General features: G+C 66.4%; 52 protein-coding genes and 1 pseudogene (2 of these 53 cut by a window edge). 32 read left to right on the top strand and 21 right to left on the bottom strand.

What is annotated here, in order from left to right; genetic code table 11:
- Positions 1-347, top strand: partial view of an indolepyruvate oxidoreductase subunit beta family protein gene (locus QRN25_RS02295; RefSeq protein ID WP_285017284.1) — the 3' portion only. It extends 1,138 nt beyond the left edge of the window; the window shows 347 of its 1,485 coding nt (coding positions 1,139-1,485); its start codon lies off the left edge, out of view; it ends in the stop codon at positions 345-347.
- Between the two features lie 42 nt (positions 348-389).
- On the opposite strand, the gene QRN25_RS02300 is transcribed toward QRN25_RS02295, so the two are convergent.
- Positions 390-1,595 carry an MFS transporter gene (locus QRN25_RS02300; protein WP_285017285.1) on the bottom strand — a complete coding sequence of 402 codons (1,206 nt, stop codon included), beginning with the start codon at positions 1,593-1,595 and terminating at the stop codon, positions 390-392.
- 447 nt (positions 1,596-2,042) lie between these two features.
- On the opposite strand from QRN25_RS02300, the gene QRN25_RS02305 reads away from it, so the two are divergent.
- From QRN25_RS02305 to QRN25_RS02340, 8 genes are all read left to right on the top strand, one after another.
- Positions 2,043-3,593, top strand: coding sequence for an OprO/OprP family phosphate-selective porin (locus QRN25_RS02305; RefSeq protein ID WP_285017286.1), 1,551 nt, complete (start codon positions 2,043-2,045; stop codon positions 3,591-3,593).
- A gap of 69 nt (positions 3,594-3,662) precedes the next feature.
- Positions 3,663-4,178 (top strand): MaoC family dehydratase, encoded by a 516-nt coding sequence (locus QRN25_RS02310; RefSeq protein WP_285017287.1) that lies wholly within the window; start codon positions 3,663-3,665, stop codon positions 4,176-4,178.
- Between the two features lie 109 nt (positions 4,179-4,287).
- The gene (locus QRN25_RS02315) at positions 4,288-5,673 is read left to right on the top strand and encodes an MFS transporter (RefSeq protein WP_285017410.1); all 1,386 of its coding nucleotides are present in this window, start codon (positions 4,288-4,290) and stop codon (positions 5,671-5,673) included.
- A 2-nt stretch (positions 5,674-5,675) separates the two neighbouring features.
- Complete coding sequence (locus QRN25_RS02320) at positions 5,676-7,076, top strand: MmgE/PrpD family protein (protein ID WP_285017288.1); 1,401 nt, start codon at positions 5,676-5,678, stop codon at positions 7,074-7,076.
- A gap of 2 nt (positions 7,077-7,078) precedes the next feature.
- Positions 7,079-8,251 carry an acyl-CoA dehydrogenase family protein gene (locus QRN25_RS02325; RefSeq protein ID WP_285017411.1) on the top strand — a complete coding sequence of 391 codons (1,173 nt, stop codon included), beginning with the start codon at positions 7,079-7,081 and terminating at the stop codon, positions 8,249-8,251.
- Positions 8,248-9,486, top strand: a complete 1,239-nt coding sequence (locus QRN25_RS02330) for a CaiB/BaiF CoA transferase family protein (RefSeq protein WP_285017289.1) — start codon at positions 8,248-8,250, stop codon at positions 9,484-9,486. The genes QRN25_RS02325 and QRN25_RS02330 overlap by 4 nt, the downstream gene beginning before the upstream one ends.
- Positions 9,487-9,560: 74 nt before the next feature.
- Positions 9,561-10,310, top strand: a complete 750-nt coding sequence (locus QRN25_RS02335; protein WP_271183866.1) for a GntR family transcriptional regulator — start codon at positions 9,561-9,563, stop codon at positions 10,308-10,310.
- A gap of 12 nt (positions 10,311-10,322) precedes the next feature.
- Positions 10,323-11,141, top strand: a complete 819-nt coding sequence (locus tag QRN25_RS02340; protein WP_271183867.1) for an HpcH/HpaI aldolase/citrate lyase family protein — start codon at positions 10,323-10,325, stop codon at positions 11,139-11,141.
- 41 nt (positions 11,142-11,182) lie between these two features.
- Here QRN25_RS02340 and QRN25_RS02345 read toward each other — a convergent pair whose 3' ends face one another.
- Positions 11,183-12,109, bottom strand: a complete 927-nt coding sequence (locus QRN25_RS02345; RefSeq protein ID WP_285017290.1) for an acyl-CoA thioesterase — start codon at positions 12,107-12,109, stop codon at positions 11,183-11,185.
- 134 nt (positions 12,110-12,243) lie between these two features.
- Here QRN25_RS02345 and ada point away from each other — a divergent pair, with 134 nt between their 5' ends.
- Together ada and QRN25_RS02355 are read left to right on the top strand one after the other, a co-directional pair.
- Positions 12,244-13,314 (top strand): bifunctional DNA-binding transcriptional regulator/O6-methylguanine-DNA methyltransferase Ada, encoded by a 1,071-nt coding sequence (ada, locus tag QRN25_RS02350; protein ID WP_285017291.1) that lies wholly within the window; start codon positions 12,244-12,246, stop codon positions 13,312-13,314.
- Positions 13,311-14,024, top strand: coding sequence for a 2OG-Fe(II) oxygenase (locus QRN25_RS02355; RefSeq protein ID WP_285017292.1), 714 nt, complete (start codon positions 13,311-13,313; stop codon positions 14,022-14,024). The genes ada and QRN25_RS02355 overlap by 4 nt, the downstream gene beginning before the upstream one ends.
- Positions 14,025-14,052: 28 nt before the next feature.
- Here the strand turns inward: QRN25_RS02355 and QRN25_RS02360 are convergent, their stop codons facing one another.
- Together QRN25_RS02360 and QRN25_RS02365 are read right to left on the bottom strand one after the other, a co-directional pair.
- Positions 14,053-14,754, bottom strand: coding sequence for a LuxR C-terminal-related transcriptional regulator (locus QRN25_RS02360; protein WP_271183871.1), 702 nt, complete (start codon positions 14,752-14,754; stop codon positions 14,053-14,055).
- A 339-nt stretch (positions 14,755-15,093) separates the two neighbouring features.
- On the bottom strand, positions 15,094-15,699 hold the full coding sequence (locus QRN25_RS02365) for a polysaccharide biosynthesis/export family protein (RefSeq protein WP_285017293.1): 606 nt from the start codon (positions 15,697-15,699) through the stop codon (positions 15,094-15,096).
- 270 nt (positions 15,700-15,969) lie between these two features.
- Here QRN25_RS02365 and QRN25_RS02370 point away from each other — a divergent pair, with 270 nt between their 5' ends.
- The 9 genes from QRN25_RS02370 (at position 15,970) to QRN25_RS02410 (ending at position 27,192) form a co-directional block, all read left to right on the top strand.
- On the top strand, positions 15,970-16,737 hold the full coding sequence (locus QRN25_RS02370) for a sugar transferase (protein WP_285017294.1): 768 nt from the start codon (positions 15,970-15,972) through the stop codon (positions 16,735-16,737).
- Positions 16,737-18,005: an outer membrane beta-barrel protein gene (locus QRN25_RS02375; RefSeq protein ID WP_285017295.1), complete on the top strand. Its 1,269-nt coding sequence runs from the start codon at positions 16,737-16,739 to the stop codon at positions 18,003-18,005. Before QRN25_RS02370 ends, QRN25_RS02375 begins: the two co-directional genes overlap by 1 nt.
- Before the next feature lie 41 nt (positions 18,006-18,046).
- The gene (locus QRN25_RS02380; RefSeq protein ID WP_036525132.1) at positions 18,047-20,188 is read left to right on the top strand and encodes a GumC family protein; all 2,142 of its coding nucleotides are present in this window, start codon (positions 18,047-18,049) and stop codon (positions 20,186-20,188) included.
- Positions 20,185-21,324, top strand: coding sequence for a glycosyltransferase (locus QRN25_RS02385; protein WP_285017296.1), 1,140 nt, complete (start codon positions 20,185-20,187; stop codon positions 21,322-21,324). Before QRN25_RS02380 ends, QRN25_RS02385 begins: the two co-directional genes overlap by 4 nt.
- On the top strand, positions 21,321-22,793 hold the full coding sequence (locus QRN25_RS02390; RefSeq protein WP_285017297.1) for a glycoside hydrolase: 1,473 nt from the start codon (positions 21,321-21,323) through the stop codon (positions 22,791-22,793). Before QRN25_RS02385 ends, QRN25_RS02390 begins: the two co-directional genes overlap by 4 nt.
- A complete protein-coding gene (locus tag QRN25_RS02395; RefSeq protein ID WP_285017298.1) occupies positions 22,793-23,728 on the top strand; it encodes a phosphoribosyltransferase family protein in 936 nt (311 codons plus the stop codon). Before QRN25_RS02390 ends, QRN25_RS02395 begins: the two co-directional genes overlap by 1 nt.
- A gap of 2 nt (positions 23,729-23,730) precedes the next feature.
- The gene (locus tag QRN25_RS02400; protein WP_285017299.1) at positions 23,731-24,828 is read left to right on the top strand and encodes a polysaccharide pyruvyl transferase family protein; all 1,098 of its coding nucleotides are present in this window, start codon (positions 23,731-23,733) and stop codon (positions 24,826-24,828) included.
- Between the two features lie 42 nt (positions 24,829-24,870).
- Entirely contained in the window at positions 24,871-26,121 is a 1,251-nt protein-coding gene (locus tag QRN25_RS02405; RefSeq protein ID WP_285017300.1) for a cell wall hydrolase, read from the top strand.
- A 249-nt stretch (positions 26,122-26,370) separates the two neighbouring features.
- Positions 26,371-27,192, top strand: a complete 822-nt coding sequence (locus tag QRN25_RS02410; RefSeq protein WP_285017301.1) for a calcium-binding protein — start codon at positions 26,371-26,373, stop codon at positions 27,190-27,192.
- A 3-nt stretch (positions 27,193-27,195) separates the two neighbouring features.
- Here QRN25_RS02410 and QRN25_RS02415 read toward each other — a convergent pair whose 3' ends face one another.
- The 9 genes from QRN25_RS02415 to QRN25_RS02455 form a co-directional block, all read right to left on the bottom strand.
- Positions 27,196-28,695, bottom strand: coding sequence for a lipopolysaccharide biosynthesis protein (locus QRN25_RS02415; RefSeq protein ID WP_285017302.1), 1,500 nt, complete (start codon positions 28,693-28,695; stop codon positions 27,196-27,198).
- A complete protein-coding gene (locus tag QRN25_RS02420) occupies positions 28,692-29,600 on the bottom strand; it encodes a glycosyltransferase family 2 protein (protein WP_285017303.1) in 909 nt (302 codons plus the stop codon). Before QRN25_RS02420 ends, QRN25_RS02415 begins: the two co-directional genes overlap by 4 nt.
- The gene (locus QRN25_RS02425) at positions 29,597-30,691 is read right to left on the bottom strand and encodes a glycosyltransferase family 4 protein (protein WP_285017304.1); all 1,095 of its coding nucleotides are present in this window, start codon (positions 30,689-30,691) and stop codon (positions 29,597-29,599) included. The genes QRN25_RS02420 and QRN25_RS02425 overlap by 4 nt, the downstream gene beginning before the upstream one ends.
- A 2-nt stretch (positions 30,692-30,693) precedes the next feature.
- On the bottom strand, positions 30,694-31,557 hold the full coding sequence (locus tag QRN25_RS02430) for a glycosyltransferase family 2 protein (protein ID WP_285017305.1): 864 nt from the start codon (positions 31,555-31,557) through the stop codon (positions 30,694-30,696).
- 4 nt (positions 31,558-31,561) lie between these two features.
- On the bottom strand, positions 31,562-32,884 hold the full coding sequence (locus QRN25_RS02435) for a glycosyltransferase family 4 protein (protein ID WP_285017306.1): 1,323 nt from the start codon (positions 32,882-32,884) through the stop codon (positions 31,562-31,564).
- Positions 32,881-34,242: a polysaccharide pyruvyl transferase family protein gene (locus QRN25_RS02440; RefSeq protein WP_285017307.1), complete on the bottom strand. Its 1,362-nt coding sequence runs from the start codon at positions 34,240-34,242 to the stop codon at positions 32,881-32,883. Before QRN25_RS02440 ends, QRN25_RS02435 begins: the two co-directional genes overlap by 4 nt.
- Before the next feature lie 163 nt (positions 34,243-34,405).
- The gene (locus QRN25_RS02445; protein ID WP_271183887.1) at positions 34,406-34,705 is read right to left on the bottom strand and encodes a hypothetical protein; all 300 of its coding nucleotides are present in this window, start codon (positions 34,703-34,705) and stop codon (positions 34,406-34,408) included.
- A gap of 162 nt (positions 34,706-34,867) precedes the next feature.
- Entirely contained in the window at positions 34,868-35,305 is a 438-nt protein-coding gene (locus tag QRN25_RS02450; RefSeq protein WP_271183888.1) for a hypothetical protein, read from the bottom strand.
- Positions 35,302-36,759, bottom strand: a complete 1,458-nt coding sequence (locus QRN25_RS02455) for a GMC oxidoreductase (protein ID WP_285017308.1) — start codon at positions 36,757-36,759, stop codon at positions 35,302-35,304. The genes QRN25_RS02450 and QRN25_RS02455 overlap by 4 nt, the downstream gene beginning before the upstream one ends.
- A 355-nt stretch (positions 36,760-37,114) precedes the next feature.
- On the opposite strand from QRN25_RS02455, the gene QRN25_RS02460 reads away from it, so the two are divergent.
- Positions 37,115-38,371 carry a glycosyltransferase family 4 protein gene (locus tag QRN25_RS02460; protein ID WP_285017309.1) on the top strand — a complete coding sequence of 419 codons (1,257 nt, stop codon included), beginning with the start codon at positions 37,115-37,117 and terminating at the stop codon, positions 38,369-38,371.
- Between the two features lie 19 nt (positions 38,372-38,390).
- Here the strand turns inward: QRN25_RS02460 and QRN25_RS02465 are convergent, their stop codons facing one another.
- From QRN25_RS02465 to QRN25_RS02480, 4 genes are all read right to left on the bottom strand, one after another.
- Entirely contained in the window at positions 38,391-39,629 is a 1,239-nt protein-coding gene (locus QRN25_RS02465; RefSeq protein WP_285017310.1) for a DegT/DnrJ/EryC1/StrS family aminotransferase, read from the bottom strand.
- A 103-nt stretch (positions 39,630-39,732) separates the two neighbouring features.
- Entirely contained in the window at positions 39,733-40,758 is a 1,026-nt protein-coding gene (locus tag QRN25_RS02470; RefSeq protein ID WP_285017311.1) for a glycosyltransferase family 2 protein, read from the bottom strand.
- Between the two features lie 222 nt (positions 40,759-40,980).
- Positions 40,981-41,676, bottom strand: a complete 696-nt coding sequence (locus tag QRN25_RS02475) for a methyltransferase domain-containing protein (RefSeq protein WP_430099313.1) — start codon at positions 41,674-41,676, stop codon at positions 40,981-40,983.
- Positions 41,673-42,113: a plastocyanin/azurin family copper-binding protein gene (locus QRN25_RS02480; protein ID WP_271183894.1), complete on the bottom strand. Its 441-nt coding sequence runs from the start codon at positions 42,111-42,113 to the stop codon at positions 41,673-41,675. Before QRN25_RS02480 ends, QRN25_RS02475 begins: the two co-directional genes overlap by 4 nt.
- 297 nt (positions 42,114-42,410) lie before the next feature.
- On the opposite strand from QRN25_RS02480, the pseudogene QRN25_RS26340 reads away from it, so the two are divergent.
- The 6 genes and pseudogenes from QRN25_RS26340 to gloA2 all read left to right on the top strand — a co-directional run.
- Positions 42,411-42,515 (top strand): annotated as a pseudogene (locus QRN25_RS26340) (DUF2147 domain-containing protein); the annotation flags it as partial.
- Positions 42,512-42,742: an acyl carrier protein gene (locus tag QRN25_RS02485; protein ID WP_271183895.1), complete on the top strand. Its 231-nt coding sequence runs from the start codon at positions 42,512-42,514 to the stop codon at positions 42,740-42,742. The pseudogene QRN25_RS26340 and the gene QRN25_RS02485, both read left to right, overlap by 4 nt.
- A 10-nt stretch (positions 42,743-42,752) precedes the next feature.
- The gene (locus QRN25_RS02490; protein ID WP_285017312.1) at positions 42,753-44,012 is read left to right on the top strand and encodes a beta-ketoacyl-[acyl-carrier-protein] synthase family protein; all 1,260 of its coding nucleotides are present in this window, start codon (positions 42,753-42,755) and stop codon (positions 44,010-44,012) included.
- The gene (locus tag QRN25_RS02495) at positions 44,009-45,097 is read left to right on the top strand and encodes a type III polyketide synthase (RefSeq protein ID WP_285017313.1); all 1,089 of its coding nucleotides are present in this window, start codon (positions 44,009-44,011) and stop codon (positions 45,095-45,097) included. The genes QRN25_RS02490 and QRN25_RS02495 overlap by 4 nt, the downstream gene beginning before the upstream one ends.
- Before the next feature lies 1 nt (position 45,098).
- A complete protein-coding gene (locus QRN25_RS02500) occupies positions 45,099-46,196 on the top strand; it encodes an NAD(P)/FAD-dependent oxidoreductase (RefSeq protein WP_285017314.1) in 1,098 nt (365 codons plus the stop codon).
- Positions 46,197-46,242: 46 nt separating this feature from the next.
- On the top strand, positions 46,243-46,635 hold the full coding sequence (gene gloA2 / locus QRN25_RS02505) for an SMU1112c/YaeR family gloxylase I-like metalloprotein (protein WP_271183899.1): 393 nt from the start codon (positions 46,243-46,245) through the stop codon (positions 46,633-46,635).
- Here gloA2 and QRN25_RS02510 read toward each other — a convergent pair.
- Both QRN25_RS02510 and QRN25_RS02515 read right to left on the bottom strand, forming a co-directional pair.
- Complete coding sequence (locus QRN25_RS02510; RefSeq protein WP_271183900.1) at positions 46,632-47,501, bottom strand: SMP-30/gluconolactonase/LRE family protein; 870 nt, start codon at positions 47,499-47,501, stop codon at positions 46,632-46,634. The genes gloA2 and QRN25_RS02510 overlap by 4 nt on opposite strands.
- Before the next feature lie 29 nt (positions 47,502-47,530).
- Positions 47,531-47,935 (bottom strand): nuclear transport factor 2 family protein, encoded by a 405-nt coding sequence (locus QRN25_RS02515; protein WP_271183901.1) that lies wholly within the window; start codon positions 47,933-47,935, stop codon positions 47,531-47,533.
- Between the two features lie 116 nt (positions 47,936-48,051).
- Between QRN25_RS02515 and QRN25_RS02520 the strand changes: the two genes are divergently transcribed.
- The 3 genes from QRN25_RS02520 (at position 48,052) to QRN25_RS02530 (ending at position 50,062) form a co-directional block, all read left to right on the top strand.
- A complete protein-coding gene (locus QRN25_RS02520; RefSeq protein ID WP_211151574.1) occupies positions 48,052-49,059 on the top strand; it encodes an NADP-dependent oxidoreductase in 1,008 nt (335 codons plus the stop codon).
- A gap of 21 nt (positions 49,060-49,080) precedes the next feature.
- Positions 49,081-49,431 (top strand): Rieske (2Fe-2S) protein, encoded by a 351-nt coding sequence (locus QRN25_RS02525; RefSeq protein ID WP_008830733.1) that lies wholly within the window; start codon positions 49,081-49,083, stop codon positions 49,429-49,431.
- Positions 49,432-49,633: 202 nt separating this feature from the next.
- Positions 49,634-50,062 (top strand): nuclear transport factor 2 family protein, encoded by a 429-nt coding sequence (locus QRN25_RS02530; protein WP_285017315.1) that lies wholly within the window; start codon positions 49,634-49,636, stop codon positions 50,060-50,062.
- A gap of 158 nt (positions 50,063-50,220) precedes the next feature.
- Here QRN25_RS02530 and QRN25_RS02535 read toward each other — a convergent pair whose 3' ends face one another.
- Together QRN25_RS02535 and QRN25_RS02540 are read right to left on the bottom strand one after the other, a co-directional pair.
- Positions 50,221-52,266, bottom strand: coding sequence for a M13 family metallopeptidase (locus QRN25_RS02535; protein WP_285017316.1), 2,046 nt, complete (start codon positions 52,264-52,266; stop codon positions 50,221-50,223).
- A gap of 251 nt (positions 52,267-52,517) precedes the next feature.
- A complete protein-coding gene (locus QRN25_RS02540) occupies positions 52,518-55,010 on the bottom strand; it encodes a TonB-dependent receptor (RefSeq protein ID WP_285017317.1) in 2,493 nt (830 codons plus the stop codon).
- A 276-nt stretch (positions 55,011-55,286) separates the two neighbouring features.
- On the opposite strand from QRN25_RS02540, the gene QRN25_RS02545 reads away from it, so the two are divergent.
- Both QRN25_RS02545 and QRN25_RS02550 read left to right on the top strand, forming a co-directional pair.
- Positions 55,287-56,294, top strand: a complete 1,008-nt coding sequence (locus tag QRN25_RS02545) for an NADP-dependent oxidoreductase (protein ID WP_285017318.1) — start codon at positions 55,287-55,289, stop codon at positions 56,292-56,294.
- On the top strand, positions 56,294-56,423 hold the beginning of the coding sequence (locus QRN25_RS02550; RefSeq protein WP_285017319.1) for a ThuA domain-containing protein. The gene runs 662 nt beyond the window's last position; 130 of the gene's 792 nt are visible here — the first part of the coding sequence; it begins with the start codon at positions 56,294-56,296; its stop codon lies beyond the right edge, outside the window. Before QRN25_RS02545 ends, QRN25_RS02550 begins: the two co-directional genes overlap by 1 nt.

Here is a 56,423-nt window from a genome sequence, read left to right on the forward strand (position 1 = left end):
AGACGACCGGCCTGCGCTGGTTCCTGGCGCTGCGCACCGTTGCGGCGATGCGGTCGATCCGCCCGCGCTCGCTGCGCTACATCGAGGAGCAGGAGCGCATCGAGCACTGGCTGGAACTGGTGCGCACCGAGGCAGCCAAGGACCGCGAACTGGCGCTGGAACTGGTGCTGTGCCAGCGGCTGATCAAAGGCTACGGGGATACCTTCGAGCGCGGCCTCGGGAACTTCCAGCGCATCGTCGCCGAACACGCCCGCGCTCCCCGGGATGCGGCAGGCGTCCGCACTTTGCGCGAATTGGCGCTGGCGGACGACAAGTCGAGCGGGCTGACCGAAGCCCTCGCAGGTTGATGGCCGGATCGGGGCGATCCTTGCGGGATCGCCCCGATCCGCTCAGTTCCCGGCCCGCTTCGCGCTGTCCCTGAAGGATAGCGCGAACACCACCGCGACCACGGCGGCTAGTGCCGAGGGGATCAGCCAGAAGCCGGTCCAGTCGACCTCGTGCCCGTTCGTGCCGCTGCTGTGCGCGACGTAGACGGCGTTCGCCAGCAGGCTGCCGATGATCGAGCCGACACCCCAGGTGACGAGCGCGAGGAACGACTGCGCGCGGCCCCGCGTCTCGGTCGGGAAGCGCTGGTCCACCCAGATCTGTCCGGCGACGAGAAAGAAGTCGAAGCACACGCCGTGCAGCGCCAGCGCGACCAGCAGCATCGGCATATGCGGGCCGCCCGCGTCGAAGCCGAAGGCGAACAGCGCATAGCGTGCGGTCCATGCCAGCATGCCGACGAGCAGCACCGTCTTCATCCCGAACCAGCGCAGGAACAGCGGCAGCAGCAGCAGGAAGCCGACTTCGGAAACCTGCCCGATCGTCTGCACCCCCGCCGCCGCGCCGACGCCCACGCCGACCAGGAACGGGTTAGCATAGGCGTAGTAGAAGCTCAGCGGGATCATCAGCAGCAGCGAGCAGCCGATCAGCGCCCAGAACGAGCGGTCGCCGCCCTTGATCGCGTCCAGACCCAGCAGTCCGGCAATCCCGGTGCGATCCGAACCGGCGGCCGGGGGCGTGGCGGGCAGGGTGAAGGCATAGAGGCCGTAGAGCACCGAAACTCCCGCCGCCATGCGCAGCGGCAGCGCGGTCTCCTCCGCACCCAGCCAGCCGACGAGCAGACCCGCGACGATCCAGCCGATGGTGCCCAGCACGCGGATCGCGGGAAATTCCTTCGCGGTGTCGGTCATCGCGGCGAAGGCGATCGCGTTCGACAGGGCGAGGGTCGGCATATAAGCCAGCAGCACGCCCAGTGTCAGCGCGAAGACGAGGCCCGGGTCGCTCCCCGCGAACGAAAGCGCGAGCAGCGCGCCGCCGCCTGCCAGATGCAGCACGCCGACCACTTTCTGCGCGGAGAAGTAGCGATCGGCTATGGCGCCGACGAACAGCGGCGACAGGATCGCTGCCCAACCCTGCGCCGAAAACATCGTGCCGATCCACGAGCCGAGACCGGCGTGCATCAGATAGCTGCCGAACGGCACCCACCACGCACCCCAGACGAAATACTGCAGAAACATCATCAGCGAGAGGCGCACTCTTGTGCCGATATCCATGATCCGGTTCCCGTTCCTTTCTGCGACGCCATCGTTCTCGCCCGTGCCTGACGTCCGGCGCCGGATTTTTCCGCGGGTGGCGCTGTGTCGCGGCCAACTCAAGCGGAAAGTGAGCCTGAATTTCCCGACATAGGGATTTAGTTCACGACTGAATTATCTGGATCGATGCGCTCCGCGCACTTTGACGCTGCCAAGGGGTGTCACGGTGGCGGGGCCATTACGCGGTCGGGGGGCTTCAGGCTCGGCGGTCCTCTACCGGCTTTCTCCGTTCCCGGTATTGGTCTCCATCGAGTGGTCGGAGGGATGCGCGTGGGCGCTACCAAGGTATCCGGACGTAAAAGCGAGATAATATGTTTGTACGGACAATTTACATTATGAATGTCTTGAGCAATGGTCCGCGTTCGCAGCCCGCACAGATGGGCAAGCAACCGAACGAGGATGAATTGAATGCGGATACGCCACGCTCTCATGGTTTCCGGCCTTGCGCTGACGGTGGTGCCACAAGGCGCGTTCGCGCAGTCGCAGGCTTCCGATGGCAATGATACGACTTACCGCACCCTGCTCGCGCTGATCGACGAGATGGTCGCCAACAAGCTCATCACGCGCGAAAAAGCGGATGCGCTGGTGGAGAATGCAAGAGCCAAGGCCGCGCTGGGAGATGGGGTTCCTCCGCAGTCCGTTGCCCCCGTACAATCGGCCAATGCTCAGGATCGCGCCATGAGCACCGCCGCCGTCCCGATGATGGCGGCAGATTCTCCCGAACCGAGCGTCGAAGTCGCCGCTGTCGAAGCCGGCAACGCGCAAGTTGGCAGGGGCGCCGGCGGAGTCGACGTCCCGGCCGATCTCAATGTCGACTGGAGCCGCGGCGCACCGGTCTTCTCCAGCAAGGACGGCAATTTCACCTTCAAGCCGCGCGGGCGCATCCTGGCCGACATCTCGTCGACCAGCGGGTCCGACTACGATCGCCGCAACATCACCGTCTCCACTTTGCGCCAGTTCCGCTTCGGCGGCGTCGGCACAGTGGGCCAGCACCTGTTCTACCAGTTCGAGGCTGATTTTCGCCGCAACTCGGTCGAGGTCGTGAACACCTTCCTGGGTTACAAGACCAAGTTCGGGAAAGTCGATGCCGACATCCGCGCGGGCAATCTGATCACCGATCGCGGGATCGACATCGGCACGGCGGCGACCGCCAACCCCTTCATCACCACCAACATCAACACGATCGCGCTCGCGACGCAGGGCGGGCGAGCCTACCTGATGGGTATCGCCGCGCGGGCCGGGCAGAAGAACTGGCATTGGAGCGTTGCAGTCCACGGTGATGCGCTGGATTCGGACTTCACCCGCAATGACCACCGCATGTTCCTCAGCCGCGCGCACTGGAATCCGATCCTGACCGACAAGGCGATCGTCCATATCGGCGGCTGGGCATACTCCGAGCACATTCCCGCCGCGACCGCATCGGTGGCGGTCAACCAGTTCATCTCGGGCGCTCTCAACAACAGCGTGCAGGTGAATGCCGCGACGCTGACCGGCGCCACCGGATCGAAGGCGTTCGGCGTCGAGTTTGGCGGCGTCTACGGCCCGGTCTACGCCTTTTCCGAATATGGCGAGCGGCACGTCAAGGGCGGCCCGGCGGCGGCCTTCGACACCGCGAAGTTCAAGACGCTGTCGGTCAACGGCGGCTTCTGGCTGACTGGGGAGAAGCCGACCTACACCTCGGTCAGCGGCACATACGTAGCTCCGAAGGTGCTGAGCCCGATCACCGAAGGCGGCTCCGGCGGCATCGAACTCGTCGCCCGCTACGAACACCAGGACAGTTCCGGCGCGCCGCTGGGTGGCACCGGCTGGGCGGCCACGGCGGGGGTGAACTGGTATCTTACAAACTACTTCCGCCTGATGCTCGACGGCATCCACTGGGAAACGAACAACCTCACTGGATCGTATCTCGGCAAGGATTCGGGGAACACGATCGCCGCGCGGGCCGAAGTCGCTTTTTGACATCCAGACGCTTGCACGAACGCATGTCCGTGATATTGTCCGGACAAACATACAAGGAGAGTCGATAACATGACGTTGACCGCGCAGAAGGTCGGTGAGAACCGGTATCGCGCCAGCTATGGCCGCTATCTGGAAGACTTCACCGTTGGCGACATCTATGAGCATCGCCCCGGTCGAACGATCACCGATGCCGATAACATCCAGTTCTCGCTGATGACGATGAACTACCATCCGATGCACTGCGATGCGCACTTCGCGAAGCAGAGCGAGTTCGGCAAGCTGCTGGTCAACAGCGGCCTCAGCCTTGCCATCGTGCTGGGCATGACGGTCAACGACGTCAGCGGGAAGTCGCCTGCGAACCTCGGCTGGACCGACATCAAGCTGACTCATCCGGTCTTCGCCGGCGATACGCTCTATGCCGAATCCGAGGTTCTCAATGTGCGCGAATCCGCTTCGCGGCCGACGCAGGGCATCGTCACCACGCGTACGCGCGGTTTCAACCAGGACGGCGAGATGGTGATGGAATTCACGCGCAACTCGTTGGTCTACAAGCGCGGCCGCGCGCCGGGCGATGCCCCCGCATAAGCGGACGCGTCATTCCAGCATACGACAGGACAGCCCCGGGCGCCTTGCGAACGACCTCGACAGGAGGCGGGAAGCGTCCGGCGGTAAGGAGAGGATTATCGTGACTTCGATGCCAACAACCGTTCACGCAGGAGCCAGGCTGGATCGCCTGCCGGTTTCGCGTTTCCACTGGCGCATCCTCGGCCTTATCAGCGCCGGCGCGTTCCTTGACGCTTTCGACGTCTACCTTGCGGGCGGCGTGATGGCTGCCGTGAAGTCGGAAGGCTTCGGCACTTTGCCGCAGGCGGCGGCCTTCATGTCGATGACATTCCTCGGCATGCTGCTCGGCGCGGCCATGGCGGGCTATGTCGGCGACCGGTTCGGCCGCCGCTATTCCTATCAGTTCAACCTCGCGCTCTTCGGGTTCGCATCCATCGCGGCGGTTTTCTCTCCCTCGATGACGTTCCTGATCGTCTGCCGTTTCATCATGGGCCTTGGACTGGGTGCGGAACTGGTCGTCGCGGCGGGTACGCTGGGCGAGTTCATCCCGCCAAGCCATCGCGGCCGGTGGGGCGCGATACTGGGCGCGATCATCGGTTCGGGCCTGTTGATCGCCACCTCGATCGGCTACCTCGTCATCCCGAACTTGGGGTGGCGCTACATGTTCGCCATCGCCGGAGCCGGTGCCATCGGCATCTGGGTCCTGCGCAAGACCATGCCGGAATCGCCCCGCTGGCTGGAATCCGTCGGCCGCACCGAGGAGGCCGAGGCGGTTCTGCAGCGGATCGAGGCCGAAATCACGGCGCAGAAGGGCCCGCTTGCCCCTTATGCGAAGACCGCATCCGCCGCCCCGGCCCATGCACCGCTTTCCCGCCTCTTTGCATCGGACATGCGCGGACGGCTTGCCGCCGCGACGCTCACGGCCATCGCCGCCAACGTCTCCGTTTACGGCTTCGTCGCCTGGCTGCCGACCTTCCTTGTGAGCAAGGGGCAGACGATGGTGCAGTCGCTGGGCTTCACCACGCTGATGTCGTTCGGCAGCATCGCCGGTTCGCTGGTCGCCGTGGCGATTGCCGACAAGGTGTCGCGCCGCGCTTCGCTCATCATCGCGGGCCTGCTCATCATCCTGTTCGGCGCGATCTATCCCAACGTCGAGGGCACGGTCCCGCTCGCCATCGCCGGCTTCCTGCTGGTGAGCAGCATCTACATGCTGACCGCGATCGGGCTGTTCCTCTACGTGCCAGAGATGTTCCCGACCGCCTATCGTCTGCGCGGCACCGGCTTTGCCGGGATGTGTGCCCGCGCCGGTTCGATGCTGACGCCGTTCATGACCGTGTGGCTGTTCGAAAACTTCGGACTTGAGGGCGTCCTCATGATGGTCGGCACGGTGCTGGCGCTGATGATGATCGCCGTGATCGCGGTGCGCGTCGAGGGACGCGGGGCCTCGCTCGACGCCATTGCGCAGGATCCGGACGCAGCCCCGGCCCGGCGCACCGTCGGCCTCGCGGGAGAGTGAAGATGATTGCCCGGACTTATGCCGAATTCGCGAGCGGGCTGACGCTTGATGCCGTGCCCGAGCGGGTGCGCGAGCGCGCCTGCCACCTCATGCTGGACTCGATCGGAACCGGCATCGCCGCGCTCGGCGAGAGGTGGGGGCAGCGCGCCTTCGCGGCGGCATGGGATCTGGGGGAAGGGCGCTCGCCCGTCCTCGGCCACGGACGATCGCTGGCCCCGCGTGAGGCGGCGCTGGTCAATGGCCTCCTTATGCATGGTCTGGATTACGACGACACACATTCGCGCGGCATCATCCACGCGACGGTGAGCAGCCTTCCCGCTGCCCTTGCCGTCGCCGACAATGCCGGAGCGAGTGGCGCCGATCTGCTGCGTGCCTACATCATCGCCATGGAAGTCTCCACCCGCGTCGCCAGCGTCGCGGCCGGGGGCTTCCACCGCCACGGCTTCCACCCAACAAGCCTGTGCGGTGCTTTCGGGGCGACGGTGGGCGCGGGTCTCCTGATGGGGCTCGATGCCCAGCAGATCGGCATGGCGCAGGGCATCGTCCTGTCGATGGCGGGCGGCAGCCTCGAATTCCTGGAGGACGGCGCCTGGACCAAGCGCCTGCATCCCGGCTGGGCGGCCAGCTCCGCGCTGACCGCCGCGACGATGGCGAAGCACGGCTTCGTCGGGCCGAAGGCGGCATACGAGGGGCGCTTCGGCCTCTATTCGCTCTACCTGCGCGACGGCGCGCCTGCCGGTCTGGCGGATGCCTGCGCGGGACTTGGCGAAAGCTGGGAGATCGAGAACGTCTCGGTCAAGCCGCTGCCGGCCTGCCACATGACTCACGCTGCCGGTGATGCCGCCGCCGCGATCTGCGGCGAACATAGCCTTTCGGGCGAAGACATCGCGCGCGTCACGGTGCTGGTCCCCGAAGCGGTGATCCCCATCGTGTGCGAACCCGCCGCGCCCAAGAAGGTCCCGGCGACCAGCTATGATGCGCAGTTCTCGATCCCCTATGTCGTGGCGACAGGGCTGCTCAAGGGCCGCTTCACGCTGGACGAGCTGGACGGCGCGGCGCTGGCCGATCCGGATGTGCTCAAGCTGGCGCAGAAGGTCGATTATGCCGTCGATCCCGATACCGACTATCCGGTCCACTTCACCGGCGAGGTTATCGTCGAGACGACGGACGGCCGCCGCATCGCAAAGCGCGAGGCGGTGAACCGGGGCGCGGCCGATCGCCCGCTCTCCAACGCCGAAATCCGCGCCAAGTACGACGACAACGCCGCCCGCCGCGTGAGCCGCTCGCAGGCCGACGCGATCGCCGATGCCGTGCTGGACATCGCCAACCATCCCGCAGCGCGCCTGAGCGACCTGCTCGCCGCTGCCACCACTGCCGACATTCTGGAAGGAACCCCCGCGTGAACATGGAAAGCCCGATCAGCAGTCAGGGCGCGACGCCCGAAGAGGAACAGATGATTCTCGACACCGTCGAGAAGTTCCTTGAGGCCGAAGTGAAGCCCTACGTCCACCAGCTGGACCATGACGACGAATACCCGCAGGCCATCGTCGACAAGATGAAGGAGCTGGGCTTCTTCGGCCTGATGATCGATCCGGAATTCGGCGGCTTCGGCATCTCGACGCTGACCTATGCGCGCATCATCGAGAAGATCTCGGCGGTGTGGATGTCCGTCTCGGGCATCATCAATTCGCACATGATCATGGCGATGACCGTGCAGCGCTGCGGCACCGAGGAGCAGAAGGCGCATTACCTGCCGAAGTTCGCCACCGGCGAACTGCGCGGCGGCGTCGGCCTGACCGAGCCCGACGCGGGCACCGACCTGCAGAACATCCGCACCGTCGCCAAGCGCGAGGGCGACGAATACGTCGTCAACGGCAACAAGATGTGGATCACCAACTCGGGCTCGGGCAACTGCATCCTGCTGCTGGTCAAGACCGACCCCACCGCCGAGCCGCGCCACAAGGGCATGAGCCTGCTGATCGCCGAGAAGGGCCCGGGCTTCGTCGTCTCCAAGAAGCTGGAGAAGCTGGGTTACAAGGGTATCGACAGCTGCGCGCTGGCCTTCGAGGACTACCGCGTGCCGGTGGAGCGCCTTGTCGGCGGCGTCGAGGGCAAGGGCCTGAAGCAGGTGCTGGGCGGTCTTGAGCTGGGCCGCATCAACGTGGCCGCGCGCGGCCTCGGCATCGCGCAGGCGGCGCTGAACGAGGCTGTCGCCTATTCGCAGACCCGCAAGACCTTCGGCAAGCCGATCTGCGAACACCAGGCTATCCAGCTCAAGCTGGGCGAGATGGCGACCCGCGTCACCGCCGCGCGCCTGCTGACCGAGAATGCCGCGATGGCCTACGACCGCGGCGAACGCTGCGACATGGAAGCGGGCATGGCCAAGTTCTTCGCCACCGAAGCCGGCCTTGAGAACGCGACCGAAGCGATGCGCATCTTCGGCGGCTACGGCTATTCCAAGGAATACCCGATCGAGCGCCTCTACCGCGACGCCCCCCTGCTGACCATCGGCGAGGGCACCAACGAACTGCAGCGCATCATCATCGCCAAGCAGATCATCGCAAGGAACCCGGCATGAACGCCCCCGCTTCCGACATCACGGCGGACACCGCGCAGCCCGGCCTGCAGCCGCTGGCGGGCCTGCGCATCGTCGCGGTCGAGCAGTATGGCGCCGGTCCCTTCGGCACCCAGCAGCTGGCCGACCTCGGCGCCGAGGTCATCAAGATCGAGAATCACAAGGATGGCGGCGACGTGGGCCGTCATGTCGGCCCGTACTTCTTCGGTCCCGAGGACAGTCACTTCTACGAAGCGTTCAACCGCAACAAGAAGAGCGTTGGCGTCGACCTGAAGAGCGCAGAGGGCCGCGCCGTCCTTGAGCGTCTGGTCGCTTCGGCGGACGTCGTGTTCAACAACCTGCGCGGCGATCTGCCGACGAAGCTGGGCCTCGATTACGCCAGCCTCTCAGCCGTCAATCCGCGCATCGTCTGCGCCCACCTTTCGGCCTATGGCCGCACCGGCAGCCGCGCCAACTGGCCGGGCTACGATTACCTGATGCAGGCCGAGGCGGGCTACCTCTCGCTGACCGGCGAGCCGGAGGCACCGCCTTCACGCTTCGGCCTTTCGATCATCGACTTCATGACCGGCACCACCGCCGCGATGGCGATCCTGGCGGGTGTCGTCTCGGCGCGGGCGCAGGGCGTGGGCCGCGACTATGACGTCAGCCTGTTCGACGTGGCGCTGTCCAACCTCAACTACGTGGCCGAATGGTATCTCAACGGCGGCGTCACCGTGGGCCGCACGCCGCGTTCGGGCCACCCGTCGCTGACACCCAGCCAGCTCTACACCACGCAGGATGGCTGGATCTTCATCATGTGCAACAAGGAGAAGTTCTGGCAGAATATGGCGCCGCTGATCGGCAAGCCCGAATGGGCGACCGACCCGCGCTATGCCACGTTCAAGGCCCGCCTTGAGAATCGCGAGGCATTCAACGCCGACCTCGACGCCGTGCTAGCCACCCGCACTACTGCTGAGTGGATGGAGATCTTCGCGGGCAAGGTGCCTGCCGCGCCGGTGCTCGACGTGGGGCAGGCGCTGGAAAATCCCTTCGTTCGCGAACAGGGTCGCATCGTCGACTTCGCCCACCCGGACCATGGCGCACTTCCCGGCGTCGCCTCGGCGGTGCGCGCAAGCGGTGCCGAACATCCTGCCAAGGCCGCGCCGAAACTGGGGCAGGATACCGACGATGTGCTGGTCTCGCTCGGCTTCGGCGTTCCGGAAATCTCGGCCCTGCGCGAAAAGGAGATCATCCGCTGACATCTGCCGTGTCTTTGGTTTACGGAGGATTGTCCGGACCACCGGACAATCCAGTCGTGCCGAGGGGACATGAGATGACGCCGCCGCTCCAACAGCAACCCCGCTACCTGCAGCTTGCCCAGACCCTGATCGCGGAGATCGAGGCGGGACGTTTCCCGGTGGGAGCGCTGATCCCCACGGAATTCGAGTTGTGCGCGCAGTTCGGCGCCAGTCGATTCACCGTGCGCGAAGCCATCAAGCGGCTGGTGCAACTGGGTATGGTGACGCGGCAGGCCGGTGTCGGCACTCGCGTCGTCGGTCCACGCCAGCAGGGCGGCTATGTGCAGGTGATCGAAGGGCTGAGCGACCTTCACCGCTTCACTTCCGAAACGCGGCTGGAACTGCACGGACGCGAGGTGATGGAAATCACCGGCGATCTTGCCGGGACGCTGGAGGCGAAGCCGGGTGAGGCGTGGCTGGTGCTCGATGCGGTACGCCGTACCGAGGCCGGTGTCGCGATCGCCCTGTCGCGGATCTACATTCATCCCGCCTTTCGCGGCGTCACGCTTGCCGACGCGGACGATCACACCCCGATCTACACGCGGATCGAGCAGCAGTTCGGGGAACGGATCGTAGAGGTGCAGCAGACCATCGAGGGCTTCGCCGTCGATGCGCGGTCGGCCGAGCGGCTGGGCGTCAAGCGCGGCGCGCCTGCCCTGCGGGTAACCCGCAAGTACAACAACCGGCGGGGCGAGGTGGTCGAGATGGCCGTCAGCACGCACCCCGCCGATCGCTATTCCTATTCGCAGACCTTCCGCCGCGACGATCGCGGCAACCTGACCTGAGAGGACCTTTCCATGTCGCTGCCCGCCCGTTCCATCCTGTTCGTGCCCGGCGACCGCGCCGATCGCTTCGAGAAGGCGGCCTGCAGCGGCGCGGACATGGTGGTGCTCGATCTTGAGGACGCGGTGTTGCCGGATCACAAGGTCGCCGCGCGCGACACGATCTACCAGGCGCTGGCAATGCTCGCCGAACCGCGCTTCGTGGTGCGGGTCAACAGTTTGGGAACCCCGTGGCATGAGGATGATGTCTGGGCGCTGGCGGGGCTGCCGGGGCTTGCCGGGCTGATGCTGCCCAAGGCGGAGAGGGCTGAGGATTTTGTCGATATGCGCCGGGCCAAGGTGCCGCTGCACGCGCTGGTGGAAACGGTGCGAGGGGCGCTGGATCTGTCGGGTCTGTGCGGCGCGGAGGGCCTCGTGAGGCTGCATTTCGGCACCGTCGATTTTCAGGTCGATGCGGGTATCGACGGCGACCGGGAGGAGATCGATGCGATCCGTACCCAGATGGTGCTGCACTCGCGGCTGGCCGGCCTCCAGGCGCCGGTCGACGGCGTCTCGGTCGACCTTGCCGACGTGGAGGGAATGGCGCGGGATGCGGCGCGGTCGCGCCGCTTCGGTTTCGGCGGCAAGCTTTGCGTCCATCCCCGGCAGGTCGCGCCGGTGAACGCGGCATTTTCGCCCAGCGCGGCTTCGGTCGACTGGGCACGCCGCGTGGTCGATGCCCTGTCGAACGGTCACGGCGCGGTGGCGGTCGACGGCAAGCTGGTCGACAAGCCCATCGTCGATCGCGCACACCGCGTGCTGGCGCAAAGCGAGAGCTACGGCGTGGTCGCCTGATCCCCACCTGATCGGCGCCTTTGGGGCTTGCGGCGGGGTACTCAGGGCGTGTGCGGGATGGTGCCGCCTGCCGGTCGATCGGGTCGCAGGCGGATCAGGCCTTCCTGCACGGTGCTGGCGACAAGGCGCCCGTCGCGGGTGTAGATGCTGCCTGCGGCCCTGCCGCGCCCACGGCCTGCCCAGTTGCTTTCGGTGGCGTAAAGCAGCCAGTCGTCCAGTGGAGCCTCTTCATGGAACCACACCGCGTGATCGAGACTGGCGGTCTGCATGCTCGTCTCGAACATGTTCACACCGTGCGGGATCAGCGCCGAACTCAGCAGAGCATAGTCGGAAACGTAGGCGAGCATGACCCGCTGCAGTGACGCGTCCACCGGGATCGATCCGCGCAGGCGGAACCATGTGCGCGAGACCGGCAGGTCCTTGCCTTGTTGCAGGAACGAGGGATAGCCGACCGGGCGCATCTCGAATGCGGAACGGCGTTCGAGATAGGCGCGCGCGACCTCGCCGATGTCCTCGCCATACTGCAGGGCCAGCGCATCTAGCGGCAGCAGCTCTTCCGGGTCGGGCACGCGCGGCATCGGTGCTGCATGCTCGAGACCGGTTTCGAGCTTATGGAACGAGGCTGTGAGCGTGAGCAGAGGCGCCTCGTTCTGCAGCACGATCGCCCGACGTACGGCGAAACTGCCGCCATCGAAATCGCGCTCGACTTTCAGGAGCAACGGTTCCGCCTCGCGCCCCGGCCTGAGAAAGTGGGCGTGAAGATTGTGCGCGATCTTGTCGTCGACGGTATGCCGGGCCGCGTTGAACGCCTGGGCGACGAGCTGGCCGCCGAAGCATCGCCCGGTGGCTCCGGCTATGGGCGGAGCGCGGAACAGGTCGTCGTCGATCCGTTCCAGCGCGAATTGCCGCGCGAAGCCGTCAACCAGGTCGTCGTCAGAGTAATGTCCGGACAAATCAAGCATGGCCATGCCATAGCCGAATGGCGGTAACGATCAAGCGCTTCACGCCGCCTTGTCTCGCCAGGAGCGGTCCGAAGCCCCATATCGGATTTGAGAGCAAGAAACAGAGCGCGGGCTGGATCTCGGGCTGGCAGAACGGCTTCATGACGAACGCAGACAGACATATCGATCGCACCGCAAGCGACCCGCGCTGGGCGCAGGTCGTCGCCCGTGACAAGAGCGCCGATGGCAAGTTGTGGTATTCGGTGGCGACCACCGGGATCTACTGTCGGCCCTCGTGTCCCTCGCGGACGGCCAACCCCCGGAACGTGACCTTGCACGATACGCTGGAGAGCGCGCGGGCGACGGGATGCCGGCCGTGCCGGCGCTGTAATCCGGAAGGTGCATCCCGGGAGGCCGGCAACGCCGCTCTGGTGGAACAGGCATGCCGGTTGATCGAGGCATCGGACGAGCCGATTTCGCTCGATGACCTGGCGGCCGCGGTGGAACTGAGCCCCGCCCATTTCCACCGGCTGTTCAAGGCACAGACCGGCCTTACCCCGAAGGCCTATGCCGGTGCGCACCGTGCCCGCAAAGTGCGCGAAACTCTCGCGGCCGGCAGCCGGGTGACCGATGCGATCTATGAGGCGGGCTTCAACTCCAGCGGTCGCTTCTACGAGCAATCCTCGGCGATGCTGGGCATGACGCCGGGACGCTATCGGAGCGGCGGTGCCGACGAAGTGCTGCACTTCGCGGTTGCGCAGTGTTCGCTGGGCGCGATCCTCGTGGCTTCCAGCGACAGGGGGGTGGCATCGATCCTGCTCGGTGACGATCCCGACGAACTGGTCCGTGACCTGCAGGACCGCTTTGCGAAGGCGGAACTGATCGGCGCCGATGCGAACTACGAGCAGACGGTCGCAAAAGTCGTCGGTTTCGCCGAGGCGCCGAACATGGGGCTCGATCTTGCGCTGGATGTGCGCGGTACGGCCTTTCAGCAGCGCGTCTGGCAGGTTCTTCGCGGGATTCCGGCGGGCGAGACCGTTACTTACGCGGAAGTGGCACGGCGCATCGGTTCGCCCCGTGCCACGCGCGCGGTCGCCGGTGCCTGCGCGGCCAACCCCATCGCCATCGCCATTCCCTGCCACCGGGTGATCCGCAACGACGGCGCGCTTTCGGGCTACCGCTGGGGCGTGGAGCGCAAGCGCAGGCTCATCGAGATCGAGGGGGCGGCATGAGCACCGACATGGACGCCCGCGTCTCGGCCTATGACTGGCGGGCGATCGCGGACTGTCTCGACCGGGAGGGTTGGGCGATGCTGCCGGGCCTGCTCGACGGCGCCGAATGTGATGCCATGGCCGGGCTCTATGGACCGACCGATGCTTTTCGCAGTCACGTCCACATGGCGCGGCACGGCTTTGGCAGAGGTGAGTATCGCTACTTCGCCTACCCGCTGCCGCCGCTGGTAGCGGCGGCGCGCACCGGGCTCTATCGGCATCTCGCGCCGGTCGCCGACAGGTGGCACGAGCGGATGGGAATTGCGGCCCGCTTTCCCACCGACCACGCCGGTTTTCGTGCGCGCTGCCATGAAGCGGGCCAGACGCGACCGACGCCGTTGCTGCTGCAATACGGTGAAGGCGATTACAACTGCCTGCATCAGGATCTCTATGGCGATCACGTGTTCCCGCTGCAGGTGGCTGTGCTGCTGTCCGAACCCAACCGGGATTTTACCGGAGGCGAGTTCGTGCTCACCGAGCAGCGCCCGCGCATGCAGTCGCGCGCGGCGGTCGTTCCGCTCCGCAAGGGCGATGGGGTCATCTTCGCGGTGAACGTACGTCCGCATCGTGGCACGCGGGGCGATTATCGGGTCGCCCTGCGCCACGGGGTCAGCACGCTGCGATCCGGAAGACGGCATGCGCTGGGGATCATCTTCCACGACGCGGCCTGACGGCTAGGAGCCCGTATCTCGGCGGCGCTCAGTTCCCCATCACGGGCAGCGCCAAGGCCGCGTCGAGTGCAGGAACGCCGTGAGTAGTGGCCCACATCGCCGCCTGTGTCCGGTTCGCGACGTTCAGCTTGCGCAGGATCGCTTTCACGTGAACCTTCACCGTGGCCTCGGTCACGAGGAGCTTGCGGGCGATCCTCTTGTTCGAGTAGCCCGCCATCAGGCAGCACAGCACGTCGTTCTCGCGCTGGGAAAGCTTCGAGCCGCCGCCGTAGCCGGAATTGTGCGCGCCTCCGGGATCGTCACGCGGTTCGGGCGCGGCGGCCCGGAAATCCTCACGCCGCAGCATGTCCGCGACATCGGGCGGGATGACTTTGTGGCCCAGCGCGGCGAGGCGCAGCAGGGCGATCAGAGTGTCGCACGGCATGTCCTTCACGGCATAGCCTTGCGCGCCATGATCGAAGCAGTTCAGCATCGATGACAGGTCGAACTTTTCCGCCAGGATCAGCGCGCTGACCATGTCGCGGCTTGCCAGTTGCTGGAGGGAGTCGAGTTGCTCCGACAGGCTGGGAACGTCCACCAGAACCAGATGATCGCTTCGGTCAGGCAATTCGGGCAAGTCCTCCACGCTGGCGGAAGTCGAGATGACCTCGATCCCACCGTCCAGGATTATGCGCCGAAGCCCCTCGCGCGAAATGGAGCTGGGGTTGATGATCGAGACTGAAATACCCAATGGTCACCCTTCCGAGTCCCAACTCGGGCATTGAATTACTCAATGTCCGGAGTGTTGTTCAAGTGCGGCCTTTCGAGGTCAGTCCTGTTGTTCGAGTATACAAGACGACATCCGGCGTCCGAATGCACGGGCGCGGCTTTCTCCCAATTATGATCTTTCCGTATTCGGCGGGACTCCGGGATTTGTGATCGCCGTACTGGCAGATGACGATCCCTTTAACTCGCTACGTAGATAACCATATTTGGTCTTGGTCGGGTGCTACATTGGGATTTTTCAGTGTTTTGAGAGAATCACGCCAGAAATGCCGATTTTTGCGATGAACGGTTCATCGCGGGACGGTCAGAGCATCGACTCGTTAACGGTGATGGTGTCGCCCGGCATGATGATCAGGGCGGGGTCTCCAACCACGACCTTGCGCCCGCCACCCCAGCTCTTGCGCAGCACGACGACCGTGCCCTTGTTGGCGCGGGGCGTGAAACCGCCCGCCTTGGCGATCGCCTGAAGCAGCGACATCTGGCCGGCATACGTGTACTCGCCGGGCTTGCCGACTTCGCCCAGGATGTAGAACGGTCGATACGACATGACGTCCACCGCGACATGCGGGTTCAGCACGTAGCCGCCCTGGGTCAGCTTGGCGGTGATGGCGCCGGCCATCTGGTCCGGCGTGCTGCCGGCGGCCGATACGTCGGCGATGAGCGGCATCGTCACCGCGCCTGCCGTGCCGATCTCGTACTCGCCGGTCAGTGTCGGTTCGTCGAACACGGTTACACGCACTTTGTCGCCCGCGTCCAGGCGCATGCCCTGGGTAGCGCGCGCGTTCGCCTCGGACACATCGACGAGCGGATAGTTCTGAGTCGCGCATCCGGCGGTCAGCGCCGTGGCCAAGAGAAAAGCCGGAATGCCGGTGCAGTGGCGTGCGCGAGGCCTGAAAAGTCTCTGGATCATTTCGCCCTCCTTACGAGATCCCCGGTCCAAAGTCGGGGTACGATGCAATCCTATCCAAGTACCGTCGCGGTTCCATACCTCTTCGGTTGTGAAGAAAAATCAGCAAGTTCCGGGGCGATAGTCCGAAAGGGGTAGGTGGGTTTACGTCTTATGACCGTTTGCCTGCGGGCCATCGATACCGTCACTCTGACCCTCGCTGATCAGTTCTCTTTGTACGCAAACGGAAAGAGGTCTGGTCCTTCGGTAATCGCGACGCAGAGAGGTATCTCCATGGATGGGAATTCCGCCGGGACGCAGGCTCGGAGGCACGAATCCTTCTCGGATGCGATGCTGTCCGAGGGTTCAGAGCAGGCGGATCCGGTGCCGCTGGCTCCGATCGTGGCAGGCGCCCACTCGCGCTGGGATTGCTGGGATCTGCTGGCGCAGCCCGATCACGTGCTGGCGCGGCCGTTCGACATCATCATCGCCACTGCCGCGATCATCGCGTTCCTGCCGCTGTTCATCATCGTCGCCATCGCGATCTGGGTCGACCAGCCGGGGCCGGTGATCTTTGCCCAGCGCCGGGTAGGCCGCAACGGTCGCGGATTTCCGTGTTTCAAGTTCCGTTCTATGCAGATCGACGCTGAGAGCAGTCTCGAAGGCATCCTCAGCGAGAACCCGCATCTGCGCGCGCAGTGGGAGCGCGATCGCAAGCTGCCCAACGACCCGCGCGTCACCCGCGTCGGCCGGATCATCCGCGTCACCAGCCTCGACGAACTGCCGCAGCTGTTCAACGTCCTGCGCGGGGAGATGAGCATCGTCGGACCCCGCCCGATCGTGGTGGACGAGATGCCGCGTTACGGGCGCTACATCCATCACTACCTTGCCGTGCGGCCGGGTCTGACCGGGTTGTGGCAGGTCTCCGGGCGCAGCAGCGTGACCTATCGCCGCCGCATCGCCGCCGACATTCGCTATACCCGGGCGCGCACGCTTGCCTACGATGCGCGGATACTGGCGGCCACCATTCCCGCCGTCGCTTCCGGGCGAGGGTCCTGCTGATGCGGTTGGCATTTGCGCCAACCGGTCTGGGGCGAAAACGCTTCCAGCGCGCCGCCGCGCTCTGGCTCACCGGATCGTTCGTGCCCGCGTTCCTGTCGGGCACCGCGCGGGCGCAGGACTATCCGGTCGAAGTGCCCGAATCGGTGGTCGAGCAGACCGACCCCGGAGGCATCCGCCTCGGCGCGATGAAGGTGCTGCCCCGGGTCAACTTCGACCTGCGCTACGACACCAACATCTATAACCAGCGCAGCAAGATCGACGACGGTGTCGCCGTGGTGCGCCCCAGCGTCAGTCTGCAGAGCGACTTTTCCCGCCACGCGCTGCACTTCGACGCCGCCGCCGAGGGCCGCCGCTACCTCGACACCAGCGCCGAGAACAGCAACCAGTGGTCGCTTTCGGCGGGCGGGCGACTGGACTTCGCGGACCGCTTCGTGCTGGATGGCGACTTCGGCGCGGCCCGCAGGATCGAGCGGCGCGGCACCTTCGGCGACCAGTTCTTTACCGACCGCCCGGTATCCTACAACGAGTACGGCGGCGGCCTGCGCCTGTCGCGCGGCGGCGGCATCATCGAGTGGCAGATCGGCGTCAGTTCGCGCAAGCTGGACTATAACGAGGCGCGCCAGAACGGGCTCCCGGTCGACCAGTCCTTCCGCGACGTCCGGCGCGATGCCGTGACCTTCCGGGTCGATTATCGCCGCTCCGACACCTTCGGCCTGTTCGTGAGGGCGACCGGCAACCGGCTGGCCTACGACATCGGCACCGGCCGCAATTCCAAGGGCTTCTCCGTGGTCGGCGGCGTCAGCTACCGGATCACGGACCTGGTGACGGCGGAAGCGGCGCTGGGCTACGTCAAGCAGGACACCCGCGATCCGGCCCGCCCGGACATCGGCGCGATGGACTACCACGTCAGCGTCAAGTGGACCCCCACCGCGCGCACCCGCTTCGAACTGAAGGGCGAGCGCACGGTGGAGCGCAGCCCGCTGATGCTGGGCTCCGCCGTCCTGCAGTCCACGCTGGTCGGCAATGCCTCGATCGCGCTGGGCAGCCGGACGCTGGTGGGGATCGAGGCCGGGTTCCTGCGCAACGAATACGAAGGCTTCGACCGCCGCGAATCGCGCGTCTTCGGCGAAGCTACCGTGACCCGCACGATCTCCACCCGCATCGCCGCCTTCGTCGGCGTGAGTGCGCGGCGGCAGCGCGGGTCAGGCATCAATCCAAGGGAATACGACGGGGCAGCCGTTCGAGTGGGAGCCCGGATCGCGATCTGAGGCGCCACCATCTCCAGCGGCCGGAAGGGCAGGAGCAGACAATGAACAGTGCACACCAGATTATCAGTGCCGGTCCAGATCCGCGCGATCTTGCGCTGGCGCCCGGGCAATCGCTCATGCTGCCGTCGGCGCGCGTCGACCTTGGCGGGTCGATGGCGTTCTTCCGGCGCCGATCGGGGCTGATCGCGCTGGTCACCGGAGCGGCGCTGGCGATCGGCGCGGCGGTGACCTTCTCGATGCCGATCACGTACACGGCCGAGGCGGTCGTCAGCCTGCTGGCGCCGACCGACACGCCTGAGGCCGCGGCAAGCGCCGGGCGACAGGCCGGGCCTTCGCCGAACAGCTCTTACGTCGATACGCAAGTGGAGACGCTGAAATCGCGCGACCTTGCGCAGCGTGTCGCTTCCGCACTCGGCGTCCTCGACGGCAAGAGCGCGGCCCAGCAGGCCGAGATCGTCACCACTTACCAGAACAACGTCTCGGCCGTGCGCAGCGGCGAGAGCTACGCGCTCAAGGTCGCGTTCAAGGCGCCGAACGGGCAGGACGCGGCGAAAGTCGCCAACATGTATGCGCAGCAGTTCACCCAGATCGAGGTCAAGGCCGCGCACGAGAGCAACACCGAAACCGCCAAGCTGGTCGCGCCCCGGCTCGAGCAACTGCGCCAGCAGGCCCACGCCGATACCGAGCGGCTGCAGCGCTACCGCATCGCCAACGGCCTCTTGAGCACTTCGGGTGCCTCGCTGACCGAGCAGGAGATTTCCAGCTACAACCAGGAAGTCACCAAGGCCCGCGCCGAGGCGGCCGAGAGCCAGGCGCGGCTCGCGACGGCGCAGGCGCAGCTGCGCTCGGGATCGGCGGGTGACGACGTGGGCGAGGCGCTCGGCTCGGGCGTGATCGGCTCGCTGCGTGCGCGGGAATCGCAGATCGGCGGCGAGGTCGCCAACATGCAGGCGCGCTACGGCCCGAATCATCCCCAGCTCGTGCGCAGCCGGAGCGAACTCGCCGAAGTGCGCAGCGACATCAGGAACGAGATTACCCGCATCATGTCCAACCTGCAGGCGCAGCGCGATGTGGCGGACCAGCGCCTCGCCTCGCTCAGCTCCAGCCTCGGTGCGGCGCGCGGGAACCTTGCGCGCAACAACGCGGCGATGGTCGGCCTCGATGAACTGGAGCGCACCGCGCAGTCCTCGCAGGCGATGTACGAGACGTACCTCAACAGCTACCGCCAGCTGATCGCGCAGGACGGCACCCAGCGGCCGAACGCCCGCGTGCTGTCGCTGGCCGAGGTGCCGCTGCTGCCAAGCTCGCCCAACATTCCCATGAACATGCTGCTGGCGCTGGTGATCGGCCTCGGCGCCGGGCTTGCCGCCGCATACGTCGCCGAGGCGCTGTTCCGCGGCGTGACGACGTCGGACGAAGTCGAGCAGGGACTGGGCAGCCGCTACCTCGGCGCGATCCCGCTGCTCGCCTCGGTCAGCCGCAAGTCGCGGCGCGAGGTGCCCGCGATCACGCAGGAACCGCGCTCCGCCTTCGCCGAATCGTTCCGCTCGCTGCGCACCTCGATCGAGCAGGCGGTCTATGGCCCGGCGCAGATCATAGCGGTGACCTCGGCGCTCCCCAAGGAGGGCAAGACGACGGTGGCCTCCTGCCTCGCGCAGACGCTGGCGGTGAGCGGACGCGGCGCGATCCTCGTCGACTGCGATTTGCGCGGGCGCGGTGTCAGCAAGCTGCTGCGCCTCTCGCCCGAGCATCCCGGCCTGATCGAAGTGCTCGAAGGCAAGGTTTCGCTCGCCGATGCGCTGGTGACCGGGGAATCGGGGCTCTGTGTCCTGCCGGTCAAGCCTTCCGACCTTGCCCATGACACGCTGCTGACCGGCGAGACTTTCACCCGGCTGCTGCAGGAACTGCGCGCCTGCTTCGATTATGTCGTGCTCGACCTGCCGCCGGTGTTGCCGATCGCGGCGGGCCGCACCCTCGCCGGAATGGCCGACGCGACGGTGCTGGTTGTGCGCTGGCGCAAGACGATGAAGGGTGCGGCGCGCTCGGCCCTGGGCATGCTGCCGCGTGAGAGCGTCAACGTCGTGGGCGTGACGATCAACCGGATGGACATGCGCCGCAAGCGCCTCTTCGGCTACTCCGACCCGGCCTACTTCTACCGTGAATACAAGGCCTATTACGCATGACACTGAACCTGGCCGAACCCCCGGTGGCGGGACGGCACACCCGGTTCAGCGAACCGCGCGTCGCCATCGTCCATTACTGGCTGGTGTCGATGCGCGGCGGGGAGCGGGTGCTGGAGCGGCTGCTCGGCCTGTTCCCGGGCGCGGACGTCTTCACCCACGTCTACGACGAAAGCCGGATGTCTGAGAGCATCCGCAAGGCTAACGTGACGACGACCTGGATCAACGGGCTGCCGTTCTCGCGCCGGTTGTACCAATATTACCTGCCGCTGATGCCGATGGCATTGGAGCATCTCGACCTGACCGGCTACGACCTCGTCATCAGCAGCGAGAGCGGGCCGGCCAAGGGGGTGATCACCAGCCCGCACGCCCAGCACTTGTGCTACTGCCACTCGCCGATGCGGTATTTGTGGGATCACTACCACCTCTACCGCAAGGACGCCAATCCGATCGCCCGCGCTGCGATGCCGCTGATCTACCACCGGATGCGGCAATGGGACATGTCGTCCAGCGCAAGGGTGGACACGATCGTCGCCAACAGCAGCTTCATCCGCGAGCGCGTGCGCAAGTTCTGGCGGCGCGAGTCCGAGGTCATCCACCCACCGGTCGATACGCGCATCTTCACCCCCAGCCTCGACGTCGATGATCACTACCTGTGGGTCGGCCAGATGGTGCCCTACAAACGCCCCGACCTTGCGGTGGAGGCGTTCAACCGCACCGGACTGCCGCTGCTCATGGTGGGTGACGGTGGGATGCTCGCCAGGCTCAAGCGCATCGCCGGGCCGAACATCCGCTTCGTCTCGCGGCTGGGTTTCAACGAGTTGCGGCAGGCTTATGCGCGGGCGCGGGGCCTGGTGTTCACGGCGGAGGAGGACTTCGGCATCGTCCCGGTGGAGGCCATGGCCTCGGGCCGCCCGGTGCTGGCCTACGGGCGCGGCGGCGTGCTCGACAGCGTGGTGCCCGGCGAGACCGGCCTGTTCTTCGAACGACAGACGGCGGACTCGCTGGTCGACGGGATCGAGCGGTTCGAGCGCTGGCTTCCCGAATTCGACCCGAGCGTCGCGGTCGCGCAGTCCAACCGCTTCGCGCCCGAGCATTTCGATCGCAAGATCCTTACGGCGGTGGGGCAACTGTCATGAGCTTCACTTTCGTCGGTCTGGTGCAACTGGTGATCGGCTTCGTGCTGCTGTTCCGCTCGATGCCCGCGATGCTGCTGTTCCTGATGGCCTCGGGCCTGTTCGGCGGGGCGGCGGCGGTGACGGTGCCGGCGCTGGGCAACAGCTCGATCCCGCCGATCCAGTTCGCGCTTGTCTTCGTTTACTTGCGCGTGCTGATGCCGAGCGGCGGCTATTTCGAACTCTGGCGCGACGGGGTGAAGGACAACTTCCCGCTCGTGCTCTTCACGCTCTACGGCATGGTTGCCGCGCTGGTCGCGCCGCGCATCTTCGCCGGGCAGATCGATGTCGCGCCGATGCGCTTCGACGATGCGCGTAGCCTGTTCGATACGGTGCCTTTGAAGCCGACTTCGCAGAACATCACGGCCTGTGTGTACCTCTTGGGTGCCCTTATGGTCACGTTGAGTGCCTATGTGGCGGTGCGTACGGCGGGCGGAATCGAGGCTCTGGTCAAGGGCGGCGTCGTCATCGGCTGGGTTCATGCACTGACCGGCCTGATCGCCTCGCAGACCAAGGGCACCTGGGTGCAGGACGTCTTCGCGCTGTTCCGCAACGGCACTTACGCGCAGCTTGATCAGTCTTATCAAGGGTTTAACCGGGTGGACGGGCTGTTCCCCGAAGCCTCCGGCTGGGCCGCCTTCGCGCTCGGCTGGTTCGTGTTCAACGCCGAGTGCTGGTATCGCTCGGTCTGGGCACGCCACACCGGCACGGCCGCGCTCCTGCTGGGCGGAGTCCTGTTCCTCAGCACCTCCAGCACCGCCTACGTCGGCCTCGCCTGCTACGCCGCGTTCTTCGCCGGGCGCGCCGCATTGTTCCCGGCCGCAGCGCAGCCGCAGCGGCTCCGGCAGGCCGCTGCCGCGCTCGTCGCGCTGGTGTTCCTGGTGGCGGTGGCAATCGCGGTTGTGCCTGGAATGGCGGCGAAAATCGGGCAGATGGTCGTGCATATGACCGTCGACAAAGGCGCTAGCACCTCCGGCCAGCAGCGCCTGTTCTGGGCCATGCAGGGGGTGACCGCCTTCATCGCCTCGGGCGGGCTCGGCATCGGGCCGGGCAGCTTCCGTTCGTCGAGCCTGTTCATGGCGATCCTTGGTACGATGGGCGTGATCGGGATCGGCACTTTCGTGTGGTATCTCATCAGCGTGGTGCGCCCGATCGGCGCCACCGTGGCCGCAAGCGGGCACGAGGCGATGATCGCGGTGATGCGCGCCTGCGCGGTGACGGCGCCGATCATCCTGATCCCGGCAGCGGTGTCCTCCCCCAACAGCCACCCGGGCACCAGCTTCGCGATCTTCGCAGGCGCCGCGCTCGGCCTCAGGCGGATGATCCCGCACGTGGTGAGGAAGCCCGACCTGGCGATACTGGTCAGCCGCAAAATCTCAGGGTCGCCGCCGCAAGCCGTTGCAACTGCACGATCTTCCAGAGGTTCCGCCTGATGCATTTCCGCTCGATCAACGACCTCTACCGCGATGTCTGGCGTGGCCTTTCCCGGCTGCCGCAGGACATCGACCTGGTGGTTGGCGTGCCCCGCAGCGGGATGCTGCCCGCTTCTATGGTGGCCCTCGCACGCAACCTGCCGTTGGCGGACATCGACGGTTTCGCGGAAGGTAGGCTGCTCTCCTCCGGACATACCCGGCGTGAGGAAGGGGCCGCTTCCCGGTTCGCCCATGTCCTCGTTATCGATGACAGCTGCCGCACCGGCGCCTCCATGCAGGAGGCGCGTGCGAAGCTGGCACACCTCGATTGTCGCATCACCTTCGCGGCGGTCTACGGCGTGCCGGGCAAGTCCGGCGGCGCCGACTTCGTGTTCGAGACTGTCCCGGAACCACGCGTTTTCGAGTGGAACGTGCTGCATCATCCGATCGTCTCGCGCTCCTGCTTCGACATTGACGGCGTGCTCTGCGTCGACCCGACCGAGCGCGAGAACGACGACGGCGCCCGCTACCTGAATTTCCTCGCCAGCGCCGTGCCGCTCCACCGCCCGCGCCGAGAGATCGCGATGCTGGTGACCAGCCGGCTGGAGAAGTACCGTGCGCCGACCGAGGACTGGCTGGACCGTCACGACATCCGCTACGGCCAGCTCCGGATGCTCGACCTCCCCGACGCCGCCGCGCGGCGGCGCCTGCGGGCACACGGCAGTTTCAAGGCAGAGGTTTACCGCGAAGCCGCCTGTGACCTGTTCGTGGAGAGCGAACTGCCGCAGGCCCGCGACATTGCGCGGCTGTCCGGCAAACCCGTGCTCAGCCTTCAGGACCCGCAGATGCTGATGCCGGGGATGATGAACCCGCAGGCGATCCGCCATACGCTGGCTCCGCGCCGGTTCCGCGCGCGTGTCGGCCGGATGGTCTCGCGCGTGCTGCGAGCAGGGTAGCGGTGAAGCACCAGCCGGTGATCGACGCGGGGAGCGAAGGGGCCGCGACGCCTCGCCATTCGCACCGGCGACAGGTCTTCGTACCGGGTGACCTGCACAATCTCGGCGACCTCAAGCTGGTGCTGCAGAACCTTGCGGTTTCGCGAGGGGAGGGCGGGGCGGTGCGGTACTGGGCGCGGCTCCCCGCAGCGATCGTCAGGCAGGTCGAGGAGGCAGGCGGCGAACTCACGCCGGGCAAGCGCCTGCTTCACTTCGCGGGCCGGGCCTTCGGGACCGATCTCGTGATTGGCGGCGGCCAGATCGTGCGGGACAACGTGTCGATCGCGTCGATGTTCGGCCTTGCACTGGCCGCCGTAAGCGCACGGGTGGGCGGCGGGCGCGTGGTCACGCGGGGGCTCGGGGTGAGTGTGATCCGTTCACGCTCCCGGCGTTTTCTCTGGCGCATGGTGCTGCGACGCTGCGCCGTGGTGAACGTGCGCGATGTGGCTTCCGCGCGCAATCTGGCCGATCTGTTGCCGGGCAAGGCGGTGGCGGTCCTTGCCGACATGGTGTTCCTGCCGACCGGCGCCTATGTCGAAGCCGAACGCGAGCCGGTCGCGCGCTGGATCGTGGTGGCGCCTTGCGACGACGGCAGCGAGCGCCGCTCGCTTGACGGCGCGGCGCTTGATGCGGTGCTCGATGCAGCGCAGGCGGCATTGCCCGACGCGCGGGTCGCCATTGCCTGCCACGACCCGCGCGAATCGATGGACAAGGCATCTGCCGCCCGTCTCGCAAGCCGCTGGCAGGGGCGTGAGCCCCATGTCTTCGATAGTTTCGAACTGGAAACCCTGACGCAGCTCTATCGCGACGCCGCCCTGGTGGTGACCAACCGGCTGCATTCGCTGATCTTTGCGATCCTTGCCGATGCGCCCGCGCTGGCGATCGAGGACGGCACGGCCAAGGTCCGTGTCGTGGCCGACGACTTCGCGATTCCCCTGATCGGCCGTGAGGAGGCGGGCAAGGCCGGAGCCAAAGTCGTGGCGGCGTTGGCGTTCGATGGCGCGGCCCGGGCGCAAGTCCGGCAGGAACTCGGGCGCCGGGCGGCGCTCAACCTCGATTGATGCCCGAAAGGGCTAATCCCGCTGCGCCGCCGCTCGCCCGCCGTGGCACTTTCCGTCCAGGCGGGGAGAAGGCATCACGGCACCGTGCAGTATCCCGCTGCCTCGACATCGGCGCGGCCGTCAGGCCCTGCACGATTCCCGGTGGTCCGGGTGATGCGCGCGATGACGGCGATCGTCGCAGCTGTCGGCCTGTGCTCCTATGCACTGCCTGCCGCCGTGCGCGCGCCGGTCTCCGTGGCGGCCCGATCCGGGCCGGTGATGCTCCGCAATCCGGTCGTGAAGCCGCCATTCGGTTCCGCCGCACCGGCAGCCGATACCGCCGGTTCACCCGAGGCAGCGCACCTGCTCAATGATGCGCGGCGTTTCGATGCGCGTCCGGGCCTCGCGAAGCCCTTCGCCTTCGTGGGCGGCGAGCAAGACCATCTGCGGGCGCTGACCTGCCTCGCTGCGGCGGGCTTGTACGAGGCGGGCGACGATGCCGCCGGGGAGCGTGCGGTGATGCAGGTGGTGCTCAACCGCGTGCGCCACGGGGTCTACCCGGCGAGCGTGTGCGGCGTGGTGTTTCAGGGGTCCGAACTATCGACCGGCTGCCAGTTCACTTTCACCTGCGACGGCGCGATGACGCGGCGGCCAGCGCCCGAAGCCTGGCGGCGTGCGCGGGTTCTCGCAGCGGCGGCGCTGTCCGGAGCGGTGGACCCGGCGGTGGGCGATGCCACGCATTACCATGCGGACTACGTCTATCCCTACTGGGCGCCGAGCCTCACGAAAGTCGCGCAGGTCGGCGCGCATGTGTTCTACCGGTTCGCCGGAGGGCATCTTGTCCGCCCGAATGCGCCGGAGCCTGTGATCGAGCGGCTCGGGGCACTCATGGGATCGGAGCAGGCAGAAGTCGAAACCACCCCAGCGTCCTTGCCTGCCGTCACGGAGCCCGCATTTGCCGCCGCACATCCGTCCGTCATGGCAGGGAACCCCGGCGGTGTTCAGGGTGATGCGATACTCCTCGCCATCGATCCGGCGATACCTCCGGGACGGTGGGCAATGGATGCGCTCTCCCGCTGCGCGGGCAAGGCCAATTGCCGTGTCGTTGCCTGGCCCTCTCCCGCAATGCTGGAGGCCAACCGCCTGCGGTCGCCGTTCCAGCGCGACCTTCCGGTCTTCGTCTTCATCCGCGACCCGGCGAGCCACCGCGACCTGGCGCTGTGGGATTGCTCCGCCGTGACCCGCCCGGATATGCGGCAATGCCTGCCGCCCGACCGCGTCGCCGTCCAGAGACTGCTCCATACTCCGCGTTAAGGTTAAGAAACCGTCAGATTTCCTGCTCCCGTGCGGACCGGCGCAAGCCCGGGGCCGCGCGTCCCGTTGCGCCTTCCGGAGGGTATGATCGCCCGATATGCGGCCGATCCGGATTCGCCCTCTGGAGCAACGACAATAATGTCCGAATACGGTTTCCCTCTCTCTCGACGTCACCTGATCGGCGCGCTTGCGACCGCTCCCCTCCTTCCTTCCATCGCACGGGGCGCTACCCCTTCCATCAGCCGGCTGATGGTGCAGGGGCGTCCGCAGGACACCCAATCGCCCTACAAGCTGGCTAACATATTGCCTGCGCTCGACAAGCTGGGCGGCGTGCGCAAGATGCGCTGCCGCGAGCCTTACAGCGGAACCGCAGGCTGGGCGACTTACGTGGGCCTCGCAAGGGCGGGCGTGCGGTTCTGCTTCACGCTCTCGGTGCGCGACATCCGCAAAAGCATCGCCGACATGAAGGCGTTCGTGGCGACCGTGCCCAATTCGATCTTCGCCATCGAGTTTCCCAACGAGCCGGATCTCAATCCGGTCACCTACAACGGCGTGACCGACAAGCGCATGGGCTTCCGCACGGGTAATGCACCGGCGCTGATGGCGTTCATCAAGGACTTCCACGCCGCCATCAAGGTGGACCCGGTGCTGCGCTCGATCCCGCTGGTCGCCAGCAACGACTTCATGCAGGCACAGCAGGCGCCGTACACCGACTTGGCCAATTCCCACATCTACCCGACGCCGCCGTCCGACGTCGCCGGGCGCGTGGCGGGGTTCAAGCAGAAGGTCGTCGAGAGCAAGACCACCCAGGGCATCATCACCGAGTGGGGCCGTACGACCGGGGGAAGCGCCAGCAACAATACCTCGCCGCCGGTCACGATCGCCCAGCAGGCGACGTTGCTGGCGTCCGACGTCAAAACCGCGATGGCGCAGCCCTACGTCCACACGATCAGCATCTACGAACTGTTCTGCTGGAAGGGCACGAGCGAGATCACCAATTTCGGCCTGTTCAACACCGACCTGACACCGCGCCCGGCGGTGGCGGCGATCCGTTCCGCGGTAGGCGCGTGAGGATCAGACCCCGGTTATCGCCGGGGCCCTTCGCCCTTTCCTGAAGCGGGCGATCGCGGTGCGTGCGAGGCCGAGCAGTTCGGCCTCCGCGCCCGCGCTTCGCCCGCTGCCGATCCACAGCAGGTGGAGCATGCCGAGGTAGGTCAGCGCGCCCAAGGGTGCGAGCACGGCGATGCGTGCGATGGGCATCGCACCGACTTGCAGCAGTTCGTGATCGGCCGCCAGTACCGCCGCCGCCATCACGACCACGGCCAGGATGGTACGCCGATGCGCCTTCATCTGATCGAGAATGGGGAGTCCCGTCAGCTTCGTGACGAGCGCGGACGTGATGAACAGGCCCAGCACCGAACTCAGCAGCCGTCCCCAGACCAGCCCCATCAGGCCCCAGCCCATAAGCCCGACCGTCACGCAAGGGACGCGCAGCGCCAGTCCCCAGACGTCGCGCACGAAGAGCGTGCGGGTGGCCCCTTCGGCCATGGCCAGGGGGCGCGATCCGGTCACCAGCGTCTGCAGCGCGTAGCTGAAGCCGATAACCTGGATCAGCGGTACCGTGATCAGCCATTTCTGCCCGAGCGCCACGCGCACCATCGGGTCGGCGAGTAACATGAAGCCGACCGCGATCGGCAAGGCGACGATGCCGATCGCGCCTTGCGCGGTCTGGTAGGCGGTGCGCAGCCGGGCGCGGTCGCCCTGCATGCGGGCGAAGCTGGGAAACAGGGTCTGGACCAGCGGCGTCGTCGCCTCGCGGCTCGGGATGGCGGAGACGTTGTCGGCCATCGAGTAGGCGCCCAGCTGTGCGGTCGGCAGGAACAGGCCGATCACCAGCTGATCGAAGCGCCAGTTCACCACGTTCATCACCTGGCCGAGGAACAGCCAGCTGGAGAAGCCCAGCAGGTCGCGCGAACGCGAGAGGGTGAAGCGCGGCCGGTAAGGCACGACGAGGTAGCTCAGCACCGTGCCCAGCGCGCCGCCGATCGCCGATCCCACCACGATAGCCCAGTAGTTGCGCAGCCACAGTGCCAGCCCCACGGAGATCGCCAGCGCCGACAGCTTCTGCACGATCTGCAGCATGATCATTGGCCGGAAATTCATCGCCCGCATCCGCAGCGAAACGAGCGGATTGGTGAGCCCCGCCAGTGCGCCGGTGATGCCCGACAGCACGAAGAGCGGCGCCAGCCTGTCGTCGCCGTAGAGCCGGGCCAGCGGTTCGGACGCCAGCGCGAAGCCGCCAGCGATGAGGGCCGCGCGCAGCAACGACATGGTCCAGGCGCTGTCGATGTGCGCGGGCGTCACCTCGTCGCGCTGGATGAGGGCCGATCCGACCGACAGCTCGGTCAGCGCGACCAGTACACCCAGCACCGTCGTGCAAATGGCGACGAGGCCGAAGTCCTGCGGCGTGAGCAGCCGCGCCAGCACGACCAGCGCGCCTAGGTTGGCGAGGTTAGTGGCTATCCGCGTTGCCCCGAGGGCTGCGGCGCCGCGCGCTACACCGACTTTGCTCATGCGGCGCTGGCCGGGCGTGGTTGGCGCAGGTCGTCCCAGATGCCGCGTGTGGTGCGCCAGCCGACCGCCAGTGCCCGCTTGCTCGGGGCTTGAAGAAAGGAGCGCAGGATCAGCCACAGCGCCGCGCCGTTGCTGCCGAAGCGGCGCTTGATCTCGGCTTCCACCAGCTTGTGCTGCGACCGGATGCGCGCCCGTTCGCCCGCACGCTCGACGTCGGCGAGGAGGTTGGCGAAGATGGCGCGGTGGCCGGAGAGCACCTTGTTCATGTTGGTCGTGATCCGCTCGTGCGGGCCACAGTTGAACCGCACCAGTGGCAGGCGCGCAACCCCCATGGGTCCGATACGGCGCAAACGGAACCACAAGTCCCAGTCCTGGCAGCTTGGCAGCTCCGGATTGAACCCGGTTGCCTCCTGCAGCGCCGATCGCCGGATCACCGCGCCCGACGTGCTGCCGAGGCCATTGGCGCAGCGCAAGTCGAGCAGCGAGGGATTGTCGCGCGGCCGGTGGATCTTCTCCACCTTGATGCCGACGAGGCGAAATCCGCAGAACAGGCCGACCAGATCGGGCCGTTCCTCCAGCAGTGCGAACTGGCGCTCCAGCTTATCCGGCTCCCACGCATCGTCGGAATCGAGGAAGGCGACCCATTCCGACTGCGCCCGCGCGATCCCGGCATTGCGCGCGACATTGGCGCCGCCGTGCTGCATCTCGACCAGTTCGATCGCCGGATCGTCCTGCGCCAGCGTGCGGACCCATTCGATCGTGCCGTCGGTAGAGCCGTCGTCGACGATGAAAATCCGCGCGACCGGCAGGGTCTGCGCCTTTATGCTGGCGATGGCCTCGGGCAGCAGGTCCCGGCGGTTGTAGGTCGGGATCACCACGTCGATGGTCGGGCCTGCGTGCTTCATCGCGGCTGTCCTCCTGAAACCTGTTTGATGACGTCCATCAGGCCGGAGCCCGCCGCCTTCCAGGTGAAGCGCGCGGCGCGGCGGCGACCCTGTGCGATCTTGAAGGCGCGCAGGGCTGGATCACTGCGCAGGCGCACGATGGCCTCGGCCCACTCGTCCGGGCGGTCGGTGCCGGCGTAGATCGCGGCGTCTCCGCAAGCCTCGGGGATCGCGCCGGCCGGGCTGGCGACCACGGGGCAGTCGCACAGCATCGCTTCGAGCGGGGGGAGCCCGAAGCCTTCGGTGCGCGAGGGAAACAGGATCGCCACCGCGCCGCCGAGAAGACTCTTGAGTTCGCCGTCATCAGGCCGTCCGGCAAAGATCGTGCCCTCGGGCGGACGGAGCCCCGACGCGGCGAGCGCCTCGCGCTGCGGGCCGACGACCACCAGCCGGGTCGGGGCGGCGGCGCCGGAGGAGAAGGCGTCGAAGACGACCGCATTGTTCTTGTAAGCCTTGGGGCTGCCGAACAGGACGGCGTAGCTCCCCGGTATCAGGCCAAGGCGTTCGCGCAGGCCGTTGTCCTCGGCCGCGTCGAGGATGTGGTCGGCCCCGTTGGCGATGACGCGCGTGCGCCCCTGATCGGCGATGGCATGCTGGTGCAGCAGGCGGCGGGAGAATTCCGAGACGGTCAGCGTCGCCTTGCTCGATCGCCCCAGCAGCGGCGTCAGCCAGCGATAGCCGATCCGCTGGCGGGCCGGATAGCCGCAGTCGGAGAACAGGAACTGCACGTCATGGATCATCGTGATCTTGTTGCGGTGGGCGATCGGCGCGAGGTTGGCGAGGTTCACCAGCACCCCGTCGCGGCTCGCCAGCGGCAGAATGACCTGTTCCCAGAACTGGTCGGTTCGCGCGTAGTCACGTCGCTCTATGGCTTGTAGTGGCGGCACCCAGTCGGCTTTTGTCGCCGTCATCAGATAGGCGCGGGGCCGGTGTTCAAGGGGGATCAGCGCCAGCATGCGGTCACACTCGCGGATCAGCCGGTCGGCGACGCGGTGGACGCCGTTCAGCCCGCCGGAATAGAATTTGCCGTTGAAGTAGATGGGGCGCAGCATGGTCACATCGTCTCGACCCGGCGCGGATCGATGCGGCCGGTCATGAGGTCTCGAAGCGCGATGAGGTTGCCCAGCAGGCGCCCGCGCCGGTCGATGTGCGGTTCGGGATAGAAGCTGCGCAGCGCGTTCGAGGCGAGGTTCTGCACCAGCAGCCGCTGGCCGAGGTTGGGCTGCATCGTACCCTTGCGCCACAAGTGGACGAGGTTGGCGACTTGCGAATAGCCCAGTCGCTTGCCCGGCGACCTGGCACTGCGGGTGCCTAGGTGGATGCCGGTCAGCCGGTCGCCCGACACCAGCCTGCCGCGCTTGCCGAGCTGGTGGGTGAAGTCGATGTCCTCCTGCCAGCCGTAGAGCGGCAGCGCCTCGTCGAACCACAGCCCGTCGATGGCCGAAGCGCGCACGGCCATGTTGCAGCCATAGAGCGCCTGTCGCGGCCTGAGCGGAGTGAAGGCGGGCAGGGTGTGGCCGTCCAGCCTCAGCGCGGCGGCGTCGAAGGGGATTTCCTCGCCGTGGATGCCGTCGGCCAGCAGGTCCCCGGTCGCGCCGACGATGCTCTGGTCGGCGAACGTCTCCTCGATCACCGCGAGGTAGTCGTTATGGACGACGAAGTCGTCGTCGAGGAACACCACCACGTCGGTTTCGGTGGAGAGTTCGCGCAACGCCGCGTTGCGCTGGCGGCAGAGGCCTTTGTCTCCGAACATGACGCGGGCGGGCATGCGTGCGCGTTCGACGCCCGCGACGTCGGCCGGGCCGGTGGCCGAAACGAGGATGCCGTCGGGCAGGCGCGTCTGCTCGGCGATGCGGTCCACCGTGCGCGCGAGCAGAGCAGCGCGGCCGACGGTGGCGAAGACGACGTGGATGCGCATAAGGCTAGACTCTCCCCGCCGCGCGGCGATTGCGGAATGGCAGGACGATGGCGGTCGGCGGCACCTCGGGCGCATTGCCGGCGCTGCGCCGGACCGCCGCGAGGAGCCCGGCCCGGCCGCCGTCGAGGTAGGCGGTATAACCATCGAGCAGCGCGTCGATCCAGGCTTCGGGAGGCAGGGCAAGGGCGCGGGTGTGGCGATGGGCGTTCTCGCTCATTTCCCGGGCGCGCGCATCGTCTGCGAAGATCGCGGAAAGCGCGGCGGCGAAAGCGGCCACGTCGCGTGGGTCGACGGACAGGCCCGCCCCTGCGGCGACGATGTCCGGCGCGATAAGCGCATCGCGTGAGGTCACGACCGGAAGCCCGCTCCACAGCGCTTCGACGGCGGCGAGCCCGAACGGCTCGATATGGCGGCTGGGCATGACGGCGACGCGGGCATGCCGCGCGAACTGGCCGACTTCGGAAGGCTTGCGGCGGCCGATCCAGGCCATCTCCGCGTAGCGTTGCCGCAAGTCGGAGAGCATCTCGCCGTCGCCGATGGCGGTCAGGCGCACTCCGGCCCGGCGACAGGCTTCGGCGGCGAGGTCGATGCCCTTGGTCGCCTCCATGCGGCCGACGAATAGGACACCCCGGTTTTCTTCGGCGGGTATGCGCTCAAGGGTCCAGGGGATGACGGGATTGGGCAGGACCGCCATATCGCCGTCGCTCAGCCCGGAGCGGGCGAGGTACGGGGCCATGCCGCCGTGAATCAGCAGCAGCGGCGGGGGCGTTGCTCCCAGCACGCGATTCTGGATGCCTTGACGGGCGCTGCGCCACGCCTTCGATACGATGCCCCGGCGGTCGCAGGCGGACGTGAGGCAGGCCGCGCTCATCGGCGTGGCGCCGCACGGCGCGTCGCGGCCAAAATGAAACATCGCACCGTTGGGGCAGGTGAAGAAGAAGTCGTGCGCGTGAACCAGCATGCGTTCGCGCACCGGGCGTAGCGCCGCAAAAAGCGCGGGCGAAAGAATCTGCGACCACCCGTGGACATGATATATGGTGCGCGGGGTATCGTTCCGGGCGACCCAGTCGGCGACCATCATCGCCGCCGGGCGGTTGTAGAGCCCGTGGACCATTGCCCTGGCGCGGCTGCCTTCCAGCAACCGCCCATGCCCCAGCGCCGCGACTTCGATGCCCTCGGCTTCGAGTTCGCGACTGCCGGTCGATCCGCACAGAAGGGTCACCGACTGCCCGCGCCGCGCGAACTGCACGGCTGCCTCCAGGGCAAGCTGCGAAGCGCCTCCCTTGGCGTTGGACAGGTCGTTGATCATGACGATACGGTCGATCATCCGGCCGACGTCCTTCCGGCTGCGCTCGCGAGTTGGCGCGCGAGGGCGTGGATGGCAGAAGTGGCACCTTGCAGCAGGTCGGTATGGATCTGCTCCTCGATGCCCTGTTCGATAGCGGTCACCGCAAGGTCGGCGACGTGCATCGGGCTCGCCTCGCGCGGATCGACGACGAAGGCGCCGCGGCCGGTCAGCTCGAAGAAGCTGCGCAGCTTGCAGTCCCAGGCGAAGCCGATCGTGGGCACCCGATAGGAATAGGCCACGATGCAGGCATGCAGGCGATGGGCCAGTACGCAGTCGAAACCGGAGAGGGCATGGGCCAGCTCGCGCGGTTCCGCAAAGTCGGGGGCGAAGGAGATGCCCTGCTCGCGCCCGATCCTGGCCTTAAGGCGATCCCGGAACAGGCGGTCCTCGGGGCTGCCGTTGGTGAACAGCACGACCTCTCGCCGCAGCGCCGTCAGCTGGCGCGCGACCGCGCGCATCCATGACTCCAGCTGGCCATCGTCGTGCGCCCCTTCGTGATGGAGGCGCAGCGCGATCGGCGCGGTCACGCAAAGGCCGACGCGCGGCGGACCCGACAGGCGCGGAGTACCGTAGTGCCGGGCGCTGAGCAGGCCCGGATCGGGCGCGATCCTGGCCGTACCAAGACCTTCACGGCCCATCGTCGCCTGCCAGTTCGCAGCGGAGCGCTCGTCCCGTACCGAGACGTAGAGCAGGCGCGCCGCCTGAAGCTGTTCGGCCAGACGCGCGCGCCCGCGGTCGGACCACTCGCCGGAAACCCCCACGCTGGCGATCGCCACCGGCAAGCGGCGCGCGTTGGCAAGCTTGAGGGCTTCGGCGATCTTTATCGGGAAGTTCTGGTCGACATCCTGGAACAACGCGCCGCCGCCGATAACCACGCTGTCGCACGTGGCCAGTTGCTTCGCCCAGCGCGGCGCGAAACGATGGCGCACCAGCAGCAGGAGCAGCGCGGGAACCATCACGGTGCGCAGGCGGGCAGGAAGCCTCTCGATGATCGACAGCGCCGTGGCCCGGCGCCGTCCGTGCGCGGTGCTGAAGCTTGTGCGCCCGGCAAGGTCGATGGAAGCCGGCTCGATGCGCGGACCGGCGCGTCGCAGTTCGCCTTCGAGGCACTCCGCAATGATGCCGTCGCCCAGGTTGGGGCTGTACTTGACGTTGAGGATGGCTACCCGAACAGCGGCGGGCCAGTCATTGACGGGGGTATCATCGGCAGGATGGTCGATGGTTGGCTCCGGCTGAACGGACGGCTGATCGTGAGTGTCTTGTGCATTCGTCGGAGGCAGACTCTCGCACGGCGCCTCGCATGGATCGTCGAGCATCAGTCGGTCGGCGGCTTCCATGGACGATCCTGTTTCCGGTTGCGGACAGACTGTATCCCGTGCCGCGTATGACCGCGACGGCACTGCAACAAAACCAAAGGTATGGAATCGCGCCGCTTTGGCGAAGAGGGGCGAATGGGGGGCTACCGAAGGGGTAGGCGGTATCGGAAGCGCAGCCGAAAGCTCAGGACAGCGGCCCTCCGTATTCCATCAGGTCGGCAAGAGCGCGCAACTGTCCGGGCAGTTCGGCGGACAGTCCGAAGCATTCGTAGAAGTTCACGGTTGCCCCCAGCATCGCCACAGCCACGGTACTGGCGGGCAGCCCGCGCTCCGCCAGTCGTCCGTAGATCGTCGCCAGCTGGTGGGATACGGGCGCGAAGTCGCGGTAGTCGATGTCTGCGCTGGTACGTGCGATACGATCAAGGCAGTCCCTGACACTGTCGGCCCTCACACTGTCGCGTTCGGCTTCTGAAGCATCGTGCATATCGACCCCTTCGATCCGGTTGGTGAATCCGCAATGTGCCGGGCGCGCCGCAAGCGCCCTTTCCCAAGTATCAGGTCAGCAATTGTCCGAAGCCATTTCTATGAAGGCGTCATCATTTCTGGTCGTCTTGGACTTGCGGCTAACCCTTTGGAGCTAGGTCGTTCAGCCCAGTTGCGCGAAAGGGTTGCTGCAGGGATTGTCGGCGAAAAGGCCGTGGTATTCCAGATGACCCGGATCGGCGGACCCGTCGTGCCCGGTGGCAAGGACGAATTCGGTCAGCAGCTTGCGGTCGAAGGTATCGAAGCGCTTGCCGATGCCAGGCTGCTGCAGGGCCAGGCGCCTGGCGCCGCCGACTGTCTCCAGAAGGCGCAGCGCGCCCGCTTCCATGTGGCCGAGATGACCGTTGCGGGCGCTGAAATCCTTGACGAAGAGGGCGAAGTCGGTGTCGCTCATGGTGAAGGGACCGGCAAGGCGGTGCAGGATCGCGCGCATGGCGTCCGCACTTTCACTGCCGGCCACGAACCCGGCGAGCCCGCCCGTGATGCCGATTCCGGCAACGCCGATCCCGACCAGCGCGGTGCGGCGGCTGATCCCGCTCATGCCAGCACCTGTCGGGCTGCGCGGATCGACATGGCGGCGACGGTCAGGCTGGGGTTGCTGGCCGAGCAGGTCGGAAACACGCTCGACCCGACGACGACGAGGTTGCGCAGGTCATGATGGACCTGCCCGCCGTCGACCACGGAATCGCGCGGATCGCCGCCCATGCGCAGGCTACCCTGCAAATGGCTTTCGGTCGGCCGCACGGAGCGGCGCTCTATGCGCTCCACCGGGATGCCGGAAAGGATGTCCGGCAACTGCTTGAAGGCCCGCTCGACACCGGCGAGGGCATAAGCGCCGGGTTCGCCGCCGACGACCTTGGCTCGTCCGTCCGGGCCGAGCACGACGGCGTTCCGGTCGTCCGGCAGTTCCTCTGCGACGATGACGATCGGCAATGTCTGTCGCCAGCGCCCGGGCTCGGTCCGGAAACCGAACTTCCAGCGGTTCTCGAAATAGAGCAGCACGGCACCGGAGCTTTTGCGGAACGGGCCGTCGTAGGCGCCGTAGTCGAGCCCGGTGGTGATCGTGCTGCCGTCGAAGTTGTCGATCCCGTCGAGCATGGCTTCAACCTCGATGCCGTAAGCTTCGTGCAGCCCCTTGCCGACCGGTCCCCGGTCGATACCGGAGCGCAGCAGGATGGCGGGTGAATGGATGGCGTTGGCGCCCAGCACGAAAAGGTCGCCATGCACGGTGAATTCGCGCCCTCCGGAGCGGAACTTCACCGATCGTGCGACGCCTGCCGCCGCCTCCAAACGGGTGACCTCGGCGCCAGGGCAGACGCTGACGGAAGCGTGCTGGAACACGTCCATGAGCCCGTTGTTGGCGGTGAACTTCGCATCGACCGGGCATAGCGAGCAGCGATGGTTGGCGCAGCAGGACGGCCGCGTCGCGGTCGCCACGCGGGCGCGGGCGGTGGGCATGACGAAGTGCAGGTCGGGCCGGGCGTGCTTTAGCCGCGCATCCGGGGTCGAGGGGTGGTGCGGCGGCTGGGGGAAGGGGCGCGATCGCGGCAGCACCTGCGCCATCGCCTCGTCTCCCGAGATAGCCATGATGTCTTCCGCCTCGCAGTAGAACGGCTCCAGCTCCGCATAGTCGAACGGCCAGTCGCGGCCGGTTCCGTAAAGGTTGTGCAGGCGGAAGTCGGTCGGGTGGAAGCGCGGTGTCTGCGCGAACCAGCAGTTGGTACCGCCGCCGAAGCCGATCGTGAAATTCCATGGATGATCGCCTTCGTTGGCGAACGTCGAACCCGGTTCGATTCGGCTTTGCCGGCCGTCTTCCCACTGATCGGCATGGCTGCGGATCTCACCCCATTCGAGCACCAGAATCTTGCCGGCACGTCCATGCCTGAGCGCTTCATGCAGGAAGAAGCCCGATCCGAAGCCCGATCCGATCACAACCGTGTCGAAATGCTGCCCGGCGACGTCCTCGGCACGGACCTGCGTTTCAAGCCTGGTCATGCGGGAATGACGGCATGAGATGGACGAGAAGGCCGGTGATGATGCGGTTCGGACCGAAATGTTTCCACGATAACCGCGTCCTTGTCGAAGTACCTGGGTTTCAGCGAACTGAATTTCTTCGTGTCAGTCTCTTCCCTTCGGGCGGCGGCGCAAATGGACATGATTGATTAATCCAATGGGGTAGCGGGTTTGTCATTTGGATTAATCTGAGGTTTTTCACCGACCGTTTTATTGGGAGCATTTCTTGCCATTTCTCCGCGCGAAATGGGAGTAATCCTTATGGTGCAGTTGGAGCGGTCGTCGGTATGCGCGATTTATCGAAGCTAGACACAAGGTGGCAACATGGGGACATGTCGTGGCGACACAGGCATCGATCGACGCAAATCCGCGCATCGGCTCGTCCCATGACTTGCCGGGGGGAGAGGAGCGGCCGGTGCCTCGTCTGTTCATCAACGGCCGTTTCCTCGTCCAGCAGGCGACCGGCGTGCAGCGCGCAGCCCGCGAGGTCACCGTGGCGCTGGACCGGCTGCTCGGGCGCGGGGCCGTCGATGCAGACGTAACGCTGCTGGCGCCGCCGGGGCCATGGGTGCAGCGCCTTTCTCTGGACTACATAAAGGTCGAGACGGTTGGCAGGTTCGGCGGCGTGCTGTGGGAGCAGTTCGATCTGCCCGGCTATGCGCGCGGCGGGACGCTCCTGTGCCTTGGCAACAGTGCGCCCGCGCGGTCGCTGACGGAGCGTGACACCGACGTGGTGGTGATGGTCCATGACGTCTCGTTCCTCGACCATCCCGGGGCCTACAAGCTGACCTACCGGATCGGGCATCGGATGATGCTGCCGCTGCTGATGCGGGCTGCACGTGCGATCGTCACCGTTTCGGAGACGGAGCGCGAGCGCCTGGTGCGGCTGGCTCCGGCCGCCGCGCCGCGCATCAGCGTCGCGCCCAATGGTGGCTGGAGCACCGATATCGCCGCTTCCACCGGCGAGGTCGAGGGACTGCCGCCGCCCGGCTACGGCCTCTATGTGGGCTCGCTGTCACATCGGAAGAATTTCGCGCGTACGCTTGAAGCGGCGATCCGCCTCGCACGCGAAGACGGGCTGCACTTCGTCTTCGTCGGCGCGACGGGCAGGGTGCTGCGCCAGCCCCGATGCGACGTGCCGGACGACGTTGCCGACCGAATCCACTTCCTCGGACAGGTCAACGATGCGGCCAGTCTCGCACGCATCTACCGCGACGCGCGCTTCCTGCTGTTCCCCTCGCTTTACGAGGCCTGCCCGTTACCGCCGGTCGAAGCGGCCCATTTCGGCTGCCCGGTCGTGGTTTCGAACATCCCGTCGATGTGGGAGCGGTGCGGGCGGGGGGTTATCTATTGCGACCCACTGTCGGTGGATTCCATGCTGCGCGGCGTGCGCACCGTGCTGGCGGACTCCGCCTGGCGCGACCGCGCCATCGCGGCCGGACAGGCCATGGCCCGGCGACGCTGCTGGCAGGACCAGGCGGCGCTGGTCTGCGTCGCGGCACTTGGTGAGGATTGTCTTGCGAACCGGGCCTCGGGGGGTGGGGCCACGGTGGCGGCGGCGGGGCCTTGCGGCTCCGTCGCCGTCTCAGTCTGAACCTAACAGGCTAAGCCTATCAAGCGGGCGCGGGGACTGAGGCGCAGGCCACAGGCGATACCGCGTCGATCATCGCCACGCGGTGTTGTTCCGCCGCGATCACGGCGACCACCCGCGCGATCTCCGCCGCTGCCAATCCCGATCCCGTCGGCAGGCCGAGCAGCGAGCCGGAAAGTCGGTCGGTGACGGGCAGTTCGTCGCGGGGTACGTCTGCCAGATGGTCGTGCAAGTGCAGGCCACGCCCGTACCAGAACCGCGTCTCGATGCCGGCAATGTCCAAAGCGGACTGCAGGGCTTCCGCCGTCGTGGCATCGGCGCATCGATGGACCACGTAGTTGGATGCGATATGCGGCGCCGTGAGCAGGGTGTCGGCGTTCAGGCCTCCCTGCACGAACGCAGCGCGATAGGCACGCGCTGCGCGGCTTAAATCGGCGCGCTTGACAGCCCACCCATCCAGTTCGGCAAGGGCCACGGCGGCATGATACTCGCTCATCTTGCCGTTCAGGCTGGCGGTCTGGCTGTTGCGTGAACCCATGAAGCCGAAGTTGGTCGCCTGCGATGCCCTGGCGGCAAGAGCCGGATCCGGCCACAGGACGCAGCCGCCTTCGCCGCAGCCGAAAGCCTTCGTGGCGTGGAAGCTGAGGGCGAGGGGAATGCGTGCGTCACAGACCATGGCACCGTCGGCGACTGCCTCGATGGCGGCGGCGGCGTCGATGATCACTTTCACGCCGGTCTCGCGCTGGAAACGCGCCCAGCGCTCGACGTCGATGGGCCGACCATATGCCGTGACGGGGATGACCACGCCGAACCGCTCGATCAGCGGATGGTTCGCCAGCCGGTCCGGGTCCAGCGTCCAGCTTTCTTCGCAGATGTCGGCGAGGTAGGGCTGGTAACCGCACTGGCTGGCTGCCGCCGCAGTCGCCACGAAAGTGTAGGCCGGGCAAACCGCATAAGGGCGTCCCGGAGTCGCGGTCCCCGCATGGGCCATGATCGCGGCGATGAGCGCCGCCGTGCCGGAGCTGGTGGTGATGACGCTGCCGTCGATCAGTCCGAAGGACGTTTGCAGGCGCTTCTGCAAAGACCTGACCAGCGGCCCCTGGTTGGAGTACATGCGGGCCTGGTCGATCTGCCGGAGATAGGGCGCGACTGCATCGGTCGTGGGGAGGCGCGGCTCATAGGCCAGGAGGCGGCGCCGGCTTCTGGGCGCAAAAGCCGACAGTCGATGGGACAACTCGTCCGGCGCGATGCCGTCGATCATGCGCAGGGGACCGAAATCCCCGGGGAAGTCGGGGACGTCGACGAGAGGCGCACCAGGCGCGATGGGCTTGAAGAGGCCGATGGTGATTTCTCCTTTTTTGTCTTTACGGTCTCACTGCCGGATTGAGGGCGAACTGGCGGGCGCGGCCGCTGCCGGAACCATGGATCATGTCCTGGTAGATGCGTCGGATCCCCCGCACGAGCGCGCGCGGAGCGATCAACAGCGGCAGGCCGATGGCCCAGAACCGTGGCAGCGCGAAGTAGCGGCGCGTCAGATAGAGTGCGGCCAGAAGCGCGTCACGCACGGTCGTACCCTCCGATTTGGCGTTGAGGATCCGCGCGATCACGTGGGTCTCGAAAATCCGTCCGGCCATGGCGCGGCGGACGCGGCGGTCCTCGGGGAACAGGAGTTGTGCGATCTCGTCGTAGGCGCGCACATCGACTTTCAACCGCTCCAGCCAGCCGATACGGCGCTTGAGTTGGTCGTTGCCTGAACGGAAGCCGACGCAAGGCTCCTCGATCACGCCCCATTTGCCCCGGGCGCCGACGGCAAGACCCTCGATATATACCTGCGAATAGAGGTTCGTCATCGCCCGGGCACGGGGATCCGTGGCTGCTGCTTCCCAATCGCTGCGCCGCACGAGGGTGGCCGAGATGAAGCCGAGCAGTTCGGCAAGATGGCTGAAGGCCGGGCCGATCCCGGTGAAGCACTGAGTCCTGGGCATCTTGCGGATACCCGTCATCCGACGCATCGTTACATCGTAATCCACCACGCCGACGGTCAATGCCACCGTGTCCGGCCAGGCCGCCAGCGCCGAAAGAACCCGGCGGATGCCGCCTCGCTCGATCCGGTCGTCATCGCCCATCAGCCAGACGTAGTCTCCCGTCGCCCGGGCGGCTACGGCGGCGATATTGCCGTCCACCCCGATGTTGATCGTGTGTCGGAAGTAGATGAAATGCGCGAGGCGGTCGGCATAGGCTCCGGCGACCGCCTCGGTATCGTCAGGAGAGGCATCGTCCCCGACGACCACTTCCACGTCACCGCTATTCTCTGCGAGAATGCTGTCGAGCAGTTCCGCCAGGCAGGCGGAACGATTGTAGGTGGGAATGCAAATCGAAAGCGTCGGCATACGATTTCCAGGATTTGAGGCAGTGCCTCCCGCGAGCTGAAATACACCATATGTAACAAAATGCGTCTAGATGGGGGCGGCATTAGTGTTACTGCGTTATTGTAAATAATGGCCGATTTTCATGGCTTGGAGTCGGGAGTATTGATAAGAGAGGGTAATTGTGCCCTCTGATATATCAGGATACGCAAGGCGCTCTATGCGTACATGTGATCATCGGTCCATTTAGAACCTACGTTCGATGGCGATGCGGAAAGGTGCGCGCCTGACTATGCGGATACGTTCCGGATCGAGCCCCGCTTCGGCAAGTCTTGCCGGCCATTCGCCGGGTCGCATCGAGCGCGCGATGGAAAGCTGCCCGTCCTCGCGTACGATGCGGTGGACGCCCATGACGCGGGCGAGCAGGGGGAAGCCATAATAGGCGAAGCGGTGGCGATGCAGGTCGCAGATCAGCCATCCCCGCCGCGCCCTGATCTCCATGTGGTGCAGGAACCGGTCGAGTTGATCGTCGCTCATGTGATGCGCGACCTGGCTGCTGACGATGAAATCGAAGCTCTCGGGCTGCGCGGCATAGTCTCCGGTGCGGTAGTCCACGCCGAGCCCCGGCGGGGTCGCCGCACGGGCGAGTCCTTCGCTGGCGGGGTTGAGATCGACGCCCACCAAGGTTGCGGCGATGCCCCTCCGGACAGCCCACCGGGCCACCGTGCGTAGCAGGTCGCCATGACCGAACCCGACGTCGAGCAGGCTGAACGACTTCGCTTCGCCGAGCGCCCGCTGCAGGAACGCCGTCGTCGAGTGGGTGGTGAAGGTCCAGCGGTTGACCCGTGCCAGATCGCTCAGGACCTTCGCGTAGACGAGCGGATCGAGGTCCGGGGCATCCATCTGCTCTTCCCGGCGTGACCGGATCGACAGGTCGTTCACTGAACCACAATCTCGCCGGTCATGCCGAAAGTGCTATGCATGAAGTGCGTGCAGCGCACCTTGTAGGTGCCGGCCATCGGCGCGACGAGATGGACATCTACGCTGTGCCCGGCATCGACCGCCACCTTGCCGCCGGAAACCCTTGCGCGATCGGAATCCATGATCTGCGCAGCCGCGAAGAATTCCTTCGCCGTGAAATCATGGCCGCCGGATGATACGTTGGCGAAGTGCAGGTCGTAGGCCTGGCCATGCTGCAACGTGATGGTGGAGGGGCTGAACTGGAAGCTGGAAAGCTGGACGTCAAGCGTTTCGGCATGGCTCCAGTCGAGCGCGGCAGGCGCGCCCCGGGATGCCTCGACCGGAGCGAGAGTCAGCATGGCGATGGCGATCATGCAGGGGGCGATTAGACGAATGCCGGAAATGTTAACGGAGGTCATTTGCGAATCTCCTGCCCCCTTGCGGCCCATGTGCCTCATGTTGCCGGAGGCTGCTGCAGTATCTCACCTTTCAGGGCGGGACAGAAGCGTAATTGCCGTCATCTCGCGGGACTTGCCGGGGCCGGAAAAAGCGAGCAGTCTCGTGAAGATATCGCGTGGGAGCGTTGCGATGAAGGGCATATGCATGGCAGTGGCCTGCGCACTCACGATCGGCGAATTCCCCCGGGGCACCGTGGCACGAGCAGTTGTCTACGGACGATCGTTGACCGATGAAGGCGGCGGGATCGTACCTATCGCGCCGCGATCCGCCTCTCGCCGGGCGAGAGCCTCGACGTGACGGGATGCCTTCTGTTGATGTGCCGCACCCGGCACTGGACCCGGTTCAAGGAGAAACATGGATGACCAACGACGACATCCTGGCGCTGATCGCGCAGGAAACGGGACTTCCGATCGAACGATTGCAACCCGATGCGACGCTGGCCACGCTCGACATTTCCTCGATCGACCTTGTTTCGATGCTCTTCGAACTCGAAGATCGCTACGGGATCGAAATCCAGCCCGAGGAACTCACGCGCGAGATGACCTTGCGGCAGTTGTTCGATCGCATCGGTGTGCCGCTGGCGTCATGATGGCGCGGCAATGACCAACCGGGTGCTGATAACCGGACTGGGCTGCGTAAGTGGGCTTGGTCGCGGGGTCGGGGTGAACTGGGAGCGCGTGCGGGGCGGTGATGGCGCGATCCGCCCGCTCGAACCTCCGGCGCCGGAGGGGATCGCGGCATGGTTCGACGACGACAAGGCTCACGAGGCCGTAGGGCAATCTCTGCAACGTTCGGCCCTGCATCGTTCGGCCCTTCTGGGCAATGTTGATCCGGAGCGGCTGCGTCGGCTCGGCAAGCTGGACAGGCTTTCCTCCTTCGCGCTCGAAGCCGGGCTGGAGGCGGTGACGCATGCGGGCCTGCTCGCGCACCCTGCTCTGGTGCAGCGAACCGCTATCTTGCTCGGCTGCGGCAGCGGCGGCAACGGGACGATCGAGACCGCTTATGAACGGCTGTTCGCGGCAGGGCAGTCCAGGGTCCATCCGCAGACGATTCCCAGTTCGATGATCGCCGCTCCTGCCGCGCAGCTTTCCATGCTGCTGGGCGTGCACGGGCCGGTGCTGACCCTTTCCGGCGCCTGCGCCTCCTCGGCACAGGCGCTCGGCGAAGCGATGCACATGATCCGCGCCGGGCGGGCGGACGTGGTCATTGCCGGTGGAGCGGAGGCATGCCTGACGCGCGGCTCCCTTACCGGGTGGCAGTCCCTTGGCGTGTTGGCCCCCGATACCTGCCGCCCCTTCTCGCGCGATCGCCGCGGCATGGTGCTTGGCGAGGGCGCCGCGGTGCTGGTGCTGGAGAGCGAACGTCACGCGCACGCTCGCGGCGCGCGCGTCCTCGGCGAACTTGCCGGCTACGGGGTGTCGAGCGATGCCACGCACATGACCGCGCCGGACGTTGAGGGCATCGCCGCCGCCATCCGAGCGGCCCACGAAGATGCCGGTATCGGCATCGATACTCCCGCGCTCGTTTCCGCGCACGGCACCGGCACGGCGCTGAACGACCCGGCCGAGGCCGCCGCGATGCATCGTGTCTACGGCCCGGCACTGGCGCATCACCGGGTCATCGCCACGAAGTCCGCCCATGGCCACATGATCGGCGCGACCGGAGCCATCGAGTTCCTGCTCGGTCTTGTGGCGCTGTCCGAAGGAATCGCTCCCCCCGTGCTCAATCACCTCGGCCCCGATCCCGATTGCGACCTGCCGCTGGTCCTTGCGGCGCAAGAGTTCGCGCCCGACGTTCTCGTATCGAACAGCTTCGCGTTCGGCGGCCTCAACGCCGTCCTGGTGGGACGCCGCGCATGACCGCCACGATCGCCCGCGTCAATCGCATCGGCACCGCCAATCCGCCGTTCGAAGTGCACGATGCCTTCCTGCGCTTCGTCACCTCCCGGATCGGCGACGATCGCATGCGCCACTTGTTCGAACGCATGGCGGCCCGTTCGGGGATCGAGCGTCGCTTCTCCTTCCTGGAGCCGGTGACGCTGGAAGACGGCACCGTCACGGACCGGGAAGGCTTCTACGGCAGCGGCCCATGGCCCTCTACCGGCAGCCGCATGGAGCGCTACGAACGCGATGCCCCGCGCCTTGCGCTGGACGCCATCGCCGCGCTCGACCCAGACATCGCGCAGGCGGGCATCACGCATCTGATCGTCGCTTCGTGCACGGGCTTCATGGCGCCGGGGCTCGACCAGGCGATTGTCGCGGGGGCGGGGCTGGACCCCGGTGTCGAGCGTACGGTGGTCGGCTTCATGGGGTGTTACGCGGCGGTGAATTCCCTGCGGCTGGCGCATCACATCGTCCGTTCCGAGCCGTGTGCGCGGGTGCTGGTGGTGACGCTCGAACTGTGCAGCATCCATTTCCAGCGCAGCGACGACCTGCCGAGCCTGCTCGCCATGCTGCTGTTCGGCGACGGTGCGGCGGCGGCGCTGGTGACCGCGCAGGAGGGCGGCATCGCCCTGCGGGACTTCCGGGCGGTCACGATCCCGGGCACGGCCGACGCCATCACTTGGAACATTCGCGACCAGGGTTTCGACATGCATCTTGGCGGCGAAGTGCCCGCCCGGATCGCGACCGCCCTCGCTTGGGAGGCGAAGCGCGAGGATGCGCTCGGCCTGTTGCGCGGGAGATCGTCCGGCGACTTCGCGCTGTGGGCGGTTCATGCGGGCGGGCGTACCATTCTCGACGCGGTGGAGCAGGGGTTCGGCCTTGGCGCAGAAGCGCTGGCGCCTTCGCGCTCGGTGCTGCGAGACCGTGGCAACATGTCCTCGGCGACGCTGATGTTCATCCTGGCGCAGATGCTGGACTGCAAGGCGCGCGGGCCGGGCCTGGCGCTGGCCTTCGGTCCGGGAATGGCGGCGGAAAGCTTCCGCTTCACGATCGAGGACTGAGGTGGCCGATGCACTGATCCTCGGCGGCGGGCTGGCCGGCAGCGCCGCAGCCTGCCTGATCGCGCGCGGCGGAGGTGACGTGAACCTGCTCGAACGCGAGACCGGGCCGCATCACAAGGTCTGTGGCGAATTCCTGTCGGTCGAGGCCGTGGCCCATCTGCGGCAGCTTGGAGTTGAGCCGCTGGATCTGGGCGCCGTACCGATCCACCGGATGCGCCTTGTGTGGGAGAACCGGGAAGTCGAGGCTGCACTGCCGTTCGCGGCGCTGGGCCTCAGTCGCCACGTTCTGGACGAAACGCTGATAAGCCAGGCCGTGGCGAACGGCGCCCGCGTCGAGCGCGGTGTGCGCGTGACGGGGCTGGACGGACACGTCGCCCGCACGAACGTCGGCGAGCGCGAGGGGCGTCAGGTGCTGATCGCCACCGGCAAGCTGCCGATCCGGGGCGAGAAAGCCCCCGCTCGCATCGCCAACGGACATGTGGGCTTCAAGATGCACTATCGCCTCGCCCCGTCCGCTGCGCGGCAACTGGCGGAAACGATCGTTCTGGCACTGCTGGACGATGGCTATGCGGGATTGCAGTTGGTCGAGAATGGCCGGGCCAACTTGTGCCTCGTACTGCGCGCGCAGGCGTTCGCGCGGCTTGGCGGAGACTGGCAGGGCGTGCGCGCATGTCTGGATGGCACGTCGCAACTTCAGCGGATACTTGCCGATGCGGAGCCGCTGTTCGCAAGACCGCTCGCCATCGCCAACCTCGGCTACGGTCCGCCGCCCCGGGGCCATGCCACGGACATAGCCGGGGCAATGTTCCTCGGCGATCGCTGGGCGATGACACCTTCGCTGACCGGCGACGGCATGGCCATCGCCTTGCGCAGCGGGTTGCTGGCGGCAGGCTGCGTCCTCGCGGGGGAAAGCGCGGGGACCTATCACCGGCTGCTCGCTGCAGAGACCCGCCGCCAGATCGCGCGCGCGACGATATTGCAGAACGGGTTCGAAGCGCCCGCGTTTCGCCATGCCGCGTATTGGCTGGCGCGTCTCTATCCTGCCCTGCTGACACATGCGGCGCGGGCTACACGGTTGCCGGACTGGAGCGGGCCTTGATGAGCACTGGCACCAGGGAGAAGGGTTCGGTAGACCACCTTCCACCATGTTCACCACTATCCATCACGTCGCCCTGATCTGCACCGACTACGCCGTGTCCCGGCGCTTCTATACGGAAATTCTCGGAATGGAGATCATCCGTGAGGTCTACCGGGAGGAGCGCCAGTCGTGGAAGTGCGATTTGCGCATCGGGGCGGCCCAACTGGAACTGTTCTCGTTCCCGGCGCCGGCCGCGCGCCCTTCGTATCCCGAAGCCACCGGGCTGCGCCATCTCGCCTTCGCGACCGCAGACATCGACGTGGCGGTCGCGCGGCTCGCGGAAAATGGCGTGACTTGCGAACCGCTGCGCCGGGACGAGCATACCGGCGCCCGTTTCACGTTCTTCAACGACCCCGACGGTCTGCCCCTGGAACTCTACGAACAGTCAGCCGGGAGTTAAACCTGGCAGAGAGTACGCAGCCGCGTCGTCGGTCCCGGCAGGCCGGGCACGTCGACCTTCATGCGCAGTACCGCGCCCGAGCGCGGCGCATCGACGTTGCCGCCGGTACTGACGTAGAGCCAGTCCGGATCGTGGCTGCCGAATGCCACGCTGACCACATGCGGGTAAGGGAGCGGCAGGTCGTCGGTCTGCGTCCCGTCCGGGGCAAAGCGACGCAGGCGCGCGGTATTCCAGCAGGCGGCCCAGAGGTTTCCGGCGGTATCCAGCGTCAGCCCGTCGCCGTCCTCCAGTTCCACCAGCAGTTCGCCCGCTCCGGGCAGGCCGTCCGGCGCAAGCGGATAGCGCCAGATGCCGCGCGTGGTTTCCATGTGATAGAGCCACGTCCCACAAGGGCTTGCCGCGATGCCGTTGGATGCGACGACGTCGCGGCGCAGCACCGTGACTTCGCCGTCGCCGGACAAGTGGAAGAACAGGCCGGGGGAAGGCTTCTTGCCGGTTTCGAAGATCGCCTCGAAATCGATAGTGCCGGCGAAGAGGCCGCCGCGCCCGTCGCCTTCCATGTCGTTGACCGCGACGACCGGCATGTCTTCGATCCGCGTGAGGACCTCGCGCGTGGCGCCCGTCGCAGGGTCGAGCGCGACGATGCCGCCCCGCCCGCTGCACAGGACTTTGCCGGAATCGTCGAAAACTATGCCGCCCACCCATAGCCGGTCGGGCAGCATCAGTTCTGTCGCCTGTCCCGGGCTGTTGCGGTAGACGCCTTTCCCGGTGAGATCCGCGAACCAGACCTCGCCTTCGGCGGAAATGCGCGGTGCCTCGATGAAGTCGTGGCCTTCGGCGACGATCTCGAACGGGGGCAGGGTCATGAGGGGCGCGCTGAACGGACCGCTGCCGGTCAGGCTGCCTCCGCCTTGGCGGCCGCGGCGGCGTTGAAGGCGGCAGGATCGTAATAGTACGGCTTGATCTCGCAGCACTTGCCGTCGCGGAAACGGAACATCTCGCACAGTTCGGCGGGCTTGAGTGCAGGGTCGGCGAAACGCATCGTCAGTACCGCGATGGCGCTGTCCTTGCCGGTCAGCAGGTCGCTGCGGTCGAGCCCGACGACGTCGGCCATGCCCATGGCCTTGGCGAACAGGTCTTGCAGGCCGGTCTTGCCACGATAAGCGCCGGCCATCGGCAGGGAGTCGGCTTCATAGGCCACGAAATCATCAGTGAGCATTGCGTTCGCCGTCTCCCAGTCGCCCGCGCCGGCGGCGGCGTAGAGGGCATCGACGAGCCGAGCGATTTCTTCGGGGGACATGCTCATGAATCCTGCTCCACATCTGTTTGCGCGCGAGTTTGCCTCTCGGCCGCGAGACACGAACCTAGCGTTTAGACCAGCCTTTCGCTCAGGCCCGGCGCGGGTAAGCAAGGGGGATGGGAAAGGTAAGACAGATATTGCTGGCGCGGCGCCCCGACGGGATGCCGGTGCCCGAGGACTTCACGCTCGCAGAGGTGGAGATGCCCGAGCCGGGTGACGGTGAGTTCCTGGTGGCCATGCGGGTCGGGTCGGTGGACCCGGCGATCCGGGGCTTCCTCGACGACCGGCCCAGCTACATCGAGCCCGTCGCGCTCGGCGCGCCGATCAACGGCATGTCGCTTGGCGAGGTCGTGCAATCCAACAATGCGGATTACCCGGTGGGCACGTTCGTGCGCGCCTTCGCCACGTGGCAGGATCACTATATCCTCTCGGGCGAGAGCTGGGGGCTGGAGACGGTGCACCAGCAGCCGGGCACGGATCTCCACCACTACATGGGCGCCCTCGGCCCGGTCGGCCTGACCGCGTGGGTGGGCCTCTTCGCGGTGGGTGAGGCCAAGGCGGGCGAGACCGTGCTGGTCAGCGCCGCCGCCGGGGCGACGGGTTCGACGGTGGGTCAGATCGCCAAGGCCAAGGGATGCCGGGTGATAGGCATCGTCGGTTCTCCGGAGAAGGCCGAAGTCATCCGCGAACTCGGCTTCGATGCCGCGATCGACTATCGCGCCACGCCCGACATCGCCGCCGAAATCGCGAAAGTCGCGCCCGAGGGGATCGACGTCTATTTCGACAACGTCGGCGGCGAGATGCTGGAAGCGATCCTGCCGCTGATGCGCCTCCACGGGCGCGTCGCGGTGTGCGGCATGATCGGCCAGTACAATGATGCCGATCACCCTTACGGCGTCAAGACGCTGTGGCAACTGGTGGTGAACCGCATCAAGATGCAGGGCTTCATCACGTACGATTATCCGCAGGTACTGGCCGAGGCGCAGGCGGAGCTGGACCAGTGGGTGGCCGAAGGAAAGCTGCGTCCGCTCGCCAATCTGCGCAACGGGTTCGAGAACCTGCCCGCCGCCTTCATCGACCTCATGTCCGGCCGTACCATCGGCAAGACGCTGGTTTGCATCTGAGTTCTGGATACGATGGCTACCATGAGCGAAACCTTCCACTCCGTCATCGCCGAGGCCGACTTTCCCGAGGAAGGCAAGGCCGCGATCATGCTCGGCGGCTGGAGCGTGCTGATCGTCAAGGTCGAGGACGGCTTTCGCGCCGTGAACGACCGCTGCACCCATCAGGCGGCGCTGCTCTCGCCCGGCCGCGTGCGGCGCGGGGCGATCATGTGCCCGCTGCACGGCGCGCGCTTCGAGGCCGCGACCGGGCGTTGCATCGGCGGCGCCTACGCGGACCTTCGCGTGTTCCCGCTGCGGATCGAGGGCGGCATGATCGAGGTGGCTGTGCCGGACGAGGCGCCGGGGCCGAACGAACGGCCGGTGGGTGCCTGAGGCAGAACGGCCAAGCCGCCGGAAGCCCACTCTTTCGTCATTGCGAGCGTAGCGAAGCAATCCAGGGCGGTTTACGCGGCCCTGGATTGCTTCGCTACGCTCGCAATGACGAAGCGGGAAACGGATTACTCGCACAAGGCATAGTTTCGCGCGCCGGAGCAGGGTCTAGCATCTGCCTGAAACGATTTGGGAGAATGCTGAAATGCCCTTTACCGGCCCGTTCGAGGACCGCCTCGCAATCCGTGAACTGCTTGAGACTTACGCCGATGCGGTGACCCGCTGCGACTCCGATGCCTGGGGCGCGACCTGGGCCGAGGATGCGGAATGGTCGCTGCCGGACTATCCGGAACTCGGCACCACCAAGGGCCGTCCGGCGATCGTCGCGATGTGGATAGAGGCGATGAAGGCTTATCCCGGCATCATGTTCGAGGCATGGCCCGGCTCGGTCGAGGTCAGCGGCGATAGCGCGGTGATGCGCAGCTACACCTCCGAGGTCTACGACCAAGACGGTATCACCATGCGCGATCGCGGCGTCTACGAGGACACTTGCGTGAAGATCGAAGGCAAGTGGCTGTTCAAGAGCCGCTCGTTCCGCAACATCCACCGCCAGTACGCCCCGCGCGGGGTTTAGGAACCGCTGGCTCTGAACCTTTTCCTTGTCATTCCCGCGAAGGCGGGAACCCATCTGACGACATCGCAAGTTGCACCAGCATCAGATGGGTCCCCGCCTTCGCGGGGATGACGGATAATGCGGGCGGGGTGTTTGTTTCCACTCCCGCCCTTTTCACATCACCACAGCTTCACGCGCTTTTCGGGCGGCAGGTACAGCTTGTCGCCCGGCTTGATGTCGAACGCCTTGTACCAGGCATCGATGTTGCGCACGGTCAGCGCGCGGTACTGGCCCGGCGCGTGGGGGTTGCCGATGACCTGACGGCGCAGCGCGCCTTCGCGGGTCTTGTCGCCCCAGCTCTGGGCGAAGGCGATGAAGAAGCGCTGGTCGCCGGTGTAGCCGTCTATCACCGGCAGTTCCTTGCCGCCCAGCGCTTCGCGGTAGGCGTCGTAAGCGGCGGCAAGACCCGCCACGTCGGCGCCGTTCTCACCCAGTTCCAGCTTGCCGTTGAGGTGCAGGTCGGGGAACGGCTGGTAGGCGTCGTACTGAACAACCAGAGCCTGCGTCTGCGCCTCGAAGTGGGCGAGGTCCTCCTTCGTCCACCAGTCGCGCAGGATGCCGTTGCCGTCCACCGCGGCGCCGCTGGCGTCGAAGCTGTGGCTGATCTCGTGGCCGATAACCGCCCCGATCGCGCCGTAGTTGGCGGCGAGGTCGGCGGCGGGGTCGAAGAACGGCTTCTGCAGGATCGCGGCCGGGAAGTTCAGCGCGTTCTGCACGGGCAGGTTCACCGCGTTGACGAGCTGCGGCGTCATCCACCACTCGCCCCGGTCCTGCGGCTTGCCCAGCTTGGAAATCTGCTGGAGCGTGTAGCCGTGGATCGCCGACATGCGGTTGGCGTAGGCCTGCCCCGGCTTGATGACGATCATCGAGGTGTCCGGCCACACGTCGGGATAGCCGACCGCGACGACCATGCCTTCCAGCTTGGCCTTGGCCTCGGTGCGCGTCGCCGGGCTCATCCAGTCGAGCGCGTCGATGCGGCGGGCGAAGGCGTGCTTGATGCGGGCGGACATGTCCTCCACCTGCGCCTTGGCGGCCGGCGGGAAGTATTCGCGCACGTAGAGCTTGCCAAAGGGCATGCCGAGGTCGCTGTTGATCGAAGCCAGCGCCCGCTTCTCGCGCGTCTTCTGCTCCGGCGTGCCCGAAAGGTTGGTGTCGAAGAACGCAAAGTGCAGCGCGTCGAACTTCGTGGGCAGCACGTCTGTCTGCGCATTGATGCGGTGGAAGGCCAGCCAGTCCTTCCACGCGGCCAGCGGCTCGGAAGCGACGAGGGCGGCGAGGCCGGTGATCGCGCCGGGGCTGTAGACGTCGAAGGTCTGCTGCGAGGGCATGTGCGCGGCGGTGAAGTAGGCGTCCCAGTCCATACCGGGGGCCTTCGCGGCGAACTCGGCGCGGGTCCACAGGGTGCCGCCTTGCGTGAAGTCGGCGGTTTCCGCCTTGCTCGGGTGGGCCTGCGCGATCTTGGTTTCGAGCGCGAGGATACGCGCGGCGCGCGTTTCTGGCTGGTCGAGGCCGGACAGGCGCAGAAGGTCGGCGATGTACTTGAGGTAGTCGGCCCTGATCTTGACCATGCGCGGTTCGGCCGAGACGTAGTATTCGCGGTCGGGCAGGGCGATGCCGCCCTGGAACAGGTAGGGCACGACCTCGTCGCTCTTGAGCGCCTTGGTGATGAACAGGCCGAACAGGTTCTCGGTCGACATGTCGTTGTTGTTGTTGAACAGGTCGAGGTCGGCCTCGGTCTGGTCGCCCAGCACCTTGACCAGCGCGGCCTTGTCCTTGATCGCCGCGTAGCGCGTCAGGTCGGCCTTGAGCGGGGCGATACCCAGCTTGTCGATCGCGGCGGTGTCGAGGTAGGCGCGCCAGTAGTCGCCGATCTTCGCTTCGTCGGTGCCGGGCTTCTGCCTGGCGCCGAGGATCTTCTGGATGAGTGCGGTCTGCTGGCGCTCGGTCTCGTCGGCGGCGACGGTGTGGGAGCCGATGCGGCTGCGGTCGGCGGGGATTTCGGCCTTGGCCAGCCAGGCGCCGTTCGAGAAGAGGTAGAACTCGTCGCCCGGCTTCACCGAAGTATCCATCGCGGCTTCGTCGATGCCTGCGGGGGCCGGATCGGTGGCGGCGATGGCGAAGGGCGCGGCGCACAGCAGCAGCGCGGCAAGAATGCGAGTCTTCATCGGGCGGTCCTTTCGCGGCGTCGGCGGGAACCGCGCCGGTTCTGTCATGCCCGGTGGACTAGCGCCGGATGATGCCTGCGCATACGAAAAAATTGCGCTGCGACGCAACAAAGGCATCGTCATCCCGGACTTGATCCGGGATCGTTGGCCATGAACGGCCGAGCCCTCGGCGAGGCGCATGGCGCCTTGCCGAGGGCTTCTTGTCTAAGGATCGCCACCGGTCCCGGATCAAGTCCGGGACGACGAGGTCGTCAGAACCGCTTGGTCACTTCCACCATGACCGTACGGGGCAGGGTGCCGAAGCCCAGCTGGTCGGCCTTCACGCCCGCCGCGGTGCCGGTGCCGCCGCCGGTCGAGGGGCCATCGACCACGCCGGTGACGTAGAAGCGGTTGGTCAGGTTCTTGCCGATGAGGGCGATCTGCCAGTTGTCGTCCTCGGCGCCGAAGCGGATGCCGGCATCGAGCGTCACGTACTTGCTCTGGCGCGACAGCGGATTGCCGAAGCCGGAGGCGAGATAGCTGGCCGAGTATTTGCTATCGACGTTGAAGCCCAGCTTGCTCGCCGATCCGACCGAGACCTCGTAGCCGATGCCGAGGTTGCCGGTCCAGCGCGGGGCCACCGAAAGCGGTGCGCCGGTCAGGTTCTGGCGGCTGTTGCCCGACAGGTTGCAGCCTTCCGCCGGGGTCTGGCCCGCATAGCACGGTGCCAGCGGGAAGTCGGTGTAGGTCGCCTTGTCGTAGTTGATCGAGCCATGGATATCGAGCCCGGCGATGCCGTTGGGCGCGAACTCGAACTCGGCCTCGATGCCCTTGGTGCGCGCGTCCGCGGTGAGGGTCTGGAACGCGAAGATCGGCGAGTTGAAGAAGTCCACCTGCAGGTTGCGGTACTTGTAGGTGAACGCCGTCACGTTGAAGCGCAACTGGCGGTCGAGCAGGGTGGACTTGAAGCCGATCTCGAAGCCTTCCGCCTTTTCCGGATCGAAGGTGAGGTCGGCGGTGGGATCGCTCGAGAACTTCGAGTTGATGCCGCCGTTGGAGAAGCCGCCCGACTTGTAGGCGGTCTTGTAGGCGCCGTAGACCATGAGATCCGGCGTCGGCTTCCAGGTCAGCGTGGCTTCCGGCGACCAGTTGGTGAAGTGCTGGCGCGCGGCCACTTCGCCGAGGCCGTCGGGGTCGTTCTGATCGCGGAAGATGCCGAGGACCAGCGGGTTGTTGTAAGGCTGCGTGAAGAAGCTGTTCTTCGTCTCGTCGGTGTAGCGCACGCCGCCCGCGAGTTCGAGGTCGGGCAGGATCTTGTAGGTCATCTGGCCGAAGACGGCCATCGTCTCGCCCTTGGTGAAGCTGCTCTTCGCGGTGGTGACGTATTCGTAGCCCTCGGGCGCATCCGAATTGGAGACGCCGCCGGTCAGCACGAACTGGTCGAAGTCACGCCGCGTCTTCTGGTAGAGCATGCCGACCATCATGTTGAACGGCCCGTCGAACTGCGTCAGCGCGCGCAGTTCCTGGCTGAACGCCTTCCACGATGAGTTCTCGGTCGCCCAGGTCGGGCCGATGCCGTTCTCGCTGCCGCCCGACTGGAAGTCGCAGGCGCAGGCCCAGCGGTTGTTGTTCCACTGGTAGTTGGTGACGGAGGACAACTGCAACTGGTCCGCATCGTACGTCAGGTTGAGGGTGCCGCCTGCCGAACGGTACTTGTTGTAGAGCGAGCCGTCCTTTTTCGCGTAGGGATAGGTCGCCGCGATGTCGGCGGGCATGTTGTTCTGGTGGGTGACGAAGTCCTTGCCGCAGGCATAGCCGTTGAGCTGCGAGGTATCGCCGTCGCCGCACCGGTAGGCCACGTAGTTCCACGAGGAGTTGTTGACCGTGCTCTGGTCGAAGCTGCCCTTGAGGGTGGCGGTGAAGCGGTCGGTCGGTTCCCACTTCAGGGTGGCGCGGGTGAGGAATTCCTCTTCGCCCGGCGCTTTGCGTGCGGCGGGTTGGGCGACATGGGTGGTCGCATCGCCGGCGCCGCCTGCGAGGACGCTGGCGGAGTCGATCTCGGTGTAGTTGATGGGATCGGCGACGTTGCGATAATAACCGCCGTCCATCTTGGTATAGCGCGCCGCCAGGCGGAAGCCGAGGGTGTCGCTGATCGGGCCGGAAAGGTAGCCTTCCAGGCGGTACTGCTGGCTCTTGATCTCGTAGCCGCCCTTGACCATGCCCTCGAACTTGTCGGTCGGGTCGGCGGTGGTGATCGAGATCACGCCCGCCGTCGCGTTCTTGCCGAAGAACAGCGCCTGCGGGCCTTTCAGGACCTCGACGCGGGCGAGGTCGAAGAAGCCTTCGTTGATGACGCGGCCCTGGCCGTAGTAGGCGCCATCGACGACGACCGCGACCGACTGCTCGATGCCGATCGAGGTCGAGGACGAACCGATGCCGCGCAAGGTGAGCTGCGCGCCCGAACCGTTCGAGGCACGGCCGACGCTGAACTGCGGGGCGATCGCGGTGATCTTCTCGACGCTGGTGACGTCGCGCGTGGCGATCTGCTCGGCGGAGATGGCGGTGACGGCAACGGGCACGTCCTGCACGGATTCCTGACGCTTGCGCGCGGTGACGATGATCTCGTTGAGGCCGCCCTTCTGCTGGGCCGCGTCATCCTGAGGAGCGGCAGCCGGTGCCTCTGCAGACGTATCCTGGGCCATGGCCGGAGATGCCACCATCGTCAGCGCCGTGGAGACGAGCAGGACGGATTTGGGGACTCGCATTTCAGAAACCTCCCGTTTTGTAATCGTTCTTGGCTGCTGGTTAGACCCGTCGCGGTTGGGGGGCGTCCTGTGCAAACGGATAGCCCTATCAGTTTGGACAGGTGGCCTCGGCGGGGCTCGGGTCAAGGGTGCGATCCGCGTCGTCCCGGACCTGATCCGGGACCGCTGGCCGCGACCAGCCTTGCTACCGGCAGGGCTTGATTTCGGCGGCAGGCGCCTGAAGACAGCCACCGGTCCCGGATCAAGTCCGGGACGACGGGGCAGAGGAGACCTGAATTGACGCGCTGCCGTTTCTGGCGACTGGATCGCCACCCCGAAGGAAATACCGATTTCGCCCGCTTCCTGAGCCTGCAGGAAGAAGACTGCGCGCCGCTGGCCGATGGCGAGGTGCGCATTGGCACCGAGTGGTTGTCGATGGACGCGGGCACCCGCATGTGGATGAGCCCGCGCACCGACGGCTATCAGCCGCCGCTGCCGCTGGGATCGAAGATGGTCGGCCTCGTGCTCGGCCGCGTGATCGAGAGTGCGGACGCGGGCTATCCGGTCGGTGCGCTGGTGCGCGGCTTCGGGCAGTGGGCGGATGTCGCCACCGTGGTCCCGGCGCTGACCGGGCTGGAAGTGGTGGACCAGACGGTCGCCGATCCGCGCCAGCATTTCGGGGCGCTCGGCATGAATGCCTGGACGGCCTATGTCGGCGTCAGGGAAGTCGCGGCGGTTAAGCCGGGCGAGTGGCTGGTCGTCTCGGCGGCGGCGGGGGCGACGGGAAGCCTCGCCTGTCAGGTCGGGCGGAACCTGGGCGCGAAAGTCGTCGGTATTGCGGGCGGGGCGGACAAGTGCCGCTACCTGACCGAAGAGGTCGGCGTCGACATGGCGATCGACTACCGCAATGAGGACGTCGACGCGCGATTGGCCGAAGTGCCGGGCGGGGTAAACGCCTTCTTCGACAACGTCGGCGGGCCGATCCTCGATGCGGTGCTCGGCAACATGGCGCATTACGGGCGCGTCGCAGTGTGCGGAATGGTCGCGGGCTACGACACCGATGCGCCGATGCCGGGACCGGCGAAGTTCGATCAGGTGCTGATGCGGCGCCTTCGGATCGAGGGCTTCTTCATTCCCGACTTCCTCCATCGCGGCGCCGAATTCATGCCGCAGCTGCGCGAATGGCTCGATGCCGGGAAACTGGCGGTGCGCTTCGACGAGACCGCCGGGCTGGAGAATGTCCTCACCGCTTACGAGCGGATGCTGACCGGCAAGAACATCGGCAAGGTGGTCGTGAAGCTCTGATGCCGACGATCCGCCATCGCGCTCCGATCCAGTGCCTGGTCGCGGTACGCGGGCATCCGTTCGATCGTACTGCCTTTGATGCGCTGTTCCAGTCGATGGAGGGTATCAGCGCGACGATGGTGGACCAGC

The organism is Novosphingobium sp. fls2-241-R2A-195 (genome assembly GCF_030209485.1).
Classification (GTDB): Bacteria; Pseudomonadota; Alphaproteobacteria; order Sphingomonadales; family Sphingomonadaceae; genus Novosphingobium; species Novosphingobium resinovorum.

What these genes read in the sequence shown, in the direction of transcription:
- QRN25_RS02455 (WP_285017308.1), bottom strand. Translation starts at nt 36,759, where the DNA reads ATGACCAGGCTTGAAACGCAGGTCCGTGCCGAGGACGTCGCCGGGCAG.
- QRN25_RS02330 (WP_285017289.1), top strand. Translation starts at nt 8,248, where the DNA reads ATGAACGCCCCCGCTTCCGACATCACGGCGGACACCGCGCAGCCCGGC.
- QRN25_RS02530 (WP_285017315.1), top strand. Translation starts at nt 49,634, where the DNA reads ATGCCCTTTACCGGCCCGTTCGAGGACCGCCTCGCAATCCGTGAACTG.
- QRN25_RS02355 (WP_285017292.1), top strand. Translation starts at nt 13,311, where the DNA reads ATGAGCACCGACATGGACGCCCGCGTCTCGGCCTATGACTGGCGGGCG.
- QRN25_RS02370 (WP_285017294.1), top strand. Translation starts at nt 15,970, where the DNA reads ATGGATGGGAATTCCGCCGGGACGCAGGCTCGGAGGCACGAATCCTTC.
- QRN25_RS02495 (WP_285017313.1), top strand. Translation starts at nt 44,009, where the DNA reads ATGACCGCCACGATCGCCCGCGTCAATCGCATCGGCACCGCCAATCCG.
- QRN25_RS02340 (WP_271183867.1), top strand. Translation starts at nt 10,323, where the DNA reads ATGTCGCTGCCCGCCCGTTCCATCCTGTTCGTGCCCGGCGACCGCGCC.
- QRN25_RS02510 (WP_271183900.1), bottom strand. Translation starts at nt 47,501, where the DNA reads ATGACCCTGCCCCCGTTCGAGATCGTCGCCGAAGGCCACGACTTCATC.
- QRN25_RS02485 (WP_271183895.1), top strand. Translation starts at nt 42,512, where the DNA reads ATGACCAACGACGACATCCTGGCGCTGATCGCGCAGGAAACGGGACTT.
- QRN25_RS02375 (WP_285017295.1), top strand. Translation starts at nt 16,737, where the DNA reads ATGCGGTTGGCATTTGCGCCAACCGGTCTGGGGCGAAAACGCTTCCAG.
- QRN25_RS02385 (WP_285017296.1), top strand. Translation starts at nt 20,185, where the DNA reads ATGACACTGAACCTGGCCGAACCCCCGGTGGCGGGACGGCACACCCGG.
- gloA2 (WP_271183899.1), top strand. Translation starts at nt 46,243, where the DNA reads ATGTTCACCACTATCCATCACGTCGCCCTGATCTGCACCGACTACGCC.
- QRN25_RS02535 (WP_285017316.1), bottom strand. Translation starts at nt 52,266, where the DNA reads ATGAAGACTCGCATTCTTGCCGCGCTGCTGCTGTGCGCCGCGCCCTTC.
- QRN25_RS02515 (WP_271183901.1), bottom strand. Translation starts at nt 47,935, where the DNA reads ATGTCCCCCGAAGAAATCGCTCGGCTCGTCGATGCCCTCTACGCCGCC.
- QRN25_RS02380 (WP_036525132.1), top strand. Translation starts at nt 18,047, where the DNA reads ATGAACAGTGCACACCAGATTATCAGTGCCGGTCCAGATCCGCGCGAT.
- QRN25_RS02445 (WP_271183887.1), bottom strand. Translation starts at nt 34,705, where the DNA reads ATGCACGATGCTTCAGAAGCCGAACGCGACAGTGTGAGGGCCGACAGT.
- QRN25_RS02345 (WP_285017290.1), bottom strand. Translation starts at nt 12,109, where the DNA reads ATGGCCATGCTTGATTTGTCCGGACATTACTCTGACGACGACCTGGTT.
- QRN25_RS02335 (WP_271183866.1), top strand. Translation starts at nt 9,561, where the DNA reads ATGACGCCGCCGCTCCAACAGCAACCCCGCTACCTGCAGCTTGCCCAG.
- ada (WP_285017291.1), top strand. Translation starts at nt 12,244, where the DNA reads ATGACGAACGCAGACAGACATATCGATCGCACCGCAAGCGACCCGCGC.
- QRN25_RS02325 (WP_285017411.1), top strand. Translation starts at nt 7,079, where the DNA reads ATGGAAAGCCCGATCAGCAGTCAGGGCGCGACGCCCGAAGAGGAACAG.
- QRN25_RS02440 (WP_285017307.1), bottom strand. Translation starts at nt 34,242, where the DNA reads ATGGAAGCCGCCGACCGACTGATGCTCGACGATCCATGCGAGGCGCCG.
- QRN25_RS02525 (WP_008830733.1), top strand. Translation starts at nt 49,081, where the DNA reads ATGAGCGAAACCTTCCACTCCGTCATCGCCGAGGCCGACTTTCCCGAG.
- QRN25_RS02480 (WP_271183894.1), bottom strand. Translation starts at nt 42,113, where the DNA reads ATGACCTCCGTTAACATTTCCGGCATTCGTCTAATCGCCCCCTGCATG.
- QRN25_RS02450 (WP_271183888.1), bottom strand. Translation starts at nt 35,305, where the DNA reads ATGAGCGGGATCAGCCGCCGCACCGCGCTGGTCGGGATCGGCGTTGCC.
- QRN25_RS02300 (WP_285017285.1), bottom strand. Translation starts at nt 1,595, where the DNA reads ATGGATATCGGCACAAGAGTGCGCCTCTCGCTGATGATGTTTCTGCAG.
- QRN25_RS02425 (WP_285017304.1), bottom strand. Translation starts at nt 30,691, where the DNA reads ATGCTGCGCCCCATCTACTTCAACGGCAAATTCTATTCCGGCGGGCTG.
- QRN25_RS02420 (WP_285017303.1), bottom strand. Translation starts at nt 29,600, where the DNA reads ATGAAGCACGCAGGCCCGACCATCGACGTGGTGATCCCGACCTACAAC.
- QRN25_RS02395 (WP_285017298.1), top strand. Translation starts at nt 22,793, where the DNA reads ATGCATTTCCGCTCGATCAACGACCTCTACCGCGATGTCTGGCGTGGC.
- QRN25_RS02365 (WP_285017293.1), bottom strand. Translation starts at nt 15,699, where the DNA reads ATGATCCAGAGACTTTTCAGGCCTCGCGCACGCCACTGCACCGGCATT.
- QRN25_RS02430 (WP_285017305.1), bottom strand. Translation starts at nt 31,557, where the DNA reads ATGCGCATCCACGTCGTCTTCGCCACCGTCGGCCGCGCTGCTCTGCTC.
- QRN25_RS02320 (WP_285017288.1), top strand. Translation starts at nt 5,676, where the DNA reads ATGATTGCCCGGACTTATGCCGAATTCGCGAGCGGGCTGACGCTTGAT.
- QRN25_RS02470 (WP_285017311.1), bottom strand. Translation starts at nt 40,758, where the DNA reads ATGCCGACGCTTTCGATTTGCATTCCCACCTACAATCGTTCCGCCTGC.
- QRN25_RS02540 (WP_285017317.1), bottom strand. Translation starts at nt 55,010, where the DNA reads ATGCGAGTCCCCAAATCCGTCCTGCTCGTCTCCACGGCGCTGACGATG.
- QRN25_RS02520 (WP_211151574.1), top strand. Translation starts at nt 48,052, where the DNA reads ATGGGAAAGGTAAGACAGATATTGCTGGCGCGGCGCCCCGACGGGATG.
- QRN25_RS02465 (WP_285017310.1), bottom strand. Translation starts at nt 39,629, where the DNA reads ATGATCGACGGCATCGCGCCGGACGAGTTGTCCCATCGACTGTCGGCT.
- QRN25_RS02435 (WP_285017306.1), bottom strand. Translation starts at nt 32,884, where the DNA reads ATGATCGACCGTATCGTCATGATCAACGACCTGTCCAACGCCAAGGGA.
- QRN25_RS02410 (WP_285017301.1), top strand. Translation starts at nt 26,371, where the DNA reads ATGGTGCAGGGGCGTCCGCAGGACACCCAATCGCCCTACAAGCTGGCT.
- QRN25_RS02390 (WP_285017297.1), top strand. Translation starts at nt 21,321, where the DNA reads ATGAGCTTCACTTTCGTCGGTCTGGTGCAACTGGTGATCGGCTTCGTG.
- QRN25_RS02305 (WP_285017286.1), top strand. Translation starts at nt 2,043, where the DNA reads ATGCGGATACGCCACGCTCTCATGGTTTCCGGCCTTGCGCTGACGGTG.
- QRN25_RS02310 (WP_285017287.1), top strand. Translation starts at nt 3,663, where the DNA reads ATGACGTTGACCGCGCAGAAGGTCGGTGAGAACCGGTATCGCGCCAGC.
- QRN25_RS02315 (WP_285017410.1), top strand. Translation starts at nt 4,288, where the DNA reads ATGCCAACAACCGTTCACGCAGGAGCCAGGCTGGATCGCCTGCCGGTT.
- QRN25_RS02415 (WP_285017302.1), bottom strand. Translation starts at nt 28,695, where the DNA reads ATGAGCAAAGTCGGTGTAGCGCGCGGCGCCGCAGCCCTCGGGGCAACG.
- QRN25_RS02490 (WP_285017312.1), top strand. Translation starts at nt 42,753, where the DNA reads ATGACCAACCGGGTGCTGATAACCGGACTGGGCTGCGTAAGTGGGCTT.